At 63.3% G+C, this 46906-nt stretch carries 40 protein-coding genes; 27 read left to right on the top strand and 13 right to left on the bottom strand.

Translation table 11 applies throughout. From position 1 onward, the window contains the following. Positions 1–160: 160 nt before the first annotated feature. Complete coding sequence (locus GGD57_RS28025; protein WP_184473429.1) at positions 161–2068, top strand: ABC transporter ATP-binding protein; 1908 nt, start codon at positions 161–163, stop codon at positions 2066–2068. Positions 2069–2176: 108 nt separating this feature from the next. Here GGD57_RS28025 and GGD57_RS28020 read toward each other — a convergent pair whose 3' ends face one another. Next, positions 2177–3445, bottom strand: coding sequence for a sigma-70 family RNA polymerase sigma factor (locus tag GGD57_RS28020; RefSeq protein WP_184473428.1), 1269 nt, complete (start codon positions 3443–3445; stop codon positions 2177–2179). Between the two features lie 31 nt (positions 3446–3476). Further along, the gene (locus GGD57_RS28015; RefSeq protein WP_184473427.1) at positions 3477–3869 is read right to left on the bottom strand and encodes a YciI family protein; all 393 of its coding nucleotides are present in this window, start codon (positions 3867–3869) and stop codon (positions 3477–3479) included. A gap of 362 nt (positions 3870–4231) precedes the next feature. Here GGD57_RS28015 and GGD57_RS28010 point away from each other — a divergent pair, with 362 nt between their 5' ends. From GGD57_RS28010 to GGD57_RS27990, 5 genes are all read left to right on the top strand, one after another. Further along, positions 4232–4516: a hypothetical protein gene (locus GGD57_RS28010; protein WP_184473426.1), complete on the top strand. Its 285-nt coding sequence runs from the start codon at positions 4232–4234 to the stop codon at positions 4514–4516. Positions 4517–4673: 157 nt separating this feature from the next. Continuing rightward, positions 4674–5000, top strand: a complete 327-nt coding sequence (locus tag GGD57_RS28005) for a hypothetical protein (RefSeq protein ID WP_184473425.1) — start codon at positions 4674–4676, stop codon at positions 4998–5000. 375 nt (positions 5001–5375) lie between these two features. Continuing rightward, the gene (locus GGD57_RS28000; RefSeq protein WP_184473424.1) at positions 5376–5696 is read left to right on the top strand and encodes a hypothetical protein; all 321 of its coding nucleotides are present in this window, start codon (positions 5376–5378) and stop codon (positions 5694–5696) included. Positions 5697–5887: 191 nt separating this feature from the next. Next, positions 5888–6928 (top strand): LacI family DNA-binding transcriptional regulator, encoded by a 1041-nt coding sequence (locus tag GGD57_RS27995; protein ID WP_184473423.1) that lies wholly within the window; start codon positions 5888–5890, stop codon positions 6926–6928. A gap of 81 nt (positions 6929–7009) precedes the next feature. Then, positions 7010–8047: a LacI family DNA-binding transcriptional regulator gene (locus GGD57_RS27990; RefSeq protein ID WP_184473422.1), complete on the top strand. Its 1038-nt coding sequence runs from the start codon at positions 7010–7012 to the stop codon at positions 8045–8047. Between the two features lie 5 nt (positions 8048–8052). Here GGD57_RS27990 and GGD57_RS27985 read toward each other — a convergent pair whose 3' ends face one another. Then, positions 8053–9345 carry an MFS transporter gene (locus GGD57_RS27985; RefSeq protein ID WP_184473421.1) on the bottom strand — a complete coding sequence of 431 codons (1293 nt, stop codon included), beginning with the start codon at positions 9343–9345 and terminating at the stop codon, positions 8053–8055. Positions 9346–9478: 133 nt separating this feature from the next. After that, positions 9479–9919 (bottom strand): response regulator, encoded by a 441-nt coding sequence (locus tag GGD57_RS27980; protein WP_184473420.1) that lies wholly within the window; start codon positions 9917–9919, stop codon positions 9479–9481. 353 nt (positions 9920–10272) lie between these two features. Here GGD57_RS27980 and GGD57_RS27975 point away from each other — a divergent pair, with 353 nt between their 5' ends. Further along, on the top strand, positions 10273–10812 hold the full coding sequence (locus GGD57_RS27975) for a L,D-transpeptidase family protein (RefSeq protein ID WP_184473419.1): 540 nt from the start codon (positions 10273–10275) through the stop codon (positions 10810–10812). Positions 10813–10817: 5 nt separating this feature from the next. Here the strand turns inward: GGD57_RS27975 and msrA are convergent, their stop codons facing one another. Further along, entirely contained in the window at positions 10818–11522 is a 705-nt protein-coding gene (gene msrA, locus GGD57_RS27970; protein ID WP_184473418.1) for a peptide-methionine (S)-S-oxide reductase MsrA, read from the bottom strand. A gap of 209 nt (positions 11523–11731) precedes the next feature. Between msrA and GGD57_RS27965 the strand changes: the two genes are divergently transcribed. From GGD57_RS27965 to cueR, 6 genes are all read left to right on the top strand, one after another. Further along, positions 11732–17200 (top strand): alpha-2-macroglobulin family protein, encoded by a 5469-nt coding sequence (locus GGD57_RS27965; RefSeq protein WP_184473417.1) that lies wholly within the window; start codon positions 11732–11734, stop codon positions 17198–17200. Further along, positions 17200–19281, top strand: coding sequence for a penicillin-binding protein 1C (gene pbpC, locus GGD57_RS27960; RefSeq protein ID WP_184473416.1), 2082 nt, complete (start codon positions 17200–17202; stop codon positions 19279–19281). The genes GGD57_RS27965 and pbpC overlap by 1 nt, the downstream gene beginning before the upstream one ends. 42 nt (positions 19282–19323) lie before the next feature. Then, a complete protein-coding gene (locus GGD57_RS27955) occupies positions 19324–20439 on the top strand; it encodes a restriction endonuclease (protein WP_184473415.1) in 1116 nt (371 codons plus the stop codon). A gap of 198 nt (positions 20440–20637) precedes the next feature. Further along, positions 20638–23247 carry a malto-oligosyltrehalose synthase gene (gene treY / locus GGD57_RS27950; RefSeq protein ID WP_184473414.1) on the top strand — a complete coding sequence of 870 codons (2610 nt, stop codon included), beginning with the start codon at positions 20638–20640 and terminating at the stop codon, positions 23245–23247. 113 nt (positions 23248–23360) lie between these two features. After that, on the top strand, positions 23361–25868 hold the full coding sequence (locus tag GGD57_RS27945; protein ID WP_184473413.1) for a heavy metal translocating P-type ATPase: 2508 nt from the start codon (positions 23361–23363) through the stop codon (positions 25866–25868). A gap of 9 nt (positions 25869–25877) precedes the next feature. Further along, complete coding sequence (gene cueR / locus GGD57_RS27940; protein ID WP_184473412.1) at positions 25878–26267, top strand: Cu(I)-responsive transcriptional regulator; 390 nt, start codon at positions 25878–25880, stop codon at positions 26265–26267. Positions 26268–26284: 17 nt separating this feature from the next. Here the strand turns inward: cueR and GGD57_RS27935 are convergent, their stop codons facing one another. Beyond that, the gene (locus tag GGD57_RS27935; RefSeq protein WP_184473411.1) at positions 26285–26578 is read right to left on the bottom strand and encodes a hypothetical protein; all 294 of its coding nucleotides are present in this window, start codon (positions 26576–26578) and stop codon (positions 26285–26287) included. A 185-nt stretch (positions 26579–26763) separates the two neighbouring features. Between GGD57_RS27935 and GGD57_RS27930 the strand changes: the two genes are divergently transcribed. The 3 genes from GGD57_RS27930 to GGD57_RS27920 are packed head-to-tail and all read left to right on the top strand — an operon-like array spanning position 26764 to position 28788. Further along, positions 26764–27303, top strand: a complete 540-nt coding sequence (locus tag GGD57_RS27930) for a sigma-70 family RNA polymerase sigma factor (RefSeq protein WP_184473410.1) — start codon at positions 26764–26766, stop codon at positions 27301–27303. Continuing rightward, positions 27290–28057: an anti-sigma factor family protein gene (locus tag GGD57_RS27925; protein ID WP_184473409.1), complete on the top strand. Its 768-nt coding sequence runs from the start codon at positions 27290–27292 to the stop codon at positions 28055–28057. Before GGD57_RS27930 ends, GGD57_RS27925 begins: the two co-directional genes overlap by 14 nt. A 20-nt stretch (positions 28058–28077) precedes the next feature. Beyond that, on the top strand, positions 28078–28788 hold the full coding sequence (locus GGD57_RS27920) for a Bax inhibitor-1/YccA family protein (RefSeq protein ID WP_184473408.1): 711 nt from the start codon (positions 28078–28080) through the stop codon (positions 28786–28788). Positions 28789–28962: 174 nt separating this feature from the next. On the opposite strand, the gene GGD57_RS27915 is transcribed toward GGD57_RS27920, so the two are convergent. From GGD57_RS27915 to repA, 4 genes are all read right to left on the bottom strand, one after another. Continuing rightward, on the bottom strand, positions 28963–30096 hold the full coding sequence (locus tag GGD57_RS27915) for an RHE_PE00001 family protein (protein WP_184473407.1): 1134 nt from the start codon (positions 30094–30096) through the stop codon (positions 28963–28965). A 180-nt stretch (positions 30097–30276) separates the two neighbouring features. Further along, complete coding sequence (gene repC / locus GGD57_RS27910) at positions 30277–31491, bottom strand: plasmid replication protein RepC (RefSeq protein WP_184473406.1); 1215 nt, start codon at positions 31489–31491, stop codon at positions 30277–30279. A 154-nt stretch (positions 31492–31645) separates the two neighbouring features. Next, the gene (repB, locus tag GGD57_RS27905) at positions 31646–32638 is read right to left on the bottom strand and encodes a plasmid partitioning protein RepB (RefSeq protein ID WP_184473405.1); all 993 of its coding nucleotides are present in this window, start codon (positions 32636–32638) and stop codon (positions 31646–31648) included. Beyond that, a complete protein-coding gene (gene repA, locus GGD57_RS27900) occupies positions 32635–33831 on the bottom strand; it encodes a plasmid partitioning protein RepA (protein ID WP_184473404.1) in 1197 nt (398 codons plus the stop codon). Before repA ends, repB begins: the two co-directional genes overlap by 4 nt. 200 nt (positions 33832–34031) lie before the next feature. Here repA and cobF point away from each other — a divergent pair, with 200 nt between their 5' ends. The 5 genes from cobF (at position 34032) to GGD57_RS27875 (ending at position 38376) form a co-directional block, all read left to right on the top strand. Beyond that, the gene (gene cobF, locus GGD57_RS27895) at positions 34032–34796 is read left to right on the top strand and encodes a precorrin-6A synthase (deacetylating) (protein ID WP_184473403.1); all 765 of its coding nucleotides are present in this window, start codon (positions 34032–34034) and stop codon (positions 34794–34796) included. A gap of 73 nt (positions 34797–34869) precedes the next feature. Continuing rightward, on the top strand, positions 34870–36252 hold the full coding sequence (cobG, locus tag GGD57_RS27890; RefSeq protein WP_184473402.1) for a precorrin-3B synthase: 1383 nt from the start codon (positions 34870–34872) through the stop codon (positions 36250–36252). A 2-nt stretch (positions 36253–36254) separates the two neighbouring features. Next, positions 36255–36887 carry a precorrin-8X methylmutase gene (locus GGD57_RS27885; protein ID WP_184473401.1) on the top strand — a complete coding sequence of 211 codons (633 nt, stop codon included), beginning with the start codon at positions 36255–36257 and terminating at the stop codon, positions 36885–36887. Next, complete coding sequence (locus GGD57_RS27880) at positions 36884–37615, top strand: precorrin-2 C(20)-methyltransferase (RefSeq protein WP_184473400.1); 732 nt, start codon at positions 36884–36886, stop codon at positions 37613–37615. Before GGD57_RS27885 ends, GGD57_RS27880 begins: the two co-directional genes overlap by 4 nt. Further along, positions 37612–38376: a precorrin-3B C(17)-methyltransferase gene (locus GGD57_RS27875; protein WP_184473399.1), complete on the top strand. Its 765-nt coding sequence runs from the start codon at positions 37612–37614 to the stop codon at positions 38374–38376. The genes GGD57_RS27880 and GGD57_RS27875 overlap by 4 nt, the downstream gene beginning before the upstream one ends. Here the strand turns inward: GGD57_RS27875 and GGD57_RS27870 are convergent. Next, on the bottom strand, positions 38340–39110 hold the full coding sequence (locus GGD57_RS27870) for a cobalt-precorrin-6A reductase (protein ID WP_184473398.1): 771 nt from the start codon (positions 39108–39110) through the stop codon (positions 38340–38342). The genes GGD57_RS27875 and GGD57_RS27870 overlap by 37 nt on opposite strands. On the opposite strand from GGD57_RS27870, the gene cbiE reads away from it, so the two are divergent. Together cbiE and cobM are read left to right on the top strand one after the other, a co-directional pair. Next, entirely contained in the window at positions 39109–40341 is a 1233-nt protein-coding gene (cbiE, locus tag GGD57_RS27865) for a precorrin-6y C5,15-methyltransferase (decarboxylating) subunit CbiE (protein WP_184473397.1), read from the top strand. The two genes, GGD57_RS27870 and cbiE, sit on opposite strands and share 2 nt — an antisense overlap. Before the next feature lie 4 nt (positions 40342–40345). Then, complete coding sequence (cobM, locus tag GGD57_RS27860) at positions 40346–41110, top strand: precorrin-4 C(11)-methyltransferase (RefSeq protein WP_184473396.1); 765 nt, start codon at positions 40346–40348, stop codon at positions 41108–41110. 29 nt (positions 41111–41139) lie between these two features. Here the strand turns inward: cobM and GGD57_RS27855 are convergent, their stop codons facing one another. Both GGD57_RS27855 and GGD57_RS27850 read right to left on the bottom strand, forming a co-directional pair. Further along, complete coding sequence (locus GGD57_RS27855; protein ID WP_184473395.1) at positions 41140–41952, bottom strand: TIM barrel protein; 813 nt, start codon at positions 41950–41952, stop codon at positions 41140–41142. Positions 41953–42115: 163 nt separating this feature from the next. Further along, positions 42116–43144 (bottom strand): LacI family DNA-binding transcriptional regulator, encoded by a 1029-nt coding sequence (locus GGD57_RS27850; protein ID WP_184473394.1) that lies wholly within the window; start codon positions 43142–43144, stop codon positions 42116–42118. Between the two features lie 132 nt (positions 43145–43276). Here GGD57_RS27850 and GGD57_RS27845 point away from each other — a divergent pair, with 132 nt between their 5' ends. Genes GGD57_RS27845 through GGD57_RS27830 form a run of 4 tightly spaced genes read left to right on the top strand, consistent with a single transcriptional unit; the run spans position 43277 to position 46777 of the window. Then, on the top strand, positions 43277–44365 hold the full coding sequence (locus GGD57_RS27845; RefSeq protein WP_184473393.1) for a fatty acid desaturase family protein: 1089 nt from the start codon (positions 43277–43279) through the stop codon (positions 44363–44365). A gap of 15 nt (positions 44366–44380) precedes the next feature. Further along, a complete protein-coding gene (locus tag GGD57_RS27840) occupies positions 44381–44695 on the top strand; it encodes a MocE family 2Fe-2S type ferredoxin (protein ID WP_184473392.1) in 315 nt (104 codons plus the stop codon). 11 nt (positions 44696–44706) lie between these two features. Continuing rightward, positions 44707–45933: an FAD-dependent oxidoreductase gene (locus tag GGD57_RS27835; RefSeq protein WP_184473391.1), complete on the top strand. Its 1227-nt coding sequence runs from the start codon at positions 44707–44709 to the stop codon at positions 45931–45933. A 31-nt stretch (positions 45934–45964) separates the two neighbouring features. Continuing rightward, a complete protein-coding gene (locus tag GGD57_RS27830) occupies positions 45965–46777 on the top strand; it encodes a 3-methyl-2-oxobutanoate hydroxymethyltransferase (RefSeq protein WP_184473390.1) in 813 nt (270 codons plus the stop codon). The last annotated feature ends 129 nt before the right edge of the window (positions 46778–46906 follow it).

Here is a 46906-nt window from a genome sequence, read left to right as displayed (position 1 = left end):
CTCAAATCATCCATCGCTCAATTCTCCTGCGTCCAGCAAGAGAATCAGAACACCATCACATAGGCAATTCTAAATGTGTGAATGCCATAGCCCCGATGGGGAGAAGGGGACAAGCAATGAGATGCAGGCCACCCGACGTCATGGCCGCAGGAGGAATATGATGGCCGAGGAACTGGAAACCGAGCGTCCCGACGTTCGCGAGGATGGACGCCGCCCGCCGCGGGCGGTGGTCGGTTCGCATCGCGTCGAGGAGGAGATGTTCGGCAAGGCCTTCGACGGCAATATCATCAAGCGCATCTGGGCTTTCGTTCATCCCTATCGCCGCCAGGTCGCCTGGGCGGTCGTTGCCGTCCTGACCTTCACGACGATGCAATTGCTGATCCCGCTGATCATCCGCTATGCCATCGACCACGGCATGTCACCGGGCGGCAATCCTTCGGCGCTGATCTGGGCGATCGTCGCCTTCGCCGTTGCCATATCCATCAATTATGCGGCAAGCTACGCTCAGGAGACGCTGGTCGGAGGCGTGGCGGAAGACGTGCTCTTCGATATCCGCAGGGCGATGTTTTCGCATCTCCAGCGCGTCTCGCTCTCCTTCATGGACAAGACCGAAGTGGGACGGCTGATGTCGCGCCTGCAGGGCGACGTCAACTCGATGCAGGAATTCCTCGAAACCTCGGTCCTGTCGGTCGGCGATATCGTGCTGCTCTTCGGCATCGTTTTCGTGATGCTCTATCTCGATTTCAAGCTGGGGCTGCTGACGCTTTCGGTGCTGCCGGTGCTCTTCGTCGTCCGGCTGTTCTGGCTGCCACTCGCCCGCAAGTCCTTCATGGCCGCGCATGAGACCAATTCGGTCGCCAACGGCGCGCTTGCCGAAGCCATCCACGGCGTGCGCGCCGTCCAGAGCATGGACCGGCAGGGCGTCAACTTCACGCTCTACGACGACAAGGCGCGGGCCAACCTCAAGACGCATCTGACGGCGGCGCGTTATGCCCAGGTGATGGTGCCGATCGTCGACAGCCTGACCGGTGTCGCAATGGCGCTCGTCATCGTCGTCGGCGGCGCCCGCGTCCTCAACCAGGCGCTCGATGTCGGCGTGCTCGTCGCCTTCCTGTTCTACATCCAGCGCTTTTTCGACCCGATCCGTTCGCTGACCCTGCAATATTCGGTGATGCAGCGCGCCATGGCGTCGGGCCAGCGGCTGACCGAAGTGCTCGACGTGCCCGTCGACATCAAGGATGCGCCGGATGCCAAGGTCCTGTCGCGCGACATGGACGGCTCGGTGGAATTCAAGGACGTCGTCTTCGGCTACAATCCGAAGCATCCGGTGCTGAAACATGTGAGCTTCAAGGTCAATCCCGGCGAGACGGTGGCGCTTGTGGGTCCGACGGGATCCGGCAAATCGAGCTGCATGTCGCTGATCCATCGCTTCTACGACGTGCAGCAGGGCCAGGTGCTGGTCGGCGGCCACGACGTGCGCGCCCTGACGCAGGATTCGCTCGGGGCGGAGATCGCCATGGTGCTGCAGGAACCCTTCCTCTTCACCGGCACCGTCTTCGAAAACATCCGCTACCACAAGCAGGATGCGACCCGAGAACAGGTGATCGAGGCGGCAAAAGCCGTTGGCGCGCACGAGTTCGTCATGCGCCTGCCCGATGGTTACGACAGCGTTCTCGGCGAGCGCGGCGGCAATCTTTCGCTCGGCCAGCGCCAGCTTTTGAGCTTTGCCCGCGCGCTTGTGGCGGATGCGAAGATCCTGGTGCTCGACGAGGCGACCGCCAATATCGACAGCTATACCGAGATGCTGATCCAGAAGGCGCTGGTAAAACTGCTCGAAAACCGCACCGGTCTCGTCATCGCCCACCGCCTGGCGACGATTCGCGAGGCGGACCGCATCATCGTGCTGCAGAACGGCGAAATCATCGAAAACGGCAACCACCGGCAATTGATGAAGAACGGCAAGCTCTATTCCAGGCTCTATAACCTCAATTACGCCTCCTTCGACGATATTCCCGAAGATGTGTTGGACGCCACCGGGTATGACCTGAAACATACGGGCATGACCTGAACCAGGCGGTCTCCAGTTTGGCAGCATCGATTCCAACGTCCGAGCAACCCTGGGAAGACCAATATAGGGCGAGCCACCGTCAGCCACGAAGACGGAGATACGTTACAATCAACCCTTCGCTGCGGAAGCTTCACCAGCACGGCGCATGAGGAAATCGTGCTCCCTCTTATTTTCGGCAAGCGCTGCTGCCGCTTCAAAGGCTCGCCGCGCTTCGTCGAATCGGCCAAGCTTATAAAGAAGATCGCCGCGAACGCTGGGCAGAAGATGATAGTCCTTCAATGCGGGCTCGTCGCGCAGGCTTTCAATGATGTCCAGTGCCGCCTCGGGGCCGTCGACCATGCCGATGGCCACCGCTCGATTGAGTTCGACGATCGGCGAAGGCAGAAGCCCGGAAAGCTCCGCATAGAGACCGGCGATCCGCCTCCAATCGGTTGCATCGGCGCTCATCGCTTTTGCGTGACATGCGATGATCGCGGCCTGCAGGGCATAGATCCCGCCGGCGCCGTCAAGCTCCTCGGCCCGCGTCAGCGCCTTCAACCCGCGCTGAATCTGTAACCGATCCCAGCGGCCGCGATTTTGTTCGAGAAGCAGGATCGGATCGCCGGCAGCATCCGTCCGCGCCGCAGCACGGGAGGCGTTCAGTTCCATCAAAGCCAGCAACGCATGCGCCTCCGGCTCCAGCGGCGCCACTGATGTCAAGACCCGGCCCAGCCGCAGCGCCTCATTGCACAATTGCAGCCGAAACCAGTTGTCGCCGCGCGCGGCCGTGTAACCCTCGTTGAAGATCAAATAGATGACCTCCAGCACCGAGGCGAGACGTTGCGATAGTTGCTCGCCATGCGGCGTCTCATAGGCCAGCCCCGAATCCGACAATGTCTTCTTGGCGCGGAGGATGCGTTGGGCGATCGCAGCTTCCGACACCAGGTATGCCCTGGCGATTTCTTGTGTCGTCAGGCCGCAGATCATCCGTAAGGCCAGAGCTACGCGCGCCTCGCGCGAGATCAGCGGATGGCACGCCGTAAATATCAGGCGCAGCATTTCATCGCCGATATCATCATCCAGAGGAGTGTCTAGATCGGGCATGATCTGCTCTTCCTCCTCCATCTCCCGGACGATCATCTGGTGCTTCTGATCCAGCATCCGGCGACGACGCAGATGATCGAGCGCTCGACGCTTGGCAGTTGTCATAAGCCATGCGCCGGGCCGTTCGGGGATTCCCGTCTTCGGCCATCGTTCCAGGGCTACAGTGAGCGCTTCCTGTGTCAGATCCTCGGCAAGCGGCACGTCGCGCAGCAATCGTGCCAGGCTGGTGATAAGCCGCGGCTGTTCGATCCGCCAGACGGCCAGGATCGTTTGATGGGTGTCGGCGGCCGTCACGGCCGCCCGCCTAGATTAAGGGTCGAAAGGATCATGCCCTTGCTTCGGCAAGCGGGTCGCAGATCCCTTCCGCACCCGGCTCAAAATAGGCGCGCACTTCACACGTGCCGTCCCAACCGGGCATGAGATCCTTGTGCAACTGCATGAACTCGACCGCCAGCGCCACGGCCTCCTCTTTGCTCTGCAGTTCGAAGATCGCATAACCGCCGACGACCTCCTTGGCCTCGACGAAAGGGCCATCGATAACGCTCAACTTGCCGTCCCGGATCGTGACACGGGCACCGGTCGCCAGCGGCATCAGCCCTGCCGTATCGAGCATGCGGCCGGCCTTGATTTCCCGATCGGCAAGCTTGCCTATCGCCTCGATAAGCTCGGGCGTCGGATGCACCGAATCGGTGGACGTGACGATCGACATGAAACGCATGGGAATTTCCCTCCAGGAGCGAGACGCCGGCACCATTGCCGCTAAACAAGCCCGCTCATATTGACGACGAAGCAGCCATTCGCAAATCGACAATGGTCTCGAAAAAATTTGGATCGGAGCAGAGCGCCAGCAGATCCTGCCGGCCCGCCTTTTTCGCAATAGTCGCCGGCACAACGACGGAGCGACGAATAGTCGTCGAAGGCTCTGCTAACCCTGAACGGTCGCCTCGCAGGGTAAAGGAGTCGGCGCCGAGGTATGTTCAAACGGCCGCATTCACCTTTTGGCGGTGGAACCAATCCCTTTTGCCGGATGTGCGCATCGGGAATTTTGCATCAATCTCGCCATACGACCGGAGGGACGAAATGGCGAGCAATTACCGTTTGGAAGCGAGGGATACCACCTGGGCCATCATCGACATAGCAACTGATGCACCGGCCCGACTGGATGGCATACCACTCGTAACAATGGAGGCTGCGGAAGCCCGACACATGCTTCGTATACTTTATGACATCGATCGGATCCGAACCAATTCGAAGTGGTGGGCGAAGCTCGTCAAAAAGCGGGCAAAGATGATAGCCTCCTCGCACGATGTGCAGGCGGTGGAGTTCGAGCCGCTGCGGCCGTTTGGTTCAAGCAATTGGACTTGAGACAATGAATCGCATCGCTAAAAGCGTGCCGCGGGCGCTCGCCTCCACACTGATATGCCCCCACACTGATATGAATGTCCGAGATAAGCCTTTTTGATAAATATTCGCCCTGCTCCGACGCGGTTACAATTTTCGTTTGAGAAGAAGGGAGTGAACGATGAAAGCGATCACGGTTTCTGGCCTCATTCTGCTAGCCTTCGCATCTGCTGCTTATGCCGCAACCATGACGGCGGAGCAGATGAAAAGTGAGTTGGTAGGCCACCCAATTCACTGGAAGTCAAAGACTCAATCGGGCGTCACAACTTATAAACCGGACGGGACGATCGAAGCGACTGTCGAGGGTGACAAGGCCACCTACAAGGGCACATGGAGCATCAAAGACAACAAGATGTGCGAGAAGTTCGATAAGGAAAAATGTGCAACGATCAATTCGCTTGGAGGTAAGAAATACTCCAAGGGGGGCGGAACGTTTACCGTGGAATAGCACGCACGTCCGTTCCCAAACCGGCACAACACCTTCCCATGCACCTTTAGCCCCGCGAACTGCGGGGCTTTTTAATAACCGTGAGGAGTAGCCTGTGCGGCCCGCTCCACTCCAGACCCGACTAGACCGCTTAAGGCGGGCTTCCTCTATGGAAGTGGCTCATCAGCTGATTTTCAGAGAGTGTCTCGGGCAACTCACGGCCCCGTCGCCTCTATAAGCAACAATGCCCTGCGACGACCGCTGCGGAATCGGCGACCTGATATATGGTGTTCAGCGATGACATGCGTTAATGCATGTCGCAAAGTTTGAACGAACAAACGACTTGCTGCCGCATTTCTCTTTTATCCGGGGCGAGTGCCATGTCAGGAGAACGTCATGAAGAGAATTATTAGCAGCCTGTTGATCGCCACGGCCCTTGTCGGAGCGGCCATCCAGCCTGCTGCCGCACGCGACCACCATCATCACAATAACACCGGCCGCATCATCGCCGGCGGCGTCGCCGCAGGTGTCGTCGGCGGCCTGATCGGCGGCGCCCTCGTCAATGGCGGCGGCCCGCGTTACGTCGACGAAGGTCCGCGTTATGTGGAGAGCCCCCGCTATGTCGAGCCCCAACCGAGATGCTGGTATGAGGACCGCGACGTGCGCAACCGCTATGACGGCGGCTACCACGCCGAGACCGTAAGGGTCTGCGAGTAGTCCCTGGATTGTTGCGGCGGCACTGGTTTTAACACCGCCGTTTGCCCTCAGCCGAGGCTGCCTCCCGCAGCCTCGGTGTTTTTTTTCAAAAGATGAACCCCTCTCCGGCTGCCAAGACCCCTTCGCAAAAACTCCATCCGCCCCCGCCGCCTGTCATCCGGCTGTCAGAGACGCGCAATAGCTGAGAGCCGATGAATGATGGTCCCGTGAACGGCGGCAGGATGCCGAAAAAAGAGCGCATGCGTTTCGTCAGCGCCGAGCAGGTGGCGCAGCTGGCGGGCGTTTCGCGTTCCGCCGTGTCGCGCACCTTCACGCCGGGCGCAAGCGTGGCGCCGGCGACACGCGAAAAGGTGCTGCGGGCCGCTGAAGAGCTCGGCTATCACGTCAACGATCTCGCGCGCGGCGTGCTTGCCAATCAGAGCCGCCTCGTCGGCATCGTTGCGACCCGGCCGGAAGTGGGCTTTCGTGCGCATCTGGCGGCAGCCCTTGCCAAATCGCTGATCCGGCGCGGCAGCATCCCGATCCTCGTCAACACCGGCCAGACGGAAGAAGAGCTGCTCGCCGCCCAGAAGATGCTGATCGGCCACCGCGCCGAGGCGATCATCATTCTGTCCGGCTCGCCGCCGGCAAGTTTCCTCGAACTCGCGCAGCGAAACGGTCAGCCGCTCGTCGTCATCGGCCGTTCGGAGCCCGACGCCGACCATGTGCGCGCCGGCAATTCCGAAGCCTCGCGCCGGGCGGCGACGGCCTTTTACGAAAGCGGCAGGCGGCGGCTGGCGGTGATCGGATCCAACTCGGGAACGCCTGCGATCGTCGAACGCGAAAGCGCCTTCCTGTCGGCGGCCGAATCGCTCGGCGCATCCGTCATGGCCGCACGCGGCGACGATTCCGATTATCAGGGCGGCGTCACCGCCGGCCGCGCGCTCTTTGCGGAAAAAATAAAACCCGACGCCATCTTCTGCGCCAACGACCTGATCGCCTTCGGATTGATGGATGTCGCGCGCCAGGAAACACGGCTGCGCATTCCCGAAGATCTCGCCGTCATCGGCTTCGACGATGTGCCGGAATCCGCCTGGCTGAGCTACCAGCTCACCACCTTCCGCCAGGACCCGCTTGTTATGGCGCAACGCGCCGTCGCACTGATGGAGCGGCGGCTTGAAAACCCGGACGCCCCGCCGGCTTCCGAACGCGTCATTCCGGAACTCGTCATCCGCCGGAGCTTCAGGCCATAATCCTTCCCCCGACTTTTCGCAGGCGCCATCCTGTGGCAAGAAAGGACAAATGCGATCCGATCGGGAGGAAAATCGTCGGAGATGAAAGGAATTCGCCAGCTCGCCGAGCATCTCGACATTTCGATCGGGACCGTGTCCCGGGCGCTGAACGGCAAGCCTGACGTCAATGAAGACACGCGCCGGCGGGTGCTTGCCGCCGCCGAGGAGCTCGGTTACGTCGCCAACCAGTCGGGCCGCAGCCTTCGCCAGGGCATGACCAATGTCATCGGGCTGATGCTCGAGGTCAGCCGCGAGACGGTCGAAAACAGCGACGACTTCTTCCTCGGCGTCACCGACGGGCTGCAGAGCGTGTTTTCCCGCCACAAGCTCGACCTGGTCATGCTGCCCTGCCCCGACGACGAGGATTCGCACGAATATCTGAAGCGCATGGTGGCTCGCCGCCTCGTCGACGCGATGATCATCTCGGCGACACGGCGCACCGACCGGCGCATCGAGCTTTTGGAAAAGGCCCGCATCCCCTTCGTGGCGCTCGGCCGCAGCGCATCGGGCGGCAGCTACACCTGGATGGATCTCGATTTCGAGGGCGTGGCGGCGCGCGGCGTCGACCGGCTGGTCGCCAAAGGCCATAGGCGGATCGCGGTCGCCGCCCCCTCCTCCGACATCAATCTCGGCTACATCTTCCTCGACAGCTATCGCCAGGCGCTGAAACGCCACGATATCGCCTTCGACCCGGCGCTGGTCATCCGCGTCAAATCGAGCGAACAGGGCGGCTATCAGGCCGGCCACGAACTGCTGATGATCGAAGAGCGGCCGACCGCGATCATCCTGATCCACGAGCTGATGGCGATCGGGCTTTACCGCAGGCTGGCAGAGGCCGGCATCGTGCCCGGCCGCGATCTCGCCGTCGTCGGTTTCCGCGAGGAGCCGCGCACGCATTTCCTGCAGCCGACGCTGACCTCCTTCCGCATGTCGCTGCGCGATCTCGGCGCCCAGCTCGGCGAAACCCTGCTCGCCACCATGCCGGCCTATGCCGAGCATTATCCGCAGGGCGCCCGCAACCGCATCTGGCCGCTGGAACTCGTTCCCGGTGAAAGCGACGCTTTCACGCTGACGGTCTGACGCGTTCAGACCCGGCTCGGCGCCACCGGGGGCTCCCGGCTCGCCAGCTGCCGGGTGACGAAGAACACCAGCAGGGCGCCGGCCGCAAGGCAGGCGGCCAGGAAGAACATCGGCGCGATGGTGCTGCCGCTCTCATCCTTGATCCACGGCACGACGTTCTGGGCGACGAAACCGCCGAGATTTCCGACCGAATTGATGGCGGCAAGGCCAGCCGCGGCCCCCGCCCCTTTCAGGAAACGCGAGGGCAGGCTCCAGAACACCGGCTGGGGCGCGAAGATCCCGGCAGCGGCCACGCAGAGGAAGGCGAATTGCAGCGTGTGGTTCGGGATCAGCGCCGAAAGCAGCAGGCAGGCCGCACCGATAAAGGCGGGGATGACGATATAGGGCGTCTTCGATTGCGCCTTGTCGGCCATGGCAGGCACGACATAGAGGGCGACCGCCACCAAAAGCCAGGGAATGATGTTGAGGAAGCCGTTCACCGTATTGCTGACGCCGAAGGCCTTGACGATGGTCGGCAGCCAGTAGCTCAGCCCATAGGCCGACAGCGGAAAGGCGATGTAGCAAAGCGCCATCAGCAGCACACGCGGATCGATCAGCGCCTTGAAGCCGTTTCCGGCATTTTCGCCCATGCCGGCATTTTCCGAGGCGAGCCGGCGTTCGAGCCAGGCCTTCTCCTCGCCGTTCAGGAAACTTGCATTTTCCGGCCGGCCGGGAAGATAGAAGAAGGTGACGATGCCGGCGAGAACAGCCGGAATACCGGTCGCCAGGAACACCCATTCCCAGCCGGCAAAACCGTAGAGACCGTCGAGATCGAGCAACACGCCGCCGAGCGGCGCACCGACGGCATTGGCGATGGCGCTGAAAATCATGAACAGCCCGACCATCCGGCCGCGATAGGTCGCGGGAAACCAGAGCGTCAGGAGATAGAGCACGCCCGGAAAGAAGCCGGCTTCGCAGACACCGAGCAGGAAACGCAGGATATAGAACATCGTGGCGTTCTGCGTAAACGCGAGCGCCACGGTGACGAGGCCCCAGGAAACCAGGATGCGGGCGAACCAGACGCGGGCGCCGAGCCTGTCGAGGAAGAGGTTGCTCGGCACCTCGAAGAGAAAATAGCCGATGAAGAACAGCGAAGCGCCGAGGCCGTAGGCATATTCGCTCATCCCCAGCGCATCGACCATCTGCAGCTTGGCGAAGCTGACATTCTGCCGGTCGATATAGGCGATGAGGTAGAGGATGCCGAGAAACGGCATCAGCTTCCAGGTGATTTTCGAGATCAGCCGCTTCTCGTCGACCATGCGTATCCTCCGGAATGACAATGCTTCGTCAGGCCTAGATAGCGCGGCACGCCGATAATCAATTGCGTGTGCATTTTCTCTGCGGTCGCGCCCACCCCGGGGGCCGCCCTGCCCGGCTGATTGCGCCTTCCGATCAGGCAAACACCGTCATTTGCGCCGGCACGACCGCGAACATGCCGACCCGGCGCGCGGCAAGATATTTCACCAGCTGTTCGACCAGCGACGGCATGACCGGCTTCTGCACCACACCGACCGCACCCTTGACGCCGCCGGCGACCATTTCGGGATTGCCGGTCATGAAGACCACCGCAATGCCATGTTCTTCCGCCAGCCGCCGGCCGATCTCGGGCCCGGTCGGGCCGTCGGCGAGATTGACGTCGACGAAGGCGATATCGGCCAGCGGCGCCAGCCGCAGCGCCTGTTCGCAATCATTGGCAAGGCCGGCGACCTGCATCCCCATGCCTTCGACCGTCGCCCCGAGATCCAGGGCGATCAGGAATTCATCTTCGACGATCAATACTCTCTGCTTCATGAGATCATCTCGTTGCCAGCGCCGCACGACATTGGTGGCCATGATATATCCCCTTGTTACGCACATACTTCGAAAGAGGGTCCGCTCCGGCAGCTGTCCCTGCACGAAACTCGTGAGCCGTAACGGGCAACTCAACCATATGTTCCACCGCGGAACGCGTTTTCTATAATTTAAGATATTGTTAATGTTGATGAATTCTTAATGGCGGGAAACCAGGCTTAAAAGGGCGGCGCCGTGGCGGCCGGCGAGGACCGCACGCGGTCGACCTGACAGACCTCATGTCAAATGGGCAGAAGGCAAGCATAATCAAGACGGCTTCTGCAGCCATCCGCATTCTGGATGAGCGCGCGATGAGGCGATATAGTCATGCCGTCAGCGCGAAGGTGAGGAACCTGGTGAGAAGCAAATTCATCCTTTTGGCCATCCTGATCGCCAGCCTGTTCGCCTACACGAAATTGATGGCCAGGATCGGCTCGGGCTCACCGCCTGCGGATGCGCCGCTCGCACAACAGGCCGACCTCATCCGCGTTTATAAATCCGAACGCCGCATGGTGCTCCTCAAAGGGGACGTTCCGATCGCGACATACCGGATTTCCCTGGGGCAGGCTGCCGATGCCGGGGCCAAGCAACGGGAAGGCGACGAAAAAACACCGGAAGGGCGTTATGAAATCGACTGGCGAAATCCCAGGTCGATGGCGCATCTCAGCCTGCATATTTCCTATCCGAACCCGGAGGACCGGCGCAACGCCGAATCCAACGGCTTTCCGCCCGGCGGCAATATCATGATCCACGGGCTTCCCAATGGCTGGGGCCTGTTCGCGGAAAGCCATCGGCTGTGGGATTGGACGGATGGCTGCATTGCCGTCACCAATGCCGAGATGCGCGACATCTGGGCCCGCGTCCCCAACCATACGCCGATCGACATCATGCCCTGAAGCAGTCAGCCCTTGGCCTTCCTGACAAGGACCGGCTGGCTGCGGTAGTCGGCCGGAAACAGCGACTTCAGGTTCTCGATTTTCGGCAGGTCGTTGTAGACGATATAGGGATAGGTCGGATTGAGCGTCAGGAAATCCTGATGATAGGCTTCGGCCCGATAGAAGCCGGTGGTGTCGGACACCTTGGTGACGATCGGCTGGGCGAAGACATGCGCCTTGTCGAGCTGGTCGATATAGCGCTCGGCCACCTTGCGCTGCTCCGGCCCGGCGACGAACAGCGCCGAGCGGTATTGCGTTCCCCGATCCGGCCCCTGGAAATTCAGCTGTGTCGGATTGTGCGCCACCGAGAAGAAGATCTGCAGCAACTTGCCGTAGCTCACCTCTTTCGGATCGAATGTCACCTCGACGGATTCGGCATGACCGGTCGCGCCGGTGCTGACGGTTTCGTACTGCGCCGTCGCCGCCTTCCCGCCGGCATAACCGGAGACGGCGCTCTTGACGCCCTTGACGTGCTGGAAGACGCCCTGGACGCCCCAGAAGCAGCCGCCGGCGAAAATGGCGGTCTCGGTCCCTGCCCCGGCGGCCTCGTCGACGGCAGGCGGCGGGATGACGACGGCGTCTTCGGCCGCGCCTGCGGCACTCGCACCGATTGAAAGAAGAGTGGCGGCAAGGAGCGCTGTCAGACTCCTGCGGCGGGATGACGTGAACATGGCGCTACCTCCGGCGATCGCAGAAAATCCTTGCTCATGTCAGTCGAAGCCGCAAATCACAAGGCGATCACTCACGCCGATGTGACAGCCGGACGAAAGCGCCTGTGCGAAGTTGAAACAGCGCGCGAGTGAGATTGACAATTTCCCGTAGAGTGAGGAGAGTGCCCGCCGGTCAGAGCCTGCATCGCCTGTATCCTTGGGGGGAACCTATGTCCGTGCGCTCGTTTTTCGCTTCCGCGACAATCGCATTTTTTTCCACGATCGCCGTCAGCTTTCCCGCAGCCGCTGCGGACACCAAGCGCGACATTCAGACGATCAAGGACGCCGATTTCTTCGGCTTCGATCTTCGCACCGAGCAGAACGTCTCGCTCGACCAGTGCAAGACCTCCTGCATCGGCGACAAGAGCTGCAAGGCCTTCACCTACAATCCCAAGGTGAAATGGTGTTTCCTGAAGTCGGACTTCAAGACGATGAACGCCTTCCCCGGCGCCATCGCCGGCAAGATCGTCGAAACATCAGGCAAGCAGGAGCCGGATCTCGGCGCCGCACCGCGCCTGACCTTCCTGAGCAACGACCTCATCCAGCAGGCCCGCGACTTCAAGGATAATCTGGCGCTTGCCGACGACCAGCAGGGCCAGGGCGCCGACAGCCTGACGGCCAATGCCCGCATCGACCTCACCGGCAACAATCTGGCCGACGCGCTGAAGTCCTTCCATGGCGCGCTGTCGATCACCCCCGACGACGCCGATCTCTGGCTCGAAACCGCCCGCGCCGCCGCTTCGCTCGGCACCGCCGAGACCAATACATCAGGCCAGGCGGTGCTCGATGCGCTGAACGGCTACGAGCTGACGCGCACCAAGCCGAAGCGCGCCGAGGCGCTCGCCGTCCTCGCCGACGCCCTGGACCGAAACGCCAATTACCGCCCGGCGCTCGACGCCTACAAGGCGAGCCTGGCGCTGGTTGCCTCCGAGGATGTGCAGGCGGCCTATCTGCAGCTGAAGTCGACGCAGGGCTTCCGCATCACCGAACACACGGTCGATGCCGACAGCGCCACGCCGCGCGCCTGCGTCACCTTCTCCGAAGCGCTGATCAAGACCACCGACTATACCCCCTTCGTGACGCTGAACGGGGCCGCCCCCAAGGCGCTGGAAACCAAGGACAAGCAGATCTGCGTCGAGGGGCTGACGCATGGCGAGACCTACAAGATCGCCTTCCGCACCGGCCTGCCGTCATCGGTCGACGAGGCGCTCGAAGCCCCCGTCAGCATCGACGTCTATATCAAGGACCGCAGCCAGATGGTGCGCTTCACCGGCGACAGCTTCGTGCTGCCCTCGACGGCGCGCCGCGGCATCCCGCTCGTCTCGGTCAATCTGACCTCGGCCAATCTCAAGCTCTACCGCATCGGCGACCGCGCCATCGCGCCGCTGCTGACCAACTCGCAATTCCTGAGCCAGCTCGACGGCTACAGCGCCCAGAACATTCAGGACCAGAACGGCGAACTCGTCTGGCAGGGCTCGATCGACATCGCCAACGAGCTCAACAAGGACATCGTCACCAGCTTCCCCGTCGACGAGGCGCTGCCGGAGCGCAAGCCCGGCATCTACGTGCTGACCGCAACCGGCCCGAACGGCCCGGCGCAGGAGTGGGATTCGCAGGCGACGCAATGGTTCCTCATCTCCGATATCGGCATCACCACCTATGCCGGCACGGACGGGCTCAACGTCTTCACCCGGTCGCTCGCCTCGGCCAAGCCGATCGCAGGCGTCGAGCTGCAGTTGCTCGCCAAGAACAATGAAGTGCTCGGCACCGCGACGACCGACGAAAACGGCCGCGCCACCTTCACCGCCGGCCTGATCCGCGGCACCGCGGCGCTGACGCCCGCCGTCATCACCGCCAGGAACGGCGCCTCGGACTACGTCTTCCTCGACATGACGCGGGCCGGCTTCGACCTTTCCGACCGCGGCGTCACCGGCCGTGCCGCCCCCGGCGCGATCGATGTGCTGACCTTTACCGAACGCGGCATCTACCGCGCCGGCGAAACGGTGCATGCGCAGGCGCTCGCCCGCGACACCGACGGCAACGCCATCGAGAACCTGCCGCTCACCTTCATCTTCAGCCGCCCCGATGGCGTCGAAGACCGGCGGATCGTCAGCCAGACCAGCAATCTCGGCGGTTACAGCGTCGATTTCGCCACCCAGGAAAACGCCATGCGCGGCACCTGGACGATGAATATCTATACCGACCCCAAGGGCAGCGCGATTGCCAGCAAGAGCTTCCTCGTCGACGATTTCGTACCCGATCGCACCGACATGGAGATCAAGACCGAGGCCAAGGAAATCGGCCCGGATACGCCGGCGACGATCACCATTGCGGGCAAATATCTCTATGGCGCCCCGGCCGCCGGCCTGACGCTCGAAGGCGACGTCGTCGTCAAGCCGACGCGCGAGAGTGCCGCCTTTAAGGGCTTCCTGTTCGGTCTTGCCGACGAGGAGGCGAGCGAGGATTCGCGCCTGCCGCTCGACGGCCTGCCCGAGCTCGACGAGAATGGCGAAGCCTCGACCGATCTCACCGTCGGCGACCTGCCGGCAACGACGCAGCTGCTCAACGCCACCGTCTATGTGAGAATGCGGGAAGCGGGCGGACGCGCCATCGAGCGCTCGCTGGTGCTTCCGGTGAAGAGCGACCGCGCGGCGATCGGCATCAAGCCGGAATTTTCCGACGACCTGCCGGAGAACTCGATCGCCAACTTCACGGTGGTCGGCGTTAATGCCGGCGGACAGAAGCAGGAGACCAAGGGCCTGCGCTGGAAATTCTACAGCCTCAACCGCGAATACCAATGGTATCGCGAGGGAACGGCGTGGAAATACGAGCCGGTCTATACCGCCGAGCAGGTTGCCAATGGCAGCGTCGACGCGACGATGGACGGCGGCAAGATCGCCGTGCCGGTGAAATGGGGCCGCTATCGCCTCGAAGTGGAAAGCCCGGATGCCGACGGCCCGACCTCCAGCGTCGAATTCGACGCCGGCTGGTTCGTCACCTCGACCTCGACCGAAACACCGGACGGGCTTGAGATCGCCCTCGACAAGGACAGCTACAAGATCGGCGACACCGCCAAGCTGAAAGTCACCTCGCGCTACGGCGGCGAGCTGATGGTGACGGCCGGAACCGAAAAGCTGGTCGCCGTGCAGAATGCAACGATGGGCGAGAGCGGCGGCGAGGTCGACATCCCCGTCACTGCGGATTGGGGCGCCGGCGCTTATGTCACCGCCACGCTGTTCCGTCCCGGCGATGCCCAGGACAGCCACATGCCGATGCGCTCGATCGGAATCAAATGGCTGAAGGTCGATCCCGAACAGCGCGCGCTGCAGGTCAAGCTCGACACGCCGGAAAAAATGCTGCCGCGCGGACCGCTTGAGATCGGCCTGCAGGTGGCGGGCGCCGGCGCCGATGAGGACGCCTATGTCACGATCGCCGCCGTCGATGTCGGCATTCTCAACCTGACGCGCTACGAACCGCCGAATCCGGAGGACTGGTATTTCGGCCAGCGCCAGCTCGGCCTTGAAATCCGCGACCTCTATGGCCGCCTGATCGACGGCTCGCTGGGTGCGACCGGCAAGCTCAGAACTGGCGGCGACGGCGGTGCGGTGGCGCTGCAGGCAAGCCCGCCGACGCAGAAACTCGTCGCCTTCTTCTCCGGCCCGGTAAAGCTCGACGCCGAAGGCAAGGCGTATGTCTCCTTCGACATTCCGCAATTCAACGGCACAGCGCGTGTCATGGCGGTGGCCTGGTCGAAGACCGGTGTCGGCCATGGCGTCAAGGATGTGATCATCCGTGATCCCGTCGTCGTGACCGCCAGCCTGCCGAAGTTCCTCGCCCCCGGCGACAAGGCCAATCTGCGCCTCGACATCGCCAATACCGATGCGCCGGCCGGCGACTACAAGCTGCAGCTGACCGGCAACGACGCGGTCGGCATCGAACAGGCTTCCGCCGCCCAGACGATCCGTCTGGAAGCCGGGGCAAAATCCGAGCTGACGCTGTCTCTGATCGGCAAGCAACCGGGCGCCGGCAGCGTCTCGATCAACCTCTCCGATGCTTCCGGCCTTTCGCTCGACCAGACGGTCGACGTGCCGGTGCGCCCGGCATCGCTGCCGATCACCGAACGGCGGGTGCTGGCGCTGAAGCCCGGGGCAAAACTCACCGTCGACAAGAACCTGCTTGCCGACAGTGTGCTGCCCGGCGCCTCGATCAGCGTCAATGTCACCCGGTCGGCCGCCTTCGACATTCCCGCCCTGCTGATGACGCTCGACCGCTATCCCTTCGGCTGCGCCGAGCAGACCACCAGCCGGGCGCTACCGCTGCTCTACCTCGCCGAAGTCGCGAAGCAGGCCGGCATGGCCAATGACGACGACGTGCACAGCCGCGTGCAGGATGCGATCTACCGCGTGCTCTCCTATCAGGCCTCTGCCGGCAGCTTCGGCCTCTGGGGACCGGATTCGGGCGACGTCTGGCTCGATTCCTACGTCACCGATTTCCTGACGCGGGCTCGCGAAATGAAATATGACGTGCCGGAAAAGGCCTTCGTGCAGGCCCTGGAAAACCTGCAGAACACGCTGTCCTATACCACCGACATCAAGGGCCAGGGCGACCAGATCGCCTATGCCGTCTACGTGCTTGCCCGCAACAAGAAGGCCGCGATCAGCGATCTGCGCTACTACGCCGACACGATGATCAACGACTTCCCGACGCCACTCGCCAAGGCGCATATCGCCGCCGCACTGGCGCTCTACGGCGATGCGCAGCGTTCGAAGAACATCTTCCTCGACGCGCTGCAAATGTCTGAGCAGTCGATGGTCTCGCGCGTGAACTTCTCGCGCACCGACTACGGCACGATCCTGCGCGATGGTGCTGCGATCCTGGCACTTGCCGCCGAAAGCCGGCCGGTGCCGCCGGTCATTCCGGAACTCTCCAAGGCCGTCGCCAAGGAATGGGGACGCAGCAAATACAAGAGCACCCAGGAAGAAACCTGGATGCTGCTTGCCGCGCGCGCCATCCAGGGCGGCGACGACGACCTGAAAATCGACGTCAACGGCGCCGCACACACCGGCGCCTATATGGCCGGCATGACCGGCGAGGCGCTCGCCGACCATCCGCTGACGCTGACCAACCAGACGAGTGACGCGGTCTCGGCCGTCGTCACCACCGTTGCCGCCCCGACCACGCCGCTGCCGGCCGGCGGCGACGGCTTCCTGATCGAGCGCAGCTATTATACGCTCGACGGCGAGGAGGCGAATGTCAGCGAAGCGAAACAGAACGAGCGCTACGTCGTCGTCCTCCATGTGCGCGAAACCAACGACTGGCCGTCGCGCATCGTCATCACCGATCTGCTGCCGGCCGGCTTCGAGATCGACAATCCTAACCTCGTCGACAGCGCCCAGATGACGAATTTCGACTGGATAGGCGAAATCTCCGCCGCCCATACCGAATTCCGCTACGACCGCTTCGTCGCCGCCTTCAACCGCGCTCAGGGCGATGAGCGCGAATTCAACGTCGCCTATGTCGTGCGCGCCGTCACCCCCGGCACCTACGACCATCCGGCCGCCAGCGTCGAGGACATGTACCGTCCCGAGCTTTCGGCCCGCACGGCGACCGGCAAGATGGAGGTCGTGGCGGCGCAATAATGAGGCTGTGGCACAAGTTTGCGATCGGATCCGTCGCCGGCATTGTTCTTGCCGGCGCGGCTCTCTTCGCGCTCGACGCCGCCGACAAGGCCTTTCCGCCGCCGCTTGACAAAGCGGATCTGGTTTCCGCCGAAGTGCTGGATGCCGACGGGCAATTGCTGCGTGCCTTTGCGACCTCGGAAGGCCGCTGGCGGCTGAAGACCACGGTCGCCGACGTCGATCCGCAATTCCTGCGCATGCTTGTTGCCTATGAGGATCAGCGTTTCTACGAGCATGGCGGCATCGATGCCTGGGCACTCGGGCGGGCGGCGACGCAATTCATCCGCAACGGCCGCATCGTTTCCGGCGCCTCGACGCTGTCGATGCAGGTGGCGCGGCTGATCGAGCCGCGCGCCGGACGCTCGCTTTCGGCCAAACTCCTGCAGCTCGCCCGCGCCGTGCAGATCGAGCGGCGGCTGTCGAAAGAGCAGATCCTCGATCTCTATCTCACCCATGCGCCCTATGGCGGCAATCTGGAAGGCGTGCGCGCCGCAAGCCTTGCCTATTTCGGCAAGGAGCCGCGCCGCCTGACGGTCGCCGAAGCCGCCCTGCTCGTCGCCCTGCCGCAATTGCCGGAACGGCGCCGGCCGGACCGCAATCTCAAGGCGGCGCAAGAGGCGCGCAAGCGCGTGCTCGAGCGGGCCGCCGTGGCCGAAGCCGTCGGCGACGGCGAGGCGGAGCGGGCCGAGGGTGTCGCCATCCCGCCGCGGCGCATGCAATTGCCGGCACTCGCCGCCCATGTCGGCGAAGCCGCGCTGCGCAAGGAGCCTGCTGTCCTCAAGCACCAGACGACCTTGAAGAAGCAGGTGCAGCAGGGGCTGGAATCGGTCGCCCGCGCCGCGGCGATGAAACTCGGGCCGAAGCTTTCGCTCGCCATGGTGATGGCGGATGCCCAGACCGGCGCGATCGTCGGCGAAGTCGGCTCGGCCGATTATTTCGACGCCAGCCGCTCCGGCTGGATCGACATGACGCGCGTCAACCGTTCGCCCGGCTCGACGCTGAAGCCCTTCATCTATGGGCTCGCCTTCGAGCAGGGCCTCGTCTCCCAGGAGACGATCATCGAGGACCGGCCGGCCGATTTCTTCGGCTACCGGCCACGCAATTTCGACATGAGCTACCAGGGCGACGTCACCGTGCGCGAGGCCTTGCAGCTTTCGCTGAACGTGCCTGCTGTCAAGCTGCTCGACGCCGTCGGCCCGTCGCGGCTGATGGTGCGCTTCCGCCGCGCCGAGGTGCGCCCGGTCCTGCCGCCGGACGAGACACCGGGGCTGGCGATCGGTCTCGGCGGCGTCGGCATCACGCTCAAGGATCTGGTGCAGCTCTATACGGCGCTCGCCAATCGCGGCCAGCCGGCAAGGCTCGGCGACGGCATCACCGGCACGCCCGGCAAACTCGACGGCGAACCGCTGCTGGAGCCGGTCGCGGTCTGGAACGTCGCCGATATTCTCTCCGGCGTCATTCCCCCCGCCGGCGCGCCGCAGCGCGGCATCGCCTACAAGACCGGCACCAGCTACGGTTATCGCGACGCCTGGTCGGTCGGTTATGACGGCCGTTATGTGCTCGGCGTCTGGGTCGGACGGCCCGATAACAGCGCCGTTCCGGGCCTGACCGGCTACGGCACCGCCGCGCCCATCCTGTTCGAGGGCTTCGCCAAATCGGGCATATCGACGACGCCGCTGCCCCGCCCGCCGGCGGGTGCCGTGCGCATCGCGCAGTCCGAGCTGCCGATCAGCCAGCGGCGTTTTGCGCTGAATGCCAGCGGCCTGCTCGTCGCCTCCGGCCGCGAGCCGGCGCCTCAGATCGTCTATCCCCCCGAGGGCGCCCATATCGATCTCGGCGCCGGAGCCGGCGACCTGTCGCCGCTGATGCTGAAGCTGCAGGGCGGCCGCGCCCCCTTCCGCTGGCTTGCCAACGGCAAGCCGCTGCCCGATCTCTCGCGCCGCCGCACCCAGCAATGGCTGCCCGACGGCGGCGGCTACTCGAAACTGACCGTCATCGATTCAGCCGGCCGCGCCGCCAGTGTGGGCGTTTTCATCGATTGAAGCGCATCACCCGGACGTGTGCAGCATAGAGGAGAGCGTGCATTGAACGAAGAGATGGGACGGGACGGGGATCATGGCACGTTCAACCCTGTTTTCTTCGGCCGCCAACGGGAGATGGAATGGCTGCACGATCGGAGTAGGACTCGGCAATCGCCGATCGTAATCACTGGTGTTCCCGGCGTGGGAAAGACCACCCTCATAAGGCAATTTCTCGCGAGCGTGAGAACGCGCCGGCCACCCTATATTTGGACTGCTCGCTACAGCTCTGTCGAGGCGATGGCTGAAATCCGCGCACGAATTGATGAGCTTTACCGGAATCGTGACATTCCCGAGTTTATTGCAATTGACGAGGCTGAGGTCTTTGGCGAGCGCGAACTCGACGAGATCACCGAGCGGATTCTGAACTTCAAGGCTGTCCGAGCGCTCATCTTCGCGACCCGACATGCCCCCCAAATTTCCCGAGCGGAAGTCCTGCATCTCGGACCCTTACGTCCTTCGGATGCGCACGATATGCTCAGGAGCCTGCTCGGCATCGAGCGTCTTCCAGCGCAATTGGCGGACATGGCGGAGGCAGGGGCTGGATTACCTCTTGCATTGGCGATGCTCGCCAATCTTGTCAGGGGACGAAACCTGGACGAGATGAGGCGCCTGCTCCGAGGCGAAATCTACCAACTCGACCAGCAGATCATCATCCCGAAGCCGGAACTCATCACCGACGTCAAGCCACGGATCATCACGGTGAACGAGGCGTTGGTTGAACAGCTGCAGCGGCAACCTGAAGGGATCTATGACCTTCCTTCACGAAAGTTCGAGAAGTTGGTGGCAGAACTCCTCACGGATCTCGGATACGATGTCGAGCTGACGCCGGCCACACGCGACGGCGGTAAGGACATTCTCGCCTACATGACGACACCGCATGGCAGGCTGTTGTGCCTGGTCGAAGCAAAGCGATACCGGCATGATCGCAAGGTGGGAGTCGAACTGGTCCGCGAGCTGTACGGAACACTCGTCGATGCGGACGCAAGTAGCGCAATGCTGGTAACAACATCTTCTTTCTCGGAAGACGCTCGCTTGTTCCAAAAGCGTCACGAATACAAACTTTCGCTTCGTGATTACGGCAATGTTCTTCAGTGGATTCAAGGATATGGCCGGCGGTAGGTCCCGCACGCGCCGCTTCGCGGAATGTAGGCTGCTAGCGCATCGGCGCCAAATCGGAATCGATTTTCGAAAAGCATCATGCATCGATTCAAATGTGCAAGATCCGTTCCGCATCTGAAAAGACCCGCGTCGGCGCAAGGGAACAAAAAACCGTCTACAGCCGTTGAAGAAGGCCTTCCTCCAACGTCAGACAGCCTCATGACACTTCCGACAGCGACCTACCGGATACAATTCCGCAACGGCATGACCTTCGATCGTGCCTGCGGCCTCATTCCCTACCTCAAGAGGCTCGGCATCAGCCACCTTTACGCCTCGCCGATCTTCACCGCGGTCATCGGCTCGACCCACGGCTATGACGTTACCGATGCCAACGAGATCGATCCGGCGCTCGGCGGCCTGGCGGGGTTCGACCGGCTGACGGAAAGTCTTGCCGCGGCGGGCATGGGCCTGATCCTCGATATCGTTCCGAACCACATGGCCGCCTCGCCCGAGAACGGGTGGTGGCGCGACGTGCTGGCCTTCGGCCGGCAGAGCGCCTATGCCGACCACTTCGACATCGATTGGAGCGAGCCGCTGACCCTGCCGCAGCTCGGCCAGGATTTCGAGGCGGCGCTCGCCGCCGGCGAGCTGCGCATCGCGCTCGACGAAAGCCACGGCAACTTCGCCTTCGCCTACTTCGAAACACTGCTGCCATTGACCCCCAGCAGCTACGGCGCGCTCGCAAACCGGCTCGACGACCCGGTCGCGACGAGAATGGCGGAGGCTGCGGCCGTGACGTCAGGCGAGGACTTCGCGCGGGCGATGCGCGACATTCTTTTCGAAGGCGGCGATGGGGCGCTGCTCCGGCAAAAGCTCGAGGACGTCTCGGCCGATCGCGATTTCCTCGAAAGCCTGCATGAAGCACAGCACTGGCGGCTCACTCATTGGAAGGAAGCGGCGCGGCATCTGAGCTATCGCCGTTTTTTCGAGGTGACCGGGCTGGTCGGCACCCGCGTCGAAGATCCCCTCGTGTTCGAAGATCTCCACCGGTTGACGATCGAGCTGGTGCGCCATGGCAAGGTGCAGGGCCTGCGCATCGACCATGTCGACGGGCTCGCCGAACCCAAGGCCTATCTCGACAGGCTGACGGCGGCGGTCGGACCGGACGCCTATATCGTCGTCGAGAAAATCCTCGGGGCCGCCGAGGTCCTGCCGGAGAGCTGGCCGGTCGCCGGCACCACGGGATATGAATTCATCGCGGCCCTCGGCGAACTGTTCATCGACGGCGGCGGTCTGCGCATCCTGGACGAGGCCTATCGCGGCGTCGCGGCAGAGAGCGGCGATCTGGAAGAGAGCCGGCGGATTGCCAAGCGACTGATGGTCGAGCGCAATTTCGCCGGCGAGACCGGCCGGCTGGTCTCGATCGCCGCAGGCATCTTTCCCGAACTAAAGAGAGAAGAGATCGCCACCGCGGTGAGCGAGCTGCTGGTCGCCTTTCCCGTCTATCGCACCTATGGCGACGGCGGCCCGCTCGCCTGGCAGGATTCGGCCGTCCTTGCCGCGACAGCGTCGCAAGTCATGCCGCGGCTCGACGACCGGCGCGCCCTCGATCATGTGCTGAAGCTTCTCGAAGGTAAGGTCGAAGGGCAAGCAGCCCACGCGTTCCGCCTCCGCTTCCAGCAGTTGAGCGGACCCATCATGGCGAAGGCGACGGAAGATACGCTGTTCTACCGCCATACCAGGCTGCTTGCCGCAAACGAGGTGGGCGGCGAACCGGGGAAGGCACCTGATGGCCCGGAGGGATTCCATCGCCGCATGGCCGAGCGGGCGCGGCTACAGCCGCATGGTCTGTCGGCCAGCGCCACCCACGATACCAAGCGCGGCGAGGATGCGCGCGCCAGGCTCTATGCCTTGAGCGAGGGGGCGGATGTTTTCGTGCAGGCGGTGGCGCGCTGGCGCGAGATGAACCGGTCCCGGCTGAAGGATTTGCCGGATGGCGTGGCACCGGAGCCGAATGTCGAATGGATGCTCTATCAGGCGCTTGCCGGCCTCTGGCCGGAGGATTTCGACCGCGGGCAGACGGATGAGCTTGCCGAACGCTTCACCGGCTATGCGCTCAAGGCGGTGCGCGAGGCCAAACTGCGCAGCGACTGGACGGACCAGGACACCGCTTACGAGGAGGCGGTCACGGCCTATGCGGCAGCGCTGATTTCACCCGAGAATGACGCCTTCCTCGAGGATTTCGAAAGCGTGCTGCAGCCCTTCATCGCGGCGGGTTACCTCAACAGCCTGTCGCAGACCCTCCTCAAGCTGACGGCGCCGGGGATTCCCGATATCTACCAAGGGGCGGAGGGCTTCGATTTCAGTCTTGTCGATCCCGACAACCGCCGGCCGGTCGATCATACCAGGCTGGCGGCCTGGCTTGCTGAAACCGGGCCGATCGCCAAGCTTCAGGCGGCGGCCTTGAAGCAGCGCATCGTCGCAATCGGCCTGCAGCTGCGCCAGCGGCAGCCGGATCTCTTTGCCAAAGGCGACTATCTGCCGCTGAAGGTGACGGGCAGCCGGCGCGATCATGTCCTGGCTTTTGCCCGTGTGCATCACGGAGATTTCGCGATCTCCGCCGCCCCCCGGCTGATGTTCGGCTGGCTCGACCCGGGTGTGCTTTTTGCCGGCCCGGAATTCTGGGAGGATACGGCGATCGCCGTCCCCTCCCCTCTTCACGGGCTGAAAGCGGATCTGGTGACCGGAAAAACCATCGAGCCCGGCGGCAGCATTTCGGTCGCCGCCCTGCTCGGGAGCCAGCCGATCGGCCTGATCAGCCCGATCTGAGGACCCGGCGGCGGTCTTCGGAAAATCGCGCCTCTCAAAATTAGCGCTTGACCTTCCAGTTGCTGGAAGGTGGATAAATCTCTCCAACTGCCCCTGGGGCACAGGAGATCGATATGAATATCAAAAACGATCACACCCATAGCGACGATCACAGTTGTTGCGGCCATGGCTCGGAAAAAACTGCCGACGCGGTCATTCGTGATCCCGTCTGCGGCATGACCGTCGATCCGCAGGCCGGCAAGCCTTCCTCCGATCATGCCGGCCGCAGCTATCATTTCTGCTCAGAGGGCTGCCGGACGAAGTTTGCGGCGGCACCTGAGGATTATCTGACCGCGAAAGACCCCGTCTGCGGCATGGTGGTGGATCGCTCGACGGCCAAACATTTCCTGAAAGCCGAGGACGAAAAATTCTACTTCTGCTCGGACGCCTGCCAAGCGAAGTTCGAAGCCGATCCCTCAGCCTATCGCAGCGGCAAGCGCCCGCCGGCCAAGCCCGCGCCGAAGGGCACGCTCTATACCTGTCCGATGCATCCGGAGGTCGTCAGCGACCGCCCCGGCGACTGCCCGAAATGCGGCATGGCGCTGGAACCGATGGGCATTCCTCCTGATGACGAAGGTCAGAATCCGGAGCTTGCGGATTTCACCAGGCGGCTGTGGGTGAGCGCTGTCCTTGCCGTGCCTCTGCTGGCGCTTGGCATGGGGCCGATGCTCGGCCTGCCACTGCGGGAGGCGATCGGCGAGCCGCAGGCGACCTATATCGAACTGCTGCTGGCGAGCCCGGTGGTGCTTTGGGCGGCCCTGCCCTTCTTCCGCCGCGCCTCGGCGTCCCTCGTCAACCGCAGCCCCAACATGTGGACGCTGATCGGCCTCGGCGTCGGCACCGCCTATCTCTACAGCCTCGTCGCTACGCTTGCGCCGGGCATCTTCCCGATGAGCTTTCGCGGCCACGGCGCGACCGTGCCCGTCTATTTCGAGGCGGCGGCCGTCATCGTCGCGCTCGTCTTCGTCGGCCAGGTGCTGGAATTGAAGGCGCGCGAGCGTACCGGTTCGGCGATCCGCGCTCTGCTCGATCTCGCGCCGAAGACGGCGCGGCGCATTAATGCCGACGGCAGCGAGAGCGATGTTGAGGTGGACGAAATCCAGGCCGGCGACCGATTGCGCGTGCGCCCCGGCGAGCGGGTGCCGGCAGACGGCTCCGTTCTCGAGGGCCAGTCGACCGTCGACGAATCGATGATATCGGGCGAGCCCTTGCCGATTGAGAAGTCGAAGGGCGAAGCATTGACCGGCGGCACGATCAACAAGAACGGCGCCCTCATCATGTCGGCCGAGAAGGTCGGCGCGGACACGGTACTGTCGCGTATCGTCGACATGGTCGCCAAGGCGCAGCGCTCGCGCGCGCCGATCCAGGGCGCCGTCGACCGGGTGTCGGCCATCTTCGTGCCGGCGGTCGTCGCGGTCGCCATCCTGGCCTTCCTCGTCTGGGCCGCGATCGGGCCGGAGCCGAGCCTGGCCAATGGGCTGCTTGCCGCGGTCGCCGTTCTGATCATCGCCTGCCCCTGCGCGCTCGGTCTGGCGACGCCGATGTCGATCATGATCGCGACCGGCCGCGGCGCCCAGGCCGGCGTGCTGATCAAGGACGCGGAAGCGCTGGAACGTTTCTCCAAGGTCGACACGCTGATCGTCGACAAGACGGGCACGCTGACCGAGGGTAAACCGAAACTTACCGATATCGTCGCCCTCGGCGGCGCCGAGGAAAGCCGACTGTTGTCGCTGGCGGCAAGCCTGGAGCGCGGTTCCGAACATCCGCTGGCCGAAGCGATCGTCTCCGGCGCCGAAGAGCGCGGCGTCGCCTTCGTCGAGGTTACCGGTTTCGAGGCGAAGACCGGCAAGGGGGTGCAGGGCCTTGCCGGCGGCGCGAGCGTGGCCCTCGGCAATGCGGCCATGCTCGCCGATCTCGGTATCGATCCGGCGGTGCTTTCCGACAAGACCGAAACTCTGCGCGGCGACGGCAAGACGGTGATGTTCGTCGTGCTCGAGGGCGCGCTTGCCGGTCTCGTCGCCGTTGCCGACCGGATCAAACCGACGACATCAGCCGCCATCAAGGCGCTGCACGAAAGCGGACTGAAGATCGTCATGGCGACGGGCGACAACAAGCGCACGGCAGATGCAGTGGCCAAAAGCCTCGGCATCGATGAGGTGCGCGCCGACATGCTGCCGGAAGGCAAGAAGGCGCTGATCGACGAGCTGCGGGCCAAAGGCGCCATCATCGCCATGGCCGGCGACGGCATCAACGACGCACCGGCGCTCGCCGCAGCCGATGTCGGCATCGCCATGGGCACCGGCGCCGATGTTGCGATGGAAAGCGCCGGCATCACCCTGGTGAAGGGCGATCTCACCGGCATCGTCAGGGCGCGGCGACTGGCCGAAGTGACGATGCGCAACATCCGCCAGAATCTCGGCTTCGCCTTCGGCTATAATGCGCTCGGCGTTCCGGTCGCAGCCGGCGTGCTCTATCCCGTCTTCGGGCTGCTGCTGTCGCCGATGATCGCGGCGGCGGCCATGAGCCTCTCGTCCGTATCGGTGATCGCTAATGCGCTGAGACTGCGTTTTGCAAAACTATAGGAGACGGCGATGAATATTGGCGAAGCATCTGAGCGGTCGGGCCTGCCGTCGAAGACCATCCGCTATTACGAGGATATCGGCCTCATCCGCCCCGAACGGGGCGGAAACGGCTATCGCGATTATGCCGCCACCGACGTCCACAAACTGCGCTTCCTGCAGCGCTCGCGCGGCCTCGGCTTTTCCGTCGAGGAATGCCGGCAGTTGCTGGCGCTCTATGAGGACAAAAGCCGGGCAAGCGCCGACGTCAAGGATATCGCCGAGACCAAGCTTGCCGAGATCGACCGCAAGATCCGCGATCTCTCGGAACTGCGCCGCACGCTGGAGCAGCTCGTGCATGCCTGCCACGGCAATGACAGGCCGGACTGCCCGATCCTCGAAGAGCTTTCGGAGGGTAGCTGACCATTGAGGCGGCTGGATCAGGAAAACTGGGGCGTTTTCTGGTTGTCCGCCTGCGAGGACTGAAGCTGCTCGTCGGCCTCCTCGTCTTCGCCGTCATCCAGCCGATGCTTGATCGCCAGCGCATAGATCACGTCGAGAATATTGCGGTCTTTCAGATGAGGATCGGTCAGCGCGAGAAGCGAGGCCCGGACGATCTTCTTGCTGCTGGCATTCGGGCAACGGGCCTTGACGAAATCATAAAGCGCCTGATCCGTCAGCCCTTCCATGGCGCCGTCCACGAGAGCTTCGTAGACCCGCTTCTTTTCCTTCATTCTTCATTTCCCCTCAAATCAGCGGTGTCATGATCTGTCATGTAATTGTCATAAACAATCGCCGATTTAAGATGCACATCCGCCGGAGACGGAAATTTTGATTATTTTTCAGGCGGCGATCTTCGGCCCGGACGTTTTTTTGCGTCCGATGGAATAAAATCCGTCGCACTTCCGTATACTCAATCATGGACCGTAAAGAACGCCCCTTCGATGTCATCGGACAGCTCGCAGCGCTGCGGCGCTACGCTCGCTCGCTGGTGCGCAATGCAGACGAGGCGGAAGATCTGGTGCATGATGCGCTGGTGCGCGCCCTCGAGAAGAAAAAGAGCTTCCGCAGCGGCGGCAATCTGCGCACCTGGCTGCTCTCCATCCTGCACAATGCCCATATCGATCGCCTGCGCCAGAACCGGTCGCTGACGCGCCGCCATGACGGAGCGGCTGTCGAAGCCGAGCAGTCGCTGCCGGCCGGGCAGGAACATGCGGTGCGCCTGCAGCAGGTGCGAGACGCCTTCTTCGGCCTGCCGGAGGAACAGCGCGAGGCGCTGCATCTCGTGGCAATCGAGGATCTCTCCTATCAGGAAGCCGCCCATGCGCTCGACATTCCGATCGGTACATTGATGTCGCGCATCTCGCGTGCGCGCGCCCAGCTGCGCGAATTCGAGGAGAAGACGCCGCGCGTTTCGCATCTGAGATTAATCGGAGGAGATGGCAATGAAAGCAATTGATCCGATCCTCGATGCCGATCTCGACGCCTATGTGGATGGCGAGCTTGATGTCACCCGCCGCATCCAGGTGGAATCCTATCTTTCCGATCACCCGGCAATTGCCGCCAAGGTCATGGCCGACCTCAGCGTGAAGGGCGAATTGCGCCTGGCGCTCGCCGGCGAAAGTGCCTTCGGCCGCCCCGAGACGCGCGATGCCGCCCGCCGGCTGGAACGCGGCCTCTCCTATGGCCGCATGTTCCATTCCCTGCAGCGCGTCGCCGCTGTCGCTATTCTGGTCACTGCCGGCTGGGTGGCGCACAATTCCTTCGGCGCCTTCTCGGCCACCGAGGTATCGGCGTCGGTGCCCGCACCCGCCTATGTCGAGGATGCCGTCCGCGCCTATCAGACCGCGGCACTGCGCCAATCGATGCCGCCGCAGACGCCGGCCACCTATAGCGCCGACGATATTCGCGCCGCCACTGCCATCGTCATGCCCGAACTGCCTGAGGATTGGAAAGTCGCCGACGTGCAGATCTTCCCGTCCGAATTCGGCCCCAGCGTCGAGATGGCGATCGAGCAGTCGGATGGTAAGCGGCTGTCGCTTTTCGCCGTCCGTCCGGGGGCCTTCGAGGTCAAGCCGGTCAGTCATCTCACGCTGGAAAAAGCAGAAGCCGCCTATTGGCAGATCGGCGAGGTCGCCTATGCGCTGATCGCCGACGATAGCGGTCTCAATCTCGACCAGGCGGCCGAACGGCTCGCCCGCTCGCTCTATTAGTTCAAACCGAGGAGATCAGCATGAACCCGATCAATTCCCGCTACGGTGCTGCGGCCGGCACCCAGGCCCTGTTCGACGAGGGCCTGCGCCAGCATATGCTGCGCGTCTACAACTATATGGCTCTCGGCCTCGTCATCACAGGCATCGTCGCCTTCGTCGTCGGCTCGACACCGGCCCTCTACGTCCCGATCTTCGGCTCGCCGCTGAAATGGGTCGTGATGCTGGCGCCGCTCGCCTTCGTCTTCTTTTTCTCGTTCAAAATCCAGACGATGTCGGCCAGCACCGCCCAGGTCACCTTCTGGGCCTTCTGCGCCGTGATGGGCCTGTCGCTCGCTTCCGTCTTCCTGGTCTTCACCAAGACGAGCATCGCGCAGACCTTCTTCATCACCGCCGCGATGTTCGGTTCCATCAGCCTCTACGGCTACACGACGAAGCGTGACCTGTCGAAGATGGGCTCGTTCCTGATGATGGGCCTGTTCGGCATCATCATCGCCGGCATCGTCAACATCTTCCTGGGTTCGAGCGCGCTGCAGTTCGCGATCTCGGTGATCGGCATCGTCGTCTTCGTCGGCCTCACCGCCTACGATACTCAGAACATCAAGGAACAGTATTCGGAAAACTACGATCAGGAATCGAACCAGAAGCTCGCCGTCTTCGGCGCGCTCTCGCTCTACCTGAACTTCGTCAACATCTTCCAGCTTCTGCTCAACTTCACGGGCGAGCGGGAATAGGGATCGCGCTTCCGGGGGCAATGGAAGCGCAAGAACGCCCGGTCTGCTGTCCGTGACAGGATGGTGGATCGGGTGTTCACTTTTATGATGTCGCCCGGCCGTGTGTCGCGTTTCCGGGATGACGAAACAAGCACCATAGGAGATGGCCGGGCGCAATGCCCGGCCGTTTTCATTTCAGATGATACCCCAGGCGCGATAACGGCCGCGGCCGGTGATTTCACGAATGCCGATCTCGTTGACGAGGTTCAGCGCGCCGCGCGGCGTGATGCGCAGATGGCGGGCGATCATCGCCGCCGAGACCATCGGCCGCGACAGAATGAAATCGGCAAGTTCGGGCAGGCTGCTGTTCGAACGGCGGCCGCGAAAACGCAGCTCCATCTGCGTGCGTGCCAGCGTCAGCCGGTCGAGTTCCTTGAGCCCGGCCGTGGCTCCCAGATGCATTGCCTCCAGGAAGGCCTGCAGCCGCGTTGCCCGGTCGCGCGCCCGGCGACGCTCATGGCGCACCAGCTTCAGCCCGCCGTAAAAAGAAAAGAGATGCGAGGTGACCTTGCCGCGGGCACGCAGATGGCCGGCGACCAGAAGACCGCCGAGCCAGTGCTGGCGCCGCAGCGGCTCGATCCTCTCCCAGGCTTCGAAGAGAATGACCGCGCCGAGAACCGGCGGCAGGCTGTCGGCTAGCGGCAGTACGCTCCGCCACTCCGCCAGCCGCTGCTCCTCGTCCCATTCGTCGTCCCCGAGCAGGCCGAGAGGATCTTCGTTTCGCCTTGCCGCCGGGACAGTGGCCTGTTCGCTTGCCGGCGCCTTCCCCGTGTGGATATCGATGAGCTTCTGCGAGCGTGCGAGGATGGCGTCGATCTCCGCCATTTCGGCAGCGAGCGGCCCGTCTTCATCCTCGCCCTCCTCGTCGGCCTCGGCGGGAACCTCAGGACGCTTCGCTTCCCGCGCATCCCCCTCCCCTTCCCCGAGCGTCGCCGTCAGTGCTGCAAGCCCCGGCGCTCCCAGCGCCCAGGACGGTTCGCCGGTCCAGATGCGCCGGCGTGTGCGCAGCACGGAATGGGCGATGGTCAGTTCGTGGCTGGGGGCCCGGCTGTCCATGTGCGCATCGTGCAAAACCAGATCCTCGACATGCACGAGTTCGCCGGCCACCCACAACGCGCCGGCGGCATCGAAGAAATGGCTGCGTTCGGCAAAGCCCTCACCGACCGGCGAGCGCAACACCCGCTCATCCAGCCGCGCCACCGCATCCTCCGCTGCGGCAAGGGCGGGAAGCAGGGCCTGAAGCATGACACCATCAATATCGTAGCGCATTGTTAAGCTTTACTGTTTCTCACAAATGGAAGCAAAACGCATGTTTCCTTCCGTCATGTATGACATGGTTAACGGCGTATTTCAACAAAAGGACTGGGGAGGAATCGGCTGAGATGTCTGATCGACGGGCCGCATATTCGTTTAACCGACGCAGCTAGCGCGAAGCTTTTTCACAGCCGTTCATCCGGTTTTCCTCCCTACCGGCCCATTTGCCCGCATCAGCGCCATTAGCATCGGACCGAGCGAGAACTCGCCGCGCTCCGCCCGCCGTGTCAGATCGCGCAGATAGCCGCCGGCCGAGTTGATATGTCCGCCCCTTTCCAGAATGCAGGCGATCACCGTGGCGGCGTTCTCCGGCCCCATGACGTCGCAAGCCAGCTGATAGGCGCTCGGGCTGACGCCAAGCATCGATCGGACGATGACGGCTGCGGCCATCAGATCCCGCCAGCTGCCGATCCCGCCGCCCGGCCCGTAAGCGACGATCTCCGGGCAAGCCTGCAGCACCATGGCAAGCGGGAAGGATTTCGGCGGCTCCCGCCAAGGCCGCGGTTCGTCCTCCGGCTTTGCGCCCTGCTTCGGGTCGAAGCTTGGTTCAAGTTCAGATATGGGGTGTGGGTTTGAATTATGTATGTGCCGACCGTTTTGGCTGTCATTGGCGTCTGTTTTTTCTGTTTTCGTCTTCAATTCCAGCGTCTTGACGATCATTTCGCGGAAGGCTTCGAGATCCGCCAGCAGGCTTTCCATCTCGGCGGCCGACGGGCGGCGCGGCAGGCTTGCGGACAGCAGATTGAAATGCTGCTGCATCTCGATCCATTCGCCGGCAATCTGTTCTTCCAGCGCGATCTCGATGAGCTTGGTTATATCTCGCCGGCAAAGCGTCAGCCGCTCCCGCAGGCGCTTCCATTCGAGCTTGGCAGCCATCACCTCGGCCGCCTGCGCCTCGATCTCGCGGGCGCGGACAACAAGCGGCGCCAGGCTGAAGCCGAAGGCCTCTCCAAGCCCGCCTTCGCCGTTGCGACGGGCAAAACGTTTGCCGTTCGGGCTGTCCCTGCGGATGATCAGGCCCGCCTCCACCAGCATCGCCAGGTTCCGACGCAGCGTCGTGCCGGCCATGCCGTGCGTGCGCAGCGACAATTGCTCGTTCGAGGGAAAAACGACGAAGCCGTTGGCCTCGGCAATCTCGTTCTTCGGGTAGAAGGTCAACAGTGCGTTGAGAACCGCGAGCGCACGATCGGATACGCCGACCAGCTCCTTTGCTTCGCAGAGCGAGCGAAAGATCTTCCACTTGTCGACCGATGCGTCCGGATCGACCTTGCTGGCATTTTCCTGGCTTGCCAGCATGCCAAGCGTCATCGATCGCCGCCCAAAGGGCGTCGATACATATTGAGGCTCCATGTCCCTCACCTTTTCTCAAGGCAAAAGAAACCTACCACCCAAAAGGATGCCGAAGACGCTTGACAGTGATTCGAGGAAGTGCGATTCTCAGATTGTCCAGATATGAGAAAGGCTTCCGCGGCGGCAACGTTCGGAGGCTTTTTTCTTTTGCGGCCTACTCTCCTGCTTGCAACTTGCCGGCCCGATAGGCTTCGTAAAGCTCATCGAGGCGGCGTGAAATGTAAGCGCCGAAATCCGGCGCATCGCCGGTTTTCAACGCGATCGTGAAGGAATTGCCGGCGCTCTTGATTCGGCCGGCAATCTTGCCGCCGGTCTTCGGCTTCCAGTCATATTCCGTGGCTTCGGGCTTCGCCTCTTTCCTGGCAAGCTCGGCAACCAACAATTCGAAACGGCGGTCGCTTTCTTCGGCTCGGAAATCTTGCGAAGCAATGAGCTTGGCAAGCCGGGCGGCCGTCATCCCGTTCCAGTCCTGGGCAAGCGCCATCCACCTGCGCCGTCCGATGCCGGGTGCTGCGCCGACCGACCTGACGATTTCGGCCGGAATGGCTTTTGCCACGGATAACAGCTTCGACAGCTCGGTTTTGTCAGTCGACAGCGCCTTCATGATCACCGGCCGCTCGAAGCCTTTGAGCTCGAGATTGAAGGCAAAGACGGCGCGCTCGATATAGGAAAGATTGCGCCGCGCTGAATTTTCGATGCCCTGCGCGATGACGACATCGGTATCGTCGAGCTGACGAACGATCGCCTGCACCTTGCGCCCGAGCAGCTTGATGGCCTGCAGCCGGCGATGGCCGTAGGCGATCTGATAGCGCTCCGCGTCATCGGGATGACGGCGAACGAGGATCGGCACTTCCTGGCCGTTCTCGGCAATCGACTGCACCAGCTCGTCCTCGATATCGAGCTGATCGGCAAGGCGGTCGCGGACGAAGGAAGAATCGATCAGATCCGGATCGAGTTCGACGATGCGTTCGCCTGAGAGCAAGGCGGCTTCCATCGCCCTGCTCTCTTCCTCCATGCGGCCGAGGGTCAGCGCCATCGTCCGCACCGGCCCGGCCGATCCGCGTAAAGACGTCTCCTCGTAGTTGGCCGCGGCCAACTCCTGCGCCGTATCGTCGAACAGGCCTTTCAGGCGATCGCGTCTGCTCATGTGCGGCCCCAGGCTTTGTGAATGCCGGCGAGAACCTCGCCATTGGCGGCATTGACCGATTCCAGCGCCCGATCATAGGTCGAGCGCCGCACCTGCCCCTTCTCGATTTCAAAAAGCGTCTGCTTTGTCAGGCCGGCATCGGCAATCGCTGTCGATTTGAGAATGGTTGCCGTCAACACGTCGTCGCCGAAGAGGCTGCGCAGCAAGGCAACGATCTGCGACTGCGGCGCATCGAAAGGCTCGTGACGGGTGACGATGTATTTGATGAAATCATGCTGCAGATCGCCGCCGGCCTTGCGCACGACGGAGAGCAGATCGGACGTCATCAGCAGAAACTGCGACATGGAGGCGACATCGACCATCTGCGGATGGATGGTGATCAGCAGCGACGTGGCGGCGCAGACGGCGCCGAGCGTGAGGTAACCGAGCTGCGGCGGGCAGTCGATCACCACGACGTCGTAATTGGCCTCGACCTCGGCGATGGCAACGCCAACACGGCGGAAGAACAGTTCAGCCGGCTTCTGGCGATCGTTGAGCGCCCTCGGCGTCTCATGTTCGAATTCCATCAGTTCGAGATTGCCCGGCACCAGATCGAGCCCGTCGAAATAGGTCTTGCGAACGATGTCCTTCAGCGGCTTGCGGCCGGCATCGTAGCGGATGGCGCCATAAAGCGTATCGCCGTCGGCAAGATCGAATTCCGGCTGGACGCCGAGCATGGAAGACAGCGAGGCCTGCGGATCGAGATCGATGGCGAGCACCCGGTAACCCTCCAGCGCCAGATACTGCGCCAGATAAAGTGTCGTCGTCGTCTTGGCCGAGCCGCCCTTGAAATTGGTGACGGCAACCGTCTGCAGCTTCTCGCCGGGGCGCCGCCAGGGCAGATAGCTGAGCGCGTCCTTCGGCTTGAGCTTTGCCATATAATGGCGCAATTCATTGATCTGGCCGAGCGTATAGGAGCGCCGGCCGTTCTGGGAAAGCTCCGGCTGCGGGCCCTTGCCATCGAGCGAAAGCTGCCGGAGATAGCCGTCGGAAACGCCGATCATCTGCGCCGCCTCGCCGGAGGAGAATGTGCGCAGCGTCTTCTGCGCGAGCGGCGGGAACAGCTTGTCGCGGAGCAGCTTCAGCTGCCGCGAAAGCTGGTTCGCATGCCGCTCGATCCGCACATCTGTCGTCGATACGCTAATGTTGTCCAAAACACCCAATCCTTTTCGATGCGCTTTTCTGTCAATATAGCGTCAAAAAGCGTATCGAAAGTGACACGATTCGGGATTTGCAGCAAGAATAGCGCTCCAGCGCGTCCACAGGCTCGGTTGGCCGCGGCCAACTCGCTGCCGCGCCCTTGCGGCGAACCGGCTTTTTCGGCAAGACCGCCAGGAATCACGGGAGTATCGGCTTGAGGCATATCCTTATCATCGGCATCGGCACGGGCAACCCGGAGCACGTGACCATACAGGCGATCAATGCGATGAACGCAGCCGATGCGATCTTCCTGCCGGTCAAGGGCGCCGGCAAGGAAGAGCTCGCCGCGGTTCGGCGCGACATCTGCGAACGCTATATCACGCAGCCGGGCGTCAGGATCTCGGAATTCGAGGTGCCGCAACGCCAGACGGCAGACAGAAGCTACGCCCAAAGCGTCGACGCCTGGCATGCCGAGATCGCCCGCATCTATCAAGAGCTGATCTCCAGCCTTCCGGATGACGGCAGCGGCGCCTTTCTCGTCTGGGGCGATCCCAGCCTCTACGACAGCACGATCCGCATCATCGAACGCGTGCGGCAGGCAGCCGGGCTGGATTTCGATTTCAGCGTCGTTCCCGGCATCACCAGCATCCAGGCCCTGGCGGCCAGCCACAAAATCCCGCTCAATCTTGTCGGCAAGCCGATCGAGATCACCACCGGGCGGAGATTGGCGCAGGACGGGCTCCAGGCGGCGTCGACTGTCGTCATGCTCGACGGCGAACAGGCCTTTGCGAAAATCGACGATCCCGATGCCGAGATCTTCTGGGGCGCCTATCTCGGCACCCCGGATGAGATCGTCAGATCCGGACGGCTCGGCGATATCGCCGCCGACATTCTGACGCTGAGGGCGGAGGCCAGGCAACGGCACGGCTGGATCATGGACATCTATCTCCTGCGCAAGGGACAGGATTTCGAGGAATAGCCGGCCAGAACCGTTTCCATCGTGTTTTGCCGCACCGGCTGCGATCATGTAAGACATCGTCAGAGGATTGAGCATGGGCATTGAGGCCGTCACAGCGATCGACAGGACAGGCGAGACAGACCGGCACGGTCGCCCCACGGCGAAAATCCGCGCCCGCGGCGCCTGCCCTGCCCTTGCCGCGCCGATGCCGACCGGTGACGGCCTGCTGGTGCGGCTGCGCCCCGCCGGCGGCGCCTTGACGCTGTCGCAATTTTCAAGCCTTGCCCGCGCCGCTGCCGCACGCGGAAACGGCATTCTCGAGATCACCGCGCGCGGCAATCTGCAGATCCGCGGGCTGCGGGCCGAGACCGTTGGCCAACTCGCTGCCGATATCGATGCCGCCGGGATCACCGTGCCGGACGGGCCGGCGATCGAAATCTCGCCGCTGCACGGCATCGACCCGGAAGAGGCAAGCGACCCGGCGACGATGGAACTGGCATTGCGCGGCACGCTCCGCGATCGCCTCGCCTCGCCGCGGCTTGCGCCGAAACTATCGATCGTCGTCGATGGCGGTGGAGCATTCAATCTGTTGGCACTTTCCGCCGATATTCGTCTCGTCGCCTCGTCTCACGCCGATTGGCTTGTCGCGATCAATGGCGATGGCGAGACGGCAACGCCCGTGTCGGTCGGTCCTGCGGAGGCGGCGATATCGGCCGTCGGCGACATTCTGAGCCTGCTGGCAGCGCTCGGGCAGGGCAGGCGGGCACGGCATATCGATCCGGCGCTTCTGCGGGCACGTTTCCCCGCCATGGATAGCCTTCGCGCCATTCCGTCACGCGCAGCAAGCATGCCGCTTTCCGGCCTGCATCGCCTTGCAGACGGCAAAACCGTACTCGGCATCAGGCCGGAATTCGGACAGATGCGGGCAGCCGATCTGACCGCCCTCATCGATCTCGCCAGCGCCCATGGCGCAGCCGCCATTCGGCTTGCACCCGACCGCGGTTTCTTCCTCATCGGGCTGCCTGCAGATACAGTGCCGGCTATGCAGATCGCAGCAACCAAGCATGGTTTCAGCGCGCAGGCCGGCGAGAGCAGCGAGCATATCGCCGCCTGCGCCGGCGCCGGCGGCTGTGGCTCCGCCTTCTATGAGACAAGAACGCTGGCGCGCCGCATCCTTGCCGCGGCGCCTGCCCTCTTCGACGGTTCGCTGACGCTGCATCTCTCCGGCTGCGCCAAGGGCTGCGCCCATGCCCGGCCGGCGTTGACCCTGACCGGCACGGCCGAAGGTTACGACCTCATCCTCAACGGGCTTGCCGCCGATCGCCCGGATGAACGGATCGCTGGCGGTCGGATCGATTTCGCTATAGAGAGGCTCGCCCGGTCCATCGAAGACAACAGAAGCGCTGGCGAATCGGCTGCCGCCTGCCTTACACGGCTTGGCGCAACCGGCGTTTTAGAGGCGCTGCGACAGGAATAAGTATGCCAGACTACGATTATATCCGCAGCGGCGACGCGATCTACGAGCGTTCCTTCGCGATCATCCGCGCCGAAGCCGATCTTTCTCGCTTCAGCGAAGAGCAGGCCGAAATCGCTGTGCGCATGATCCATGCCTGCGGGCTGGTCGAGGCGGCGGAGCATTTCGTCTTCTCCGCCGATGTCGTCGGTGCGGCGCGCGCCGCACTGAAGACCGGGGCGCCGATCTTCTGCGATGCGGAAATGGTCTCGCACGGCGTGACCCGGGCGCGGCTGCCGGCGCTGAACGAGGTGATCTGCACGCTGCGCGATCCCGCCACGCCTGAATTGGCGCGCGAGACGGGCAATACGCGATCGGCCGCGGCCATGCATCTCTGGCTCGACCGGCTCGGCGGCAGCGTCGTTGCGATCGGCAACGCGCCGACCGCGCTGTTTCACCTGCTCGAACTTCTGCGCGACGGCGCCCCGAAACCGGCGGCGATCCTCGGCATGCCTGTCGGCTTTGTCGGCGCGGCGGAATCGAAGGACGCGCTGGCGGAGAATTCCTATGGCGTTCCCTTTGCCATCGTGCGCGGCCGGCTCGGCGGCAGCGCCATGACGGCGGCTGCGATCAATGCACTGGCGAGGCCCGGCCTATGACGACATCAGGCCGTCTCATCGGCGTCGGCACCGGTCCCGGCGACCCGGAGCTTTTGACCCTCAAGGCCGTCCGGGCCATCGAAGGCGCTGACGTGATTGCCTATTTCGCCAAGCAGGGCAGGGGGGGCAACGGCAAGGCGATCGTCGAGCCGCTGCTGAAACCCGGCATAACGCTGCTGCCGCTCTATTATCCCGTCACCACCGAGATCGACAAAAACGACGAACGCTACCGCAGCCTGATCACGGAGTTCTATGATCGCTCCGCCGAGGCCGTTGCCTTGTATCTCGATGCCGGGCGGACCGTCGCCGTGCTCAGCGAAGGCGATCCGCTGTTCTACGGCTCTTATATGCACCTGCATGTCAGGCTTTCCCAGCGTTACCCGACGGAAGTGATCCCCGGCATCAGCGCCATGTCGGGCTGCTGGTCGCTGGCCGGTCTGCCGATCGTTCAGGGCGACGACGTGCTTTCCGTACTGCCGGGTACGATGGCCGAGCCCGAGCTGACGCGGCGCCTTGCCGATACCCAGGCCGCCGTCATCATGAAGGTCGGCCGCAACCTGCCGAAGATCCGCCGGGCGCTCGCGGCAGCCGGCCGGCTTGCCGAAGCCGTCTATGTCGAGCGCGGCACCATGGCGAATGCGGCGATGGAAAAGCTTGCCGACAGAACCGAGGGCGACGCGCCGTATTTTTCGCTCGTGCTGGTGCCGGGCTGGGAGGGCAGCCGATGAGCGGCTGGCTTTTCGTGATCGGCACCGGTCCCGGCAATCCCGAGCAGATGACGCCGGAAGCGCTGGCCGCCGTCGATCAGGCAACGGATTTCTTCGGTTACGGACCTTATCTCGACAGACTGCAGCTGCGTTCCGATCAGCTGCGCCATGCCTCGGACAATCGCGAAGAGCTGAGCAGGGCAGGCGCCGCACTTTCGATGGCGGCTGACGGTGCCAAGGTCTGCGTCGTCTCCGGCGGCGACCCCGGCGTCTTTGCCATGGCGGCAGCCGTCTGCGAGGCGATCGAGAACGGGCCGGCAGCCTGGCGCGCGGTCGATCTCACCATCCTGCCCGGCATCACGGCGATGCTGGCGGTGGCAGCAAGGGCCGGCGCGCCACTTGGCCACGATTTTTGCGCCATCTCGCTGTCCGACAATCTAAAACCTTGGAATATCATAGAAAAACGTCTTGAACTGGCGGCGAAGGCAGGCTTTGTCATCGCCCTTTATAATCCGATCAGCCGGGCGCGGCCCTGGCAGCTCGGCGACGCCTTCAAGCTGTTGCGCGACCATCTGCCCGCAACGACGCCGGTTATTTTCGGCCGGGCGGCCGGACGGCCGGATGAGCGCATCGCGGTACAGCCGCTGGCGCAGGCCGATGCCGCGATTGCCGATATGGCCACCTGCATCATCATCGGCTCGGCCGAGACGCGCATCGTCACGCGGCCCGGCCGGCCGGATCTCGTCTATACCCCGCGTTTCATGGCGGAGGGGAAGAGGTGATCGATCGCCGCCAGCGCCGCCTCGACAGTGTCGACCGTCCTGACAGTGGAGGCCGTTGCGCGCGCCACCATCAGCACCTCGATGCCGAGCAGGCGGGCTGCCTCGATCTTCGCATAGGTGGCGGTCCCGCCGCTGTTCTTGGCAATGATAACGTCGATGCCGTGCTGCTTCAGCAAGGCGCTTTCGCCTTCCAGGGTGAACGGGCCGCGATCGAGGACGTAGTCGACATTGGCAAGCGCCGGCGGCGGTTCGACGGGATCGACGCTGCGGATGAGATAATGATGCTGCGGCGCCGCTTCCGCATGATGCGCGCCCTGCCGGCCCGTCGCCAGGAAGACATGGCGAGGGGAGGGGCCGAGTGCCGCGACGGCAGCCGGAATGCTCCGCACGTCCCGCCAGCGGTCGTCCGGCAGACGCTGCCATTCTGGACGGCAGAGAGCGATTGCAGCAAGACCGGTCGCCTCGGCCGCAAAGGCGGCATTGGCGGAAATATGCTCGGCGAAGGGATGCGTGGCGTCGATCAGCAGATCATATCCACCGGCCTTCAGGAAATCGGCAAGCGCCGCCGCACCGCCAAAACCGCCGATACGAACCGGAACCGGCTGAGCGGCCGGTTTCTCCGTGCGTCCGGCCAGCGACAGAAGAATATCGCAATCTCCCCGAGCCGCCAGCGCTTCGGCGAGCAGGCGCGCTTCACCGGTGCCGCCGAGGATCAGAATGCGAGGTCTTCCCATGTCTGATGTCTCTCCTGCCGGCGGCCTGTGCTGGCTGACTATTATCGGCATCGGCGAAGATGGTCCAGAAGGGCTCGGCGAAGAGGCAAAGAGGCTGATCGCAAGCGCATCCGCCGTCTTCGGCGGCGCGCGGCACCATGGGCTTGCCGCCTCGATGATATCGGGCGAGAGACTTTCCTGGCAGAGCCCGTTCGAGCGCTCGATCGATGCCGTCCTTCAAAGGCGCGGCACGCCCGTCGTCGTGCTCGCCTCCGGCGACCCGTTTCTCTACGGCGTCGGCGCAACGCTTTCCCGCCATGTGGCGGCGGCAGAGATGCGCACCATCCCCGCGCCCTCGGCCTTCAGCCTTGCCGCCTCCCGCCTTGGCTGGCCGCTGCAGGATGCCACGACGATTTCGCTGCATGGCAGGCCGATCGACCTGATCCGGCCGCATCTGCATCCCGGGCGGCGCATCATCGCCTTGACCTCGGACGAGAAGGGGCCGCGCGAGCTGGCAACCTTGCTCGCCGCAACCGGCTTCGGTCAGTCGCAACTGACCGTGCTCGAAGCGCTTGGCGGCGATCGGGAACGGCAGAGAAGCGTCGTGGCGGCGGATTTCGATCTTGTGGACATCGATCCCCTCAACGTCTGCGCCCTAGAGGTCGCGACAGGGGAGGGGGCTCGCATCCTGCCTTTCAGCCCCGGGCTCGAGGACGATCTCTTCGAGCATGACGGACAGATCACCAAGCGCGAAATCCGGGCGATGACGCTGTCGGCGCTGGCGCCATGCCATGGTCAACTGCTCTGGGATATCGGCGCCGGTTCGGGATCGATCGGCATCGAATGGATGCTGGCCGATCCCAGCCTGAAGACGATCGCCATCGAGCAATCGCCGGAGCGGGCCGCCCGCATCGCCCGCAACGCGCCGGCTTTCGGCGTGCCGCATCTTGCCGTCATTGAAGGTGCTGCACCCGCTGCGCTGGCGGGCTTGCCGCAACCCGACACGATCTTCCTCGGCGGCGGCGGCAGCGAGCCCGGCGTCATCGATGCCGCGATTGCCGCGCTGAGGCGGGGAGGGCGGCTGGTCGCCAATGCCGTGACGCTGGAGATGGAGGCCGTGCTGCTTTCGGAACACGCAAAACGCGGCGGCTCGCTGACACGCATCGAAATATCGCGCGCCGCGCCGGTCGGCAGCATGAGCGGCTGGCGGCCGGCCATGCCGGTGACGCAGTGGCGCTGGACGAAAGGATAACGGCATGAAGGTGCATTTCATCGGCGCAGGGCCAGGGGCTGCGGATCTGATCACGGTGCGCGGCCGCGATCTCATCGGCCAATGCCCGGTCTGCCTCTATGCCGGCTCGATCGTCTCGCCGGATCTGCTGCAATATTGCCCGGCGGATGCGCGCATCGTCGATACCGCGCCGATGTCGCTCGACGAGATCGAGGCGGAATATCTCAGCGCCGCTGCGGCCGGCCAGGATGTTGCCCGCCTGCATTCCGGCGATCTTTCGGTCTGGAGCGCGGTCGCCGAGCAGGTGCGCCGGCTCGAAAAACACGGTATCGCCTATACGATGACGCCGGGTGTGCCGGCCTTTGCCGCGGCAGCCTCGGTGCTCGGGCGCGAGCTGACGATCCCGGCCATCGCCCAAAGCCTGGTGCTCACCCGCGTTTCCGGCCGCGCCTCGCCGATGCCGAACGACGAGACGCTCGCCAAATTCGGCGCGACCGGCGCCACACTCGCGATCCATCTGGCAATCCATGCGCTGAAGCAGGTTGTGGAAGAGTTGACGCCGCTCTACGGCGCCGATTGCCCGGTCGCGATCGTCGTCAAGGCCTCCTGGCCGGACGAGCGTATCCTGCGCGGCACCCTTGCCGATATCGAGGCAAAGGTTGCAGCCGAACCGATCGAACGCACGGCGATCATCTTCGTCGGCCCGTCGCTTTCAGCGGAAGATTTCCGTGAGAGCTCGCTCTACGATCCGGCCTATCAGCGCCGGTTCCGAGGGCGGGACCACTTTTAAAGTTGGCCGCCCCGGCGGCGCGGCAGGCCTCAGACCCCCGCGGTCAGATACTCCATGCTGGCGCGAAGCACGCCGGCCGGGTCCTTGACCGCATGCACCTCGGCTGCGAAGGGCTCGAAGGAGAACGGGCCGCTATAGCCCGCCTGCAGCAGCGCCTTGATCTGCCCGGCATTGTCGAGCCGGTCGTCGGCGCCGACGAGCACACGATGGGAATCGCGCATGTCGGCGACGGAAACGGCAGGGTCGCTGACGCCCGAAATGTGCACGAGACCGGCAAGCTCCGGGAAGGTCGCGGCTTCGCCGGCAAGGTGATGGTGGAAGGTGTCGTGGACGAGTTTGAAGGTCGATTGTGCGCCGAGCTCCCTGATCGCCTCGGCCGCCTCGGTCTTCGAGCGCAGCGAGCAGATCGCGAAACCGAGCGGCTCGACGAGGCCAGTGATGCCGGCTTTATCAAGCATCGGCTTCAGCGCCGTCAGAGACCGGCGCAGATTGGTCTGGCGTTCGCCGTCGGCGCAGCCGGTGCCGTCGTTCTTCGGAACGAGGACCAGCGCCTTGGCGCCGCAGGCGCTCGCATAATCGATCAGTTCCTGCGCTTGCCCGGCGCGCGTTTCATTCCATTCGTTGAAGCGCTGCAGGGCGTTGATCGAAATGATCGTCAGCCCGTGGCGGGCGGCGGCTTCTCTGATCGCTTCCGGTTTGGTGCCGTCGAGAATGGCATTGCCGGAAAGGTCGTTGCGGATCTCGACCGCATCGATGCCGAGCGACTTTGCCAGCGCGAAGAATTCATCGATAGCGAGCGACGGCGCGGCCATATGGTTGAGCGCAAAGCGGATCGAAGTCATGACGGATATCTCCTCCTCGTCTCCGCGACATCAGCGGAGCGGTTCCTCGTGAATGGGTGAGCGAATCTCTATCGGAATTCGCAGGCCAATCCATCCGTCATCGCCAGCGTCGGCTCTCATTCCTGATAGAATTTCGGCCGAAATGATAGAATTCCATCATTCCTCAGATATTCTCTGAAAGGTAGATGTCGAAGGGCAGGAAGGACTGACCGGGGATGGCGGCTTCGCTGTTTTCGATCGCATCCTTCATCAGCACCATCAATTCCTGACAGAGCCCGGGCAGGGGAGTGCCGATCGCCATGGCGACGATGTCATCGGCAAGACCGGCCTTGCTGTCGGGCGTCAGTTCGTTGACCACGAGCACGACCTTGCCGCCGAGGCTCTCTTCGCGGAACGCCGAGATTGCCCCTTCCATGCCGCCGCCGCAGATATAAAGCCCGACAAGATCGGGATGCTTCTGCAGCAATGTCAACGTCGCCTCATGCGTGATCTCAGGCGTATCCAGGTTGATCAGCGTGTCGATGACGTCGAACTCCGGGGCATTTTCGCGGAAATAGGAGCGGAAACCGATTTCCCGCAGTTCATGACCATGGAAACGATGGCTGCCGACGAAACAAGCGACCTTGCCGGGCTTGCGCGCCGTCCGCGCGATCAACCAGGCGGCGGTGCGGCCGACCTTGCGGTTGTTGACGCCGATATAGCCGGTGCGTACGCCTGAGGCGAAATCCGAGAGCAGCGAGAAGACCGGGACGCCTTTTTCCTTCAGCTCCTCGATGGCGGCCGTGACCGCGGGATAATCGGGCGCAACCAGGGCAACCGCCTGGTTGCGGGCACCGAGAGCCTTGAGCTTCTCGACGATCGCCGCCGGCGTGGCGGCTGAGGGAAAGTCGATCTGCGTCTGGATGCGGGCGTTCGTGACAGCGCGGGCCGCCGCTTCGATCTCGCGGGCGAACGCCTGGTAGAACTGCTGCGTTGGTTTCTGCAGCAGAAAGGCGAGCTTGTATTGCGGCAGGTCCTCGAAAACACGCTGCCGGATCAGGCCGACGGCGTGATAGCCGATCGACTGCGCCGCGTCATAAACCCGCCGCGCCGTTTCCTCCCGCACGCGGTGGCGGGCATTGAGAACCCGGTCGACGGTGGCAACGCTGACGCCGGAGGCGCGGGCAAGATCGGATATGGTGGGACGGCGCATGAGTTTTCCTGATGGATTCGATCATTTCTGCAAGCCACTTCTGATGGCTTTTGATAGAATATATCAAGCCTGCATTGAGCCTCTTCCGAAGTCAACCTATTCTCTCGGCAACGGCATAACGGGAGGCGGATAATGGCGATCGAGGCAAAGAAACGGGACTACGACCTGCTCGGCGAAAGCGGCCGCACCGCCGTCGAGACAGGGCTGGCGGCAGCGCAGTGGTATCATACCGACATTCCGCGCAAGGAGATGAAGGCGCTGATGCAGCGCTCCGACGCGCCGGCAATCCGTGACACCGTCATCTGGCTCGGCAGCATGATCATCTTTGCCGGGCTCGGCATCTATTTCTGGGGCTCCTGGGTCGCGCTGCCCTTCTTCCTCGCCTACGGCGTGCTCTACGGCTCGGCCTCCGACAGCCGCTGGCACGAATGCGGTCACGGCACCGCCTTCAAGACGCGTTGGATGAACGATGCCGTCTACCAGATCGCCTGCTTCATGATCATGCGCAATCCGGTGACCTGGCGCTGGAGCCATACGCGCCATCACACCGATACCGTCATCGTCGGCCGCGATCCCGAAATCGCCGTCATGCGGCCGCCCGATCTCTTCCGGCTGGTCCTCAACTTCTTCGGCATTCTCGATGCCTGGCATGCGATCGTCGACATGCTGCGCAACGCTTTCGGCGTCATCAGCCCGGCAGAAAAGACCTTCATTCCCGAGATGGAGCAGCCGAAGGCAATCCGCTTTGCCCGCATCTGGCTGGCGATCTATGTCGTCACCATCGCCGCCGCGGTCGCCATGGGCTCGATCCTGCCGCTGATGCTGATCGGCCTGCCGCGCCTCTACGGCGCCTGGCACCATGTGATGACCGGGCTCCTGCAGCATGGCGGCCTGGCCGACAACGTCATCGACCACCGGCTGAACAGCCGCACGGTCTACATGAACCCGATCAGCCGCTTCATCTATTGGAACATGAACTATCACGTCGAACACCACATGTTCCCGATGGTGCCCTATCACGCGCTGCCGAGGCTGCACGCGATGATCAAGCACGACCTGCCGGCGCCGAATCCGTCGATCCTGTCCGGCTACCGCGAGATGATCCCGGCCTTCCTGCGCCAGCTGCGCAACGAGGATTATTTCCTGAGACGCGAACTGCCGGCCACAGCGCGGCCCTATCGCGAAGAATTCCACAACGAGCTGGCCCCGGCCGCGCAATAATCGAGGGAGGATAAGATGAGCGGAAACTGGATCGAAGTCTGCGCCAAGGACGAAATCGACGAAGAGGATGTCATCCGCTTCGATCACGGCGGACGCACCTTCGCGGTCTATCGCAGCCCGGATGACGAATTCTTCGCCACCGACGGTCTCTGCACCCATGAACATATCCATCTCGCCGACGGGCTTGTCATGGATGAGATCATCGAATGCCCGAAACATAACGGCCGCTTCAACTACAAGACGGGCGAAGCCAAGGGCGCGCCGGTCTGCGTCAACCTCAAGACCTATCCGGTCAAGGTCGAAGGCGGCAGCGTCTTCATCTCGGTCTGAGGGAGGCTGACGTGGCTCATTTCGTCATCATCGGAGCCGGCGAATGCGGCGCGCGTGCCGCATTCGCCTTACGCGAAAAAGGTTTTGACGGCGAAATAACGCTTGTCGGCGCCGAACCCCTCCATCCCTATGAGCGGCCGCCGCTGTCGAAGGCCGGGGCCGCCGATGCAAGCGATCCGAAATTCATCGCAGCAGCGGAAAAATACGCCGAGAGCGGCATCCGGCTGCTGACCGGCCTGGAAGCCAGGGATTTCGATAGATCCTCCAAAACCGTCACACTTTCGGACGGGACGACGCTCTCCTATGACAAGCTTCTGTTGGCGACGGGTGCAAGCGCCCGGTCCTTCCCCGGCGCGCCGGAAAACAGCCCGCATATCCGCGCGCTAAGGACGCATCACGATGCGGCGGCGCTGCGCGGCGTGATGAAGCCGGGGAACCATATCGCCATCATCGGCGGCGGCTTCATCGGGCTGGAACTGGCGGCAACGGCACGCCTGCTCGGCGCCAAGGTCACTGTCGTCGAGGGGCTGGAGCGGGTGCTGAAGCGCGGCGTGCCGGAGGAGATCGCGCATCTCCTGACCGAACGCCATCGCGCCGAAGGCGTCGATATCCGCTGCGGTGTGTCGATCGAGGCGCTAACCGCGGAAGGCGGAAAAGCCGTGATCAGATTGTCGGGCGGCGAGGTGACCGAAGCCGATCTCGTGCTTGTCGGCATCGGCGCCCGGCCGAATGTCGAGATCGCCGAAAGGGCAGGGCTCGCAATCGACAACGGCATATCAGTCGATATCCATCTGCAGACCTCGGCGCTTGACGTTTTTGCCGCCGGCGACTGCTGCTCCTTTCCGCTGCCGATCTATGGCGGCCGGCGGGTGCGGCTCGAATCCTGGCGCAATGCCCAGGAGCAGGGCACATTGGCCGCGGCCAACATGCTCGGTCTCGATGAGGCCGTTTCATCCGTGCCGTGGTTCTGGTCGGATCAATACGACATGACGCTGCAGATTGCAGGCCTTGCCGAAGGGGCCGCCACGCATCAGCGCCGCGAACTCGGCGCAGGCGCCTTCATCCTGTTCCATCTCGATGCCGGCGGGCGGTTGATTGCCGCCAGCGGCATCGGCCCCGGCAATGCGGTGGCACGTGATATCCGTCTCGCCGAAATGCTGATCGCAGCCGGCGCCCATCCGGATCCAGCTGCACTCGCAGCCAGCGACATCAAACTGAAATCCCTGCTCGCCGCCTGAGCCGGCCGATAAATATTCAAAGGAATTGACGATGAAGAAACATAGACGCGCGACCGTCGCCGATCTGCTTGCGGAAAAGGGCAAACGCCAGCTCACCATGCTGCGCGTCACCTCGCTGGAGGAGGCGGAAGCCGCCGAAAAAGCGGGCATCGACATCGTCTCGGTGCCGCCTTCGCTGCTCGGCCCGGTGTTCCGCGAGATCGCACCGACGCCCTTTGCCATTCCGGGTCTCGAATATGGCGATCACGTCTCGGCCGAGGACTATCTCCGTGCCGCTTTTGCGGCGCTGAAGGCCGGCGGCGATGCGGTCTATTGCGCCGCAAGCCTGCAGACGATCCGGCGCATGCGCGACGAGGGCATCCCGGTCTGCGGCCATCTCGGCCTGATCCCGTCGAAGGCGACCTGGACCGGCGGTTTCCGCGCCGTCGGCAAGACGGCGGCCAGTGCCGCCGAAATCTGGCGGCAGACCAAGGCACTGGAAGAGGCCGGCGCCTTCGCCGCCGAAATCGAAGTCGTGCCTGGCGATGTCGCTGCCGCCATCAGCAGCAACACCGCGATGCTGATGATCTCCATGGGGGCCGGCAGCGGCTGCGACGCCCAATATCTCTTCGCAGACGACGTGCTCGGCGCCAATCGTGACCATTATCCGCGCCACGCCAAGGTCTACCGCAACTTCGCCGCCGAACACGACCGCCTGCAGCGCGAACGCATCGCCGCCTTTACGGAATTCGCTGGGGATGTCCGGAGCGGTGCCTACCCGGAAAAGCGCCATTGCGTCGGCATCGATGAGGGGGAATTGAAGGTTTTTCTGGAGGGGCTGCGGAGGGAAACGGGCAATAATTAGTATCCACTTGCTCGACGCTTCCCCTTCTCCCCGCTGGGGCTATCAGATTCACACATTGTCGAAAGCGGCGAGGAGGAGGCCTACGCCGCGCTTGGCGGCTTGGAACTGTTGCCATCCGTCGAGTATGAC

This window comes from Rhizobium esperanzae (assembly GCF_014197615.1).
Classification (GTDB): domain Bacteria; phylum Pseudomonadota; class Alphaproteobacteria; order Rhizobiales; family Rhizobiaceae; genus Rhizobium; species Rhizobium esperanzae_A.
The sequence above is the reverse complement of the archived record's forward strand: the minus strand, read 5'-3'. Positions and strand labels throughout refer to the sequence as shown.

Excerpts from the sequence above, each read along its gene's own strand:
- treY (WP_184473414.1), top strand. The coding sequence starts at position 20,638 with ATGACACTTCCGACAGCGACCTACCGGATACAATTCCGCAACGGCATG.
- cbiE (WP_184473397.1), top strand. The coding sequence starts at position 39,109 with ATGTCTGATGTCTCTCCTGCCGGCGGCCTGTGCTGGCTGACTATTATC.
- GGD57_RS27980 (WP_184473420.1), bottom strand. The coding sequence starts at position 9,919 with ATGGCCACCAATGTCGTGCGGCGCTGGCAACGAGATGATCTCATGAAG.
- GGD57_RS27995 (WP_184473423.1), top strand. The coding sequence starts at position 5,888 with ATGAATGATGGTCCCGTGAACGGCGGCAGGATGCCGAAAAAAGAGCGC.
- GGD57_RS27855 (WP_184473395.1), bottom strand. The coding sequence starts at position 41,952 with ATGACTTCGATCCGCTTTGCGCTCAACCATATGGCCGCGCCGTCGCTC.
- cobG (WP_184473402.1), top strand. The coding sequence starts at position 34,870 with ATGGGCATTGAGGCCGTCACAGCGATCGACAGGACAGGCGAGACAGAC.
- GGD57_RS27915 (WP_184473407.1), bottom strand. The coding sequence starts at position 30,096 with ATGCGCTACGATATTGATGGTGTCATGCTTCAGGCCCTGCTTCCCGCC.
- GGD57_RS27990 (WP_184473422.1), top strand. The coding sequence starts at position 7,010 with ATGAAAGGAATTCGCCAGCTCGCCGAGCATCTCGACATTTCGATCGGG.
- GGD57_RS28005 (WP_184473425.1), top strand. The coding sequence starts at position 4,674 with ATGAAAGCGATCACGGTTTCTGGCCTCATTCTGCTAGCCTTCGCATCT.
- GGD57_RS27930 (WP_184473410.1), top strand. The coding sequence starts at position 26,764 with ATGGACCGTAAAGAACGCCCCTTCGATGTCATCGGACAGCTCGCAGCG.
- repB (WP_184473405.1), bottom strand. The coding sequence starts at position 32,638 with ATGAGCAGACGCGATCGCCTGAAAGGCCTGTTCGACGATACGGCGCAG.
- GGD57_RS28025 (WP_184473429.1), top strand. The coding sequence starts at position 161 with ATGGCCGAGGAACTGGAAACCGAGCGTCCCGACGTTCGCGAGGATGGA.
- GGD57_RS27925 (WP_184473409.1), top strand. The coding sequence starts at position 27,290 with ATGAAAGCAATTGATCCGATCCTCGATGCCGATCTCGACGCCTATGTG.
- GGD57_RS28000 (WP_184473424.1), top strand. The coding sequence starts at position 5,376 with ATGAAGAGAATTATTAGCAGCCTGTTGATCGCCACGGCCCTTGTCGGA.
- msrA (WP_184473418.1), bottom strand. The coding sequence starts at position 11,522 with ATGTTCACGTCATCCCGCCGCAGGAGTCTGACAGCGCTCCTTGCCGCC.
- GGD57_RS27875 (WP_184473399.1), top strand. The coding sequence starts at position 37,612 with ATGAGCGGCTGGCTTTTCGTGATCGGCACCGGTCCCGGCAATCCCGAG.
- GGD57_RS27965 (WP_184473417.1), top strand. The coding sequence starts at position 11,732 with ATGTCCGTGCGCTCGTTTTTCGCTTCCGCGACAATCGCATTTTTTTCC.
- GGD57_RS28010 (WP_184473426.1), top strand. The coding sequence starts at position 4,232 with ATGGCGAGCAATTACCGTTTGGAAGCGAGGGATACCACCTGGGCCATC.
- GGD57_RS27885 (WP_184473401.1), top strand. The coding sequence starts at position 36,255 with ATGCCAGACTACGATTATATCCGCAGCGGCGACGCGATCTACGAGCGT.
- GGD57_RS27920 (WP_184473408.1), top strand. The coding sequence starts at position 28,078 with ATGAACCCGATCAATTCCCGCTACGGTGCTGCGGCCGGCACCCAGGCC.
- GGD57_RS27945 (WP_184473413.1), top strand. The coding sequence starts at position 23,361 with ATGAATATCAAAAACGATCACACCCATAGCGACGATCACAGTTGTTGC.
- GGD57_RS27845 (WP_184473393.1), top strand. The coding sequence starts at position 43,277 with ATGGCGATCGAGGCAAAGAAACGGGACTACGACCTGCTCGGCGAAAGC.
- GGD57_RS27850 (WP_184473394.1), bottom strand. The coding sequence starts at position 43,144 with ATGCGCCGTCCCACCATATCCGATCTTGCCCGCGCCTCCGGCGTCAGC.
- cobM (WP_184473396.1), top strand. The coding sequence starts at position 40,346 with ATGAAGGTGCATTTCATCGGCGCAGGGCCAGGGGCTGCGGATCTGATC.
- GGD57_RS27985 (WP_184473421.1), bottom strand. The coding sequence starts at position 9,345 with ATGGTCGACGAGAAGCGGCTGATCTCGAAAATCACCTGGAAGCTGATG.
- GGD57_RS28015 (WP_184473427.1), bottom strand. The coding sequence starts at position 3,869 with ATGCGTTTCATGTCGATCGTCACGTCCACCGATTCGGTGCATCCGACG.
- GGD57_RS27830 (WP_184473390.1), top strand. The coding sequence starts at position 45,965 with ATGAAGAAACATAGACGCGCGACCGTCGCCGATCTGCTTGCGGAAAAG.
- GGD57_RS27870 (WP_184473398.1), bottom strand. The coding sequence starts at position 39,110 with ATGGGAAGACCTCGCATTCTGATCCTCGGCGGCACCGGTGAAGCGCGC.
- GGD57_RS27880 (WP_184473400.1), top strand. The coding sequence starts at position 36,884 with ATGACGACATCAGGCCGTCTCATCGGCGTCGGCACCGGTCCCGGCGAC.
- pbpC (WP_184473416.1), top strand. The coding sequence starts at position 17,200 with ATGAGGCTGTGGCACAAGTTTGCGATCGGATCCGTCGCCGGCATTGTT.
- GGD57_RS27935 (WP_184473411.1), bottom strand. The coding sequence starts at position 26,578 with ATGAAGGAAAAGAAGCGGGTCTACGAAGCTCTCGTGGACGGCGCCATG.
- repC (WP_184473406.1), bottom strand. The coding sequence starts at position 31,491 with ATGGAGCCTCAATATGTATCGACGCCCTTTGGGCGGCGATCGATGACG.
- cueR (WP_184473412.1), top strand. The coding sequence starts at position 25,878 with ATGAATATTGGCGAAGCATCTGAGCGGTCGGGCCTGCCGTCGAAGACC.
- GGD57_RS27840 (WP_184473392.1), top strand. The coding sequence starts at position 44,381 with ATGAGCGGAAACTGGATCGAAGTCTGCGCCAAGGACGAAATCGACGAA.